We start from the raw sequence: 56631 nt of genomic DNA, 5'->3' as shown, positions 1-56631 counted from the left end.
TGTCGGGGTCGCGCAGCACGGGGTCGCCCGTCTGCGGGTCGGTCGTGCGCACCCAGCTCTCGGCACCGCCCAGCGGCGAGGTGCCCTTGGGCTTGAGGTCGAGTCCTTCGACGCTCGGCAGCCTCACGGGGAGCTTGTCCTCGGAAACCGGGATGATGCTGCCGTCTTCGGCGTGCAGCATCGGGATCGGCGTGCCCCAGAAGCGCTGACGCGAGATCAGCCAGTCACGCAGACGGTAGTTCTTGGCGGCACGACCCGTGCCGGTCGCTTCCAACTGCTCGATCGCACGCGCGATGGCGTTGCGCTTGGAGAGCCCGTTGAGTGCACCGGAGTTGATCATGCGGCCTTCGCCGGTGAGTGCAACGCCCGTGGTGGCGGGGCTCTGCTCCTCGAGCGCGGCGCCCGTGTCGATCGGCACGCCCTCGTCGTCGACCTCGATCACCGGCATCGCGCCCGTGACGGGAGCCGTCGTGTCGACGACCACCTTGACGGGCAGGTCGAACGCACGAGCGAAGTCCAGGTCGCGCTGGTCGTGCGCAGGAACCGCCATGACCGCACCGTGACCGTAGTCGGCCAGCACATAGTCCGCCGCCCACACCGGCAGCTTCTCGCCGTTCACGGGGTTGATCGCATAGCGCTCGAGGAACACACCGGTCTTCGGGCGGTCCGTGGACTGCCGATCGATGTCGGTCTCCTTCTGCACCTGCTCCAGGTACGTCTGGAAGCGCTGACGCACGTCATCGGAAGCACCGGCAGCGAGCTCGGACGCCAGGTCGGAATCGGGTGCGACCACGAAGAACGTCGCGCCGTGCAGCGTGTCAGGGCGCGTCGAGAACACCGTGACCGGCTCCTCACGCCCCTCGATCATGAAGTCGACGTCGGCGCCCACGGAGCGTCCGATCCAGTTGCGCTGCATCTGCAGCACCTTGTGCGGCCAGAATCCCTCGAGCTGGTTCAGATCGTCGAGCAGACGGTCCGCGTAGTCGGTGATCCGGAAGTACCACTGCGTGAGCTTCTTCTTGATGACCTCGGCTCCACAGCGATCGCAGCGTCCGTCGACGACCTGCTCGTTCGCCAGCACCGTCTGGTCGTTCGGGCACCAGTTCACCGGGCTCTTCTTGCGATACGCCAGGCCCCGCTCGTACAGCTTCAGGAACAGCCACTGATTCCAGTGGTAGTACTCGGGGTCGGACGTGTGCAGGACCCGGCTCCAGTCGAACGAGACGCCGTACTGTTCGAAGCCGACCTTCTGCTGCGCGATGTTCTGATACGTCCAGTCCCGAGGGTCGGCACCCTGCCGGATCGCGGCGTTCTCGGCGGGCAGCCCGAAGGAGTCCCAGCCGATCGGGTTCAGGACGTTGTGTCCGCGGTGGCGCCAGAAACGGGCCACGATGTCGGAGTAGAGGTAGTTCTCGGCGTGCCCCATGTGCAGGTCGCCGGACGGGTACGGGAACATCGCGAGCACATACCGACGCGGGCGGGTGTCGTCGTCGCCACCCGTGAGGAACGTGCCGTTCTCCGCCCAGTACTTCTGCCACTTGTTCTGGATGGCGTGCGCCGACGGGGTCTCGTCGTCGGCAGGAGCGGTGGACAGGTTCTCAGACAACGAACGCACGACCAATCTGATGGAAAAAGCGGGATCAGTTCAGGATATCGGAACGCCAGGGCCCGGGCATTCCGGCACCGAGCGCCATGAGCGGTGCCCTCGCCTTGGTCGCGACCTCGGCGACCTCTGAGGTCGCGATCGACCCCCAGGTGATCCCTCCGCCGGCGCCGACCACAGCCTGCTCCCCTTCGATCACGATGCTGCGGATCACCATCGCCAGATCCAGGGTTCCGTCGTCACCGATGTACCCGAAGCATCCGGCGTACACGCCGCGAGGCCCGCCCTCCAGCTCGTGCAGCCGGGTCATCGCCGACAGCTTCGGAGCCCCGGTCATGCTGCCGGCTGGAAAGGCCGCCTCGAGCAGGGCCTCGACCGTTGTCCCCTCGGCCGCCCGCCCACTCACGGTACTCACCAGCTGGTGCACGGCGGGATAGCTCTCGACCACCCAGAGACCCTCCACACGTATGCTCCCGGGCTCGCACACCCGCGAGAGGTCGTTGCGCATCAGGTCGACGATCATGACGTTCTCGGCGCGCTCCTTGGGGTCCGTCGCCAGTTCGGCGGCGAGCGCGGCGTCTTCGACCGGATCGATGCTTCGGGGCCTGGTGCCTTTGATGGGACGGGTACGGATGACTCCGCCCGCGGCATGGAGGAACTGCTCGGGACTGGCACTCAACAGGGTGCGATCGCCGATGCGCAGGAATCCGCCATGATGGGCGGGCGTGGCGGCGCGGAGCCGACGATAGACCTCGACCGGGTCGTGGGCGCCGGCCACGGTGAAGCGCGTGGTGAGGCACAGCTGGTAGGCGATGCCCGCACGGATGAGATCGCGGCAGCGTTCGATGAGTGCGGCGTACTCGCCGGGGTCGTGTCGGGCGACGGCGATACGCGGCGGGTGGTCGGGGTCGCTCATCGAGGAGGGCACGGCTTCCGGGACCCCCACCAGTGCCCGGACATCTGCCGCCCAGTCCTCGACGTCGTTCTCCACGCCGAGCGCCCAGACGCGCTGCATGTCGTGGTCGAAGGCGACGACGCGGGTGGCACGCAGCCAGGAACCGCCCGAGCCGTCTTCCGGACCCGCGACCGGTGCACCGGCGGCGGCGGCACCGCTCTCATAGTCGAGCCACCCCACCCATCCCCCTGTGAACGGCGGCAGCTCAGGGTCGGCAGCGACGACGTCGACGCGCACCTCGCGCGGAAGCGTCGAGCGCTCCCCCGTCCCGACGAAGCTCCATCCGGTGATCGCGTCAGCCCCGGCGTCGAGCCAGAACACATCGGCGGTCCCGGCTTCCAGCATCCCGAACACCGACGACGGCTCCACCCAGTCGGGAAGCGGACGAGCACTCAGCTGTTCGGGCACCTTTCCAGCCTAGGACCGGGTGGCTCCCGTATCCTCATGGGGTGGACGACCTCCTGATCTGGCTCCTCGACACCGTGCAGTCGATCGATCCGGTCGCCCGCACGCTCATCGCCGGGCTCGCCGTGATGCTGGAGACGAGCATCCTGATCGGCCTCATCGTTCCCGGCGACACGATCGTGATCATCGCGTCCATGGGTGTCGCCACTCCCCTGGAGGGCATCGCGATGGGTGTCGCGGTCGTGATCGGGGCGCTGATCGGGGAGAGCATCGGGTTCTGGCTGGGACGCTGGCTGGGCCCGCACATCCGCGTCTCCTGGTTGGGGCGGCGGATCGGCGAGCACAACTGGGTGCGTGCCGAGAACTATCTCGAGCGCCGCGGGGGGATCGCGATCTTCCTCTCCCGCTTCCTCCCCGTGCTGCATTCTCTGGTTCCCCTCACCGTCGGGATGAGCGAGTACCCGTACCGCAAGTTCCTGGCATGGACGGCTCCCGCCTGTGTCCTCTGGGCCACCGCCTATGTGAGCGTCACGTCGCTTGCCGCCGGCAGCTTCCGCGAGCTGGTCGATCGCGTGCACTTCGCCGGGTACATCTTCGTCGGCGTGATCGCCCTGTTCCTGCTTCTGGCTTTCCTGGGCAAGAAGCTGCTGCAGCGCATCGAAGCCCGTCACCTGGAGTCCCCGGAGGCAGAGGCCGACGCCGACGTGAAAGACTGAGGCAATGGCATCGGCTCCCCCAGCCCCCCGGATCCACTGGTTCGCCCGACTCGAACACCGCTTCCATGTCTGGCGTGAAGGTCGTGCGCGCCGTCGTGGCCGTGTCGCGACGATCCTTCCCTTCCCCGGCTACGGTGGTCCCGGATGGGTCCGCGTCGTCGGCCGGGTGCTGATCGTCCCGCCGCAGCGTCGCACCCGAGACGGTGAACCCGCCAGCGTCCGCGGATGGCGCAGCTTCGTCGGCATCCCGGTGGGATTCGCCGCTGTCAGCGTGCACTTCGGCGAGACCACCCACCAGGTCGCGGCCGACCGCGGCGGCGTGGTCGATGCCATGATCCGTGTCGATCTGGAACCCGGCTGGCAGACGTTCACGTTCTCCGTCGAGGGTCAGGCGCCGGTGGAGGCTCGCGCATTCATCGTGGCCGAGGGCACCTCGTTCGGCGTGGTGTCGGATGTCGACGACACCGTGATGGTGACGGCGCTGCCTCGTCCCTTCATCGCCTTCTGGAACTCCTTCGTGCTCGACGAGCACGCACGCCTTCCCGTCCCGGGGATGGCCGTCCTCCTCGACCAGCTGCTCCGCCAGCACCCGGGTGCACCCATGGTGTACCTCTCCACCGGTGCGTGGAATGTCGCCCCCACTCTGTGGCGCTTCCTCGGTCGCCACCTCTTCCCCGCCGGCTCCATGCTCCTGACCGACTGGGGTCCCACTCACGAACGGTGGTTCCGCAGCGGGCGTGAACACAAGCTCACGAACCTGCGTCGCCTCGCGACCGAGTTCCCCGACGTGAAATGGCTGTTGATCGGAGACGACGGCCAGCACGACGAGTCGATCTACAGCCAGTTCATGGACGAGTACCCCGATTCCGTCGCCGGCGTCGCGATCCGTCGTCTGCTTCCCGCCGAGGCCGTGCTCGCCGGTGGACGCGCCGGTCACGAACCGCACTCCGAAGATGCCGCTCCGTGGGTGAGCGCCGAGGACGGCGCCGGTCTTCGCGATCTGCTCGGCGAAGCCGGCATCCTGCACTGACATGACCATCGCCCGCCCGGACTGGACCCTCCGCGAGGAGGCGCATCGTGAACGCGCCGACGCCCTCACCGCGGCGCACCGCGAACGGGCGACGCGGGCGGAGAAGCATCCGGTGTGGGACTTCCTCTTCACCTACTACTCGTACAAGCCCGCGCACCTGCGTCGATGGCATCCGGGGGCCGGTGTCGAACTCGCCGATGCGCCGGAACGCCGCGACTGGCGGTGGTACTCCCCCGGGCGATCGCCCGGCAGCGTCGTGCCGGATGCGGCGGCTTTCGGCGCAGAGAAGACGGAGTTGGCCGCGCTCATCGAGCGCATGCTCCGCCGCACCGCATCCCGCCCCGGACAGTTCGGCTGCTTCGGCCTGCACGAATGGGCGATGGTGTACCGCGCGGACGAGCATCGCCACGCGGTGCCGTTGCGACTCGGGCAGGCGGGCACGGATGCCGTCGTCGAGAATCATGAGCTGCGTTGCACCCATTTCGACGCATTCCGCTTCTTCACCCCCGAAGCGGTCCCCCGCAACCGCACACCGTTGAGCCGCGACGACCAGCCCCTGTTCGAGCAGCCCGGTTGCCTGCACGCGGGGATGGACCTGTACAAGTGGGCGACGAAACTCGGGCCCCTCATCCCCGGCGAACTCCTCCTGGATTCGTTCGAGCTCGCCCGCGACATCCGACTGCTCGACATGCAGGCCGCGCCGTACGATCTCTCGGCATGGGACGTGGCCCCGGTCCGCATCGAGACGACCGAGGGCAAGGCCGAGTACGTCCGTCGGCAGCGAGGGTTCGCGGACCGGGGTGCCGCTCTGCGTGCAGCGCTGCTGAACGCCTGGCTCGGCGACGGAGCTCGCGAGGCGGCCTGAGCGTCAGCCCACCGGTTCGCAGTCCTCGCAGATCGACCAGCGGGCGGTGGCCGCGGCGCTCTGCATCCGGAGCGCGATCACGCGTGTCGCCGCCTCCTCGAGCCGCTCGGGCGGAAGCGTCCCCGCTTCGACCGCCGCTGCGATGCCGGCGACCATCGATCCGGCTGTCTGCGCGTCGGACCCCGCGATCATCAACACGAGGTCGTTCCCCGCAGCGATCGCCGCCACCGCGTTCGTGACCGGGTCGGCATAGGCCGGATCTCCCGAAGACAGCAGCATGCCGAGGTCGTCGGTCACCGCCACCCCGGTGAAGCCGAGCTCGTCTCTCGCGATCTCATGCCACCGCGGCGAGAGGGATGCCGGCAGCGGATCGACCGCCGCGTAGGCGAGATGCCCGTACATCAGCAGCGAGGCCCCGGCGTCGATACCGGCGGCGAACGGCACGGCCGCGGTGCCGCGCCATTCCTCGATTCCCATCGTGGTGCTCGGGATCGCGTGATGAGAGTCACCCGGAGCCGCGCCGTGGCCGGGGAAGTGTTTGAGGGTCGAGGCGACGAACTGCTCCTGCGCGACGGTTGCCGCCGCCACGCGCTCCGCCGCCGCGGCAGGGTCTGTGCCGAGCGCGCGACCGTGGATGAACGAGCCGGGATCGTCCGTGTAGTCGGCGACCGTTCCGAAGTTCACGGTGATGCCCGCTCGCGCCACCAGAGAGCCCCGCGCGGTGAACGCCGCGGACGTCTCGGCGACCGGAAGCCCCTTCAGGGAGGGGGAGGCAGTGAAGCCGTCACCGTGCAGTCGGGAGACGAAGCCGCCCTCCTGGTCCACGGCGATGAGCGGTGGCAGACCGGGATCGACCGTCAGCGCGGCCGTGAGCGCCTGCAACTCCGCTTCGGTCGCGGGGATATTGGCCCCCATGAGGATGAATCCTCCCAGTCCGGACTCCATGTACGACCGAAGGGCGGACTGGTCCGTTCCTGCCACGTGCCCCATCACCACCGTCGCTGCCTGTTCCGCCACGGACATCTCCTGCACCCGCGCCTTCGCACGTGCGGTGAGCAGCTCAGATCCGCTGGTCGACACCGTGGACTCGGGGATGCCCGACGTCGAGGGTGCGCCCACCGCCGACGCTGAGGCGGCCGACGAGACGAAGAGCCCCATCACCGCGGCGAGCGCGAGTGCGCTCGCCGTCCGTCCCCGGCGCCGATTCTCCATGTCGCGCGAAGTGGCGTGTCTCAGCAGGACAGCGCCTCGGCGATCGGCACCGCCGAGTCGGCGTCGCCGTTCCCGAAGCGGATGGTCCGGCCGACCGTGCACGGTTCGTGCAGGGACGCAGCGATCACGGCAGCGACGTCGGCACGCGCGACAGCTCCACGACCGTCCGGATCGAGCTGGATCCGACCGGTGGGATCGTCGAAGGTGAGCGTGCCCGGCGCGAGGATCGTGCCCTCCAGACCGGTGCCACGCAGGTGCTCGTCGGCGGCCCACTTCGCGTCTGCATAGGGGAAGAAGTAGTCGCCTTCCGGCACACCGTGATCAGCGGTGGACCCGAGCCATGACACCATCACGTACCGTCGGACGCCCGCGCGTTCTGCCGCGTCCATGGAACGCTGCGCGGCGTCGCGGTCGACCGCGTAGGTGCGTTCGGCCGATCCGCCACCGGCGCCGGCCGACCAGACGACGGCGTCATGACCGCGGATGATCTCGGCGAGCGCCTCGACATCCATGTTCTCGATGTCGGCGACGAGCGCTTTCGCACCGCCGGCTTCGACATCGGAGGAATGGTCAGGGTTGCGGATCACCCCGGTCACCTCGTCTCCCCGTGCGACGAGGAGCGGCGCGAGCAGGAGGGCGATGCGGCCGTGGCCGCCGAAGACGATGATTCGCGACATGCCTTCACCCTACGCGCCCCCTCCGCACTCAGCGCGGGGTCTGGTCGCTGTCGATCACGAACGCCTGTGGATGGCTCGAAAGGTAGCGCACGACGATCAGCTGACCGCCGGGTATGTACGCGTCGCGGTCGGGATACACAGCGGGGGTGAAGAAGTTGCTCTCCAGCGTGTATTCGACGCCTTCGGCCGTCGTGAACGTCACCCAGTCACCATCCAGAGTCGCCGCCGTCGGTCGGCCGTTGTCGTAGATGTACGCACGGGTGAGGGGCACGCCGGTGAGGCTGAGGATACCGATCACCAGGCAGGCGAGCATGAGGAAAGCGAGGATGCGCGCGCCGATGCGCATGATTCCTCCCCCGACACGGCCGCGCGGACGCTGATCCGCACGCAGCAGCCCCTCCCGCTCGCGGATGGCCCGCAGCTCCCCGCCGGGCATCGCGCCCCGTGCCGACAGCGCGAACAGGCCGAGGATCGAGAAACCGGCGATGAACACCATCGCGTATCCGTGCGACGCCGGGAAGTTCACGAGCCAGATGAGCGTGTCCATCGGGTTCATCGCCCCTCCTCCTTCTCGATCGTCACGGCGACGGTCTGCGGGTCCTCACGCCGATAGAACGCCCAGACCGGGGCTCCGACCTGCAGGTGCGGAATGGCCTGCGGGTACACGAAGACCGTGGTGTCCGCTTCCCAGGTCGCCGCCCCCTCCGGCGCCATCAGCACGCGCAGGGCGAGCTCGCTCTGCCCCTCACGACGCCGCCCCGTCGGTCGCACCTCGAGCACGGATGCCGTCACCGGGGTGCCGCTCGTGCGCGCCAGCACCTGCCGCGGATCGATCAGCCCCCGTTCGATCCGCCATTGCAGCATCGCGTCCCGCACCGTGGGGTCGTTCAGGTCGGCGAGCTCCACCGTGTCCTGGTCCGTGAGGCTGTACCGCACGGGTACCGGGAGCCCGACCTGCAGGCCGGCGAGATCAGAGGCGTCGACCAGCGTGCGCAGCTGCGCGATGAACTCCTCTGCGGTGCTCGGTGTCACCCGGATGAACAGGTCGTACTGCGGCACGTCGTTGACGGTGAGACCGGTGCGGGCGACCTCGACGATCGTGCCCACTCCGATCTGCGTCTCTCCGCGCACCCGCTTACGGCGCCCGAGCCCCGACAGGATCCCGCCGAAGGTCAGCAGCAGACCCCACGCCACACCGATGATGATCGGAGCGCCCAGTGTGTCCTCTCCCGAGAACGGAAGGATCGACTGTCTCTGATCGATGCCGAACAGCCCCTCCCCGACCCAGACCACGAGCCAGGCGGACAGCAGCAGCCAGACGACGAAGAACAGGATGCGGAGCATGCCCTCAGCGTAGCCAGGAGCCGATCTCGACCCGAACACGGTTTTCCCACAGGACCCCCGCCGTTCGTCGCCCGGTCCTCTACACTCAGGGCAACGACACCGACCCGAGACGGTGTCCCTCCGGACAGCAGGACGACGATGCCCACACCGCTGATCGAGCGCGAGATCACCGCGCACGTATCTCTCACCACGCCCACCGGGATGCTGAACCGGGAGGCTCTCGGCTGGTCGCGCACACCGGTTCACGACACCTCGGGTATCCCCGGCCGCGGCCACTGGGGGCGCAACAAGCGGTGGGAGTATTGGAACGTGATGACGCCGTCGCACATCGTCGCCGTCACGGTCTCGTGCGTCGACTACATGGCTCTGCACGAGTTGTGGGTGCTCGATCGCGCGACCGGTGACGACATCGACACGACGGTGATCTCGCCGGGAGGGCGCAGCGCGACGCTCCCGTCTTCTCTCGGCGCGGGGCCCGCCCGAGCGCGCACGCGTCGGATCACCGTCGACATCGACGAGACTTTCGACGGAACACGCCTGCGCGCCTCCACCCCCCGCGTCTCGATCGACCTGCTGGCCGGTCGTCCGGAGGCACACGAGTCGCTCGGTGTCGTCGTGCCGTGGCGCCTCGGCGACGAGATCCCCCGTTTCCAGTACACGGTCAAAGATGTGGCACGCCCGGCCACCGGAACAGTGACCGTGGACGGAGTGGCGCACGAGGTGCCGACCGGAAGCTGGGCCGTACTGGACCACGGTCGCGGGCGCTGGCCGTATCGCGTGCGCTGGAACTGGGCTGCGGCCAGCGGTCTCGTCGACGGCCGCGTCATCGGGTTGCAGCTCGGTGCGAAGTGGACCGACGGCTCGGGTGCCACGGAGAACGCGCTGCTCGTCGACGGGCGGCTGTCGAAGATCAGTGAAGAGCTCGTGTGGGATTACGACTCCGAGCAGTTCATGCGTCCGTGGCACGTGCACGGGACGAGCGCCGACCTCGTGTTCACCCCGTTCTACGACAAGCACTCGCACACGAACGCGCTGGTGATCTCGAGCCGGACCGATCAACTGTTCGGTGTCTGGACCGGCTGGGTGCGCGACGAGAACGGAACGCGGGTGCGCGTCGACGGCATCGAGGGATTCGCGGAGGAGGTGCTCAACCGCTGGTGATGCGCACGCCTGCAGACTGCAGCGCGCGCTGCACTCCCTTCGCCGCCGAACGACCAGCACGATTGGCGCCGATCGTGCTCGCCGACGGCCCGTAGCCGACCAACTGCACGCGGGGGTCTGCGACCGCCGTCGTACCTCGACCGTTCCGGTCGAGCTGGATGCCCCCGGCCGCACTGCGCAGGTGCAGAGGGGCGAGGTGACTGATCGCAGGGCGGAAGCCGGTGGCCCACAGGATGACGTCGACCTGCTCGAAGCTGCCGTCTGCCCAGCGCACGCCGTCGGGTTCGATCCGTTCGAACAGGGGGCGCCGGTCGGCGTAGGCACCCAGACGCTCGGCCTCCCGCTCCTGCGGGCGGAGCATGAGTCCGGTGACGCTGACCACGCTCTCCGGAGGGAGACCGGCCGCGACGCGCTGCTCCACGAGGGCGACGGCTGCGGCTCCCGCTTCCGGCGTGAAGTCGTCATGGCGCCACACCGGTTCGCGCCGGGTCACCCACAGGGTGTCGGTGATCGGCGCCAGCGCCCCGAGGAACTGCACGGCCGACGCTCCCCCGCCCACGACGAGCACCCGCTTGCCGATGAAGTGCTCGGGCCCCGGGTAGTCCACGGTGTGCAGCTGTTCACCGATGAACGTCTCCATGCCGGGGAAGTGCGGGAGGAACGGATGCGTCCAGGTGCCGGTCGCATTCACGAGGGTGCGGGTCGTCCACTCCCCCTCACCCGCCCGTACGACGAGACGGCCGTCGACGTCCTCGACGCGCTCCACGCGCACGGGGCGGAGCACCGGGAGCTCGTGCGTCTTCTCGTATCGCGCGAAGTATGCGGGCACGGCCTCGTTGGCGCGTGCACCGTCGCGGGGCGGCGGCGTGTCGCCGGGCAGTTCGGCGACGCCGTGCACATCGCGCATCGTCAGCGCGTCCCACCGGTGCTGCCAGGCGCCGCCGGGCTGTCCGTCGGCGTCGAGAACCACATGCGAGATACCCAGCCTCGAGAGGTGGAAGGATGCCGAGAGGCCGGCCTGCCCTGCGCCGATCACCAGACTGTCGAGGATGCTCACGCCGGTTTCAACGCCCGGCGCCGCGCGCTTGTTCCTCCCCACCGCACTCCACGGTGACGCGCCCGGGATGCCCGCCCCGATTGGTGTTCGCGTCGATTCGTGTAGTACTCTTTTCAAGTTGCTCCGGCTGGTCCGGAACAGCGTCTGGGCCTGTGGCGCAGCTGGTAGCGCACCTGCATGGCATGCAGGGGGTCAGGGGTTCGAGTCCCCTCAGGTCCACAGAAAAAGCCCCCGGTTCTCCGGGGGCTTTCTTCGTCTCACGCGGTAGTGACCAGGAGGCACCATGACGCACACGCCTCTGGGCTACGCGGATCGTGTGCGTGCGTCGCGGGGATATCGGACGGTGAGCCAGCTCATCGCGGACGACCTCAACGTCTTCCTCGACCCTTTCTCCGCACTCCTCTCCGCGCACGCCGAGATCGGGACCGGCAATGTGTTCTGTCCGAACGTCCGCATCGACGCCGACCCCGGCACTCTCCTCATCGGTGACGACAACCGCTTCTTCGAGGGCACCCGAATCGAGGCGACCGGCGGCGGACGCGTGAGCATCGGCACCGACAACGAATTCGGCCCGCATGCGGTGGCTCTGCTCGCGAACCGTTCCGATTCCGTGATCACGATCGGCAGCCGGGTGCGTCTGATCGGGAGGATCGACCTCGCCGGCGCTTCCACTCTGGGCGATGGATCGCAGATCCTCGGCGATGTCACGGCGGTGAACGTCGCGCTCGCGAGCGGCGGGAGCCACCGCGACCCCGATCCTGACCTGTGCGGCGCCGTGCTCAAAGGACGAGGTCGGGCCACCGGACTCGCGCTGGCTCGCGGCCACGTCATCAATGCAGACGGTGATTTCGGCACCGCAGCCGTAGAGGCCCAATCGGTCTATCACCCTCGCCGTGCCTGATGCCGCGCCGGGTCAGCCTCGCTAGCGCGCGTCTGCACGAGCGTCAACCCGATTCCGACCGCACGCCCCGCGTTCTACCGTGAACCCATCTCGACGAAAGGATGCGATCATGTCGAACCCGATCATTCCCCCGGTTCCCCCGCTCCCCCATGACGACGACCCGACCGACCCGACGGGTGTGCCGACGAGGGAGGTCGACGGCGAGCGTGTTCTCGATCCGGATGTCGATGACGCGCTCGTCGACAGCGCCGAGGCCGACCGCGTCGCTGCCGGCGCGGACGAGCACGACGACGGCCCCGACGTCTGACCGCACACCCTCGCCGGCCCGCAGCGCACCGGTCGCCGTCACCCGCGCCCCGTAGACTTGCTCTCATGGCACCGGTGGCGGCGACGTGGTCCGGAAGAGGCTCATCGAGCGTCTTCCGGGGTGTGCTGTCGGGCGTGCTCCTCGTCGCCGCAGTCATCCTGGGGCTGCTGGGGATGCACACCCTGAATCTGCACGGCACTGCGGCGGCCGACACTCCGGCGGCGGCGATTTCGGCGGCGATGACCGTGTCCGAGCCGGTATCCGCGCATCACGGCACAGCACAGGTGCAGGCGCACCCGTCCGGCACGACCGGGATGTCCTGCGCAGGCTGCGGCACCGATGATCACGCCGGCATGGCGATGATGTGCGTCCTCGCGCTCCTCCTCGCCCTCGTACTCCTCATCGCGCCCGGAGTGCTTCGCGGCTGGACGGCGATGCTCCTCCGCTCGCCCCTTCTCGAGGTCCTGGCCGCTCGGGTCCTCCCCCGCGCCCCTTCTCTGCACGTTCTCTGCATCAGTCGCACCTGAGCAGCCGTCGAGCCCGCGCTCTCGCGCCACGGCTCCAGGCCTCTCACCCTCGCGCGCCGCCGTCCGGCGTGTGCGCAACGACTATGCGTATTTGGAGAACACACCCATGAAGATTCGTGCTGCGGCAACCGCCGCACTCACCCTGTCCGCCGTTCTGCTGCTGTCCGGCTGCGCGACCGGCACCGACGACGCTTCCATGCCCGGCATGGACCACAGCTCGTCGTCACCATCGGCCGGCATGAGCGATGCCGACGTCAACGATGCCGACGTCATGTTCGCCTCGATGATGATCGTGCACCACGAGCAGGCGATCGAGATGAGCGACATCGTGCTCGGAGTGGAGGGGATCGACCCCGAGGTGGCCGAACTCGCCCAGCGGATCAAGGCCGCGCAGGGCCCGGAGATCGAACAGCTCGAGGGCTGGTTGGACGATTGGGGCATCGGCTCCGACGACCGCGACGCGAACGGGATGGACCACGGCGACGGGATGATGAGCGACGACGACCTCGCCGCGCTCCGCTCCGCCGACGGTCCCGAAGCGTCGCGCCTGTTCCTCGACCAGATGATCGTGCACCACGAGGGAGCCGTCGAGATGGCGCGGGCGGAGGTCGACGGCGGGAGCGATCCGGAAGCGATCGAACTCGCCCAGACGATCATCGACGCGCAGACCGAGGAGATCCAGGAGATGAAGGACCTCCTCTCCACCCTCTGAACCCATTTCGGGGTCGGTGTCGGCGTATCCCCGCCCACACCGGCCCCACCTCGCACGAAGGACCGTCCCCATGAACCATCCCCTCCCCTCCACCACGTCTCCCGCCTCTCCGTCGGTCTCCGCATCACGTCGACGACGGAGGCTGTCCGCGGGGCTCGCCGCGTTGGCCGTCGCCGGAATCGCCCTGTCCGGGTGCGCGCCCGCCGTCTCCCCCGCCGACGTCGACTCGGTGGCGTCGGCGCGGGACCTGCTCGCCGCGCACGACCTCGCCGGGCTCGACGTCGGCGAGGTGATCGAACGACTCGACGCGATGCCCGTGGCGGACCGCCCGGACGATCTCCTCGCATCCGTCGAACCCGACGCGCTCCTGCTGCGTGACACCAGCGGCCGGGAGAGTCGGCTGCCGATGCCCGACGACGCGGTGTACATCTCGGTCGCACCATTCCGCGAACAGACCCATGAGTGCCACTTCCACAGCCTCACGACGTGCGTCGGCGAGCTCTCCGACACCGAGATGCGCATCGTCCTCACCGCCGCCGACGGGACGGTGCTCATCGACGAGATGCGCCGCACCCACGACAACGGGTTCACCGGCGTCTGGGTGCCTCGGGGAATCGAGGCGACGCTGACCGTCGAGAGCGCCGGCCTGACGGGCACCGTGCCGCTGTGGACCACGTCGCCGGACGATCGCACGTGCGTGACCGATCTGCAGCTGCTGTGATCCCGCACGTGGCCGACTGAGCTCCGCAGCGCGGCATGGAGGAAGCGCACCCCCTCGGAGATCGAGGGGGTGCGCTTCTTCGTTCGCTGTCCGTGCCGCGGGACGACTAGGTCGCCAGCAGCGGCGGCCGATGGGGGATGGAGATCGGACGTGTGGCCCTGCTCGAACCACGCATTCTCTCGACATCCTCGAGCACCTCGAATGCGGTTCCATAACGCGTGGCGAGCGGCAGGTCACGCAGCCAGGTCACCTCGACCTCGGTCTCGGCGAGTTCGTACACGCACGCGACGACATGGCGCGGGTCGTTGGGCGAGTATCGAAGGTCGTTGATCACCCATTCCGACGCCGTGATGCGATTCAGCATGAAACGCGGATCCGGAAGTTCAGACATGTGGGGCCCTCCAGGACTCTCTCTCCCTAGAGAGTGCGCCACAGATCGTGCCCTGGGAAGCCCCTTGACACCACGCGCGGAGGGTGCCGTCACGGAAACCCGGGGCTACGACCCGGTGTCCACAGCCCCTGCCGAGGCCACCTGGGCCCGCCACCACGGCGTCTCGATGAAGCCGCGCTTCATGAAGACGAGCTCCATCGCCGCATTCCATCCGCGAACTCCCTTGAGGTGCGCGATGGTCCCGGTGAGGAAGTCGTGCAGGGTCTCGGTGCTCGGAAGGATGATCTCGCAATAGAGCGAGTTCTCCTCCAACGCCGCGGCGAGGAATCGCACCGACACGTGATGGGCGAGCGTCTGGGCGACGGAGGCGATCCGCGACGGTTCTACCCGCAGGATCAACAGTGTCTCGGCACTCATCCCCAGTGCCGATGCCGGCACCATCGTCACGGTGGTCAGGCATCCGGCGTTGCGCATCCGCTCGTAGCGACGGCGCACGCTGCTCTCGTTCATGTCGAGCGTGTCGCCGATCGACTGGAACGACGCACGGCCGTTGTGACGCAGCTCTTCGACGATGGCCCGGTCGGCGTCATCGAAGTGCGTGGGATCGCAAGTGTTCGGCGCGGGCATGTACGACTGCGGGTCGCTTGCAGCCTCGGCATGGGCGTCGTAGAGCTGCCGCCCCCAGTCGAAGCTCACCTTGTACGTGTGCACGACCAGGTCGCTGCGCCACCGTTCGACGCCCGGGATCGCCTGCAGATCGGTGAGGACATGCGCATACGTCGCGGAGTCGCCCGGGATGACGACCTCGGCGAACACGTCGAACTTGCCGGTCACCAAGGTCACGAAGCGCACGTAGGGCGAGCCGATCAGCGCCTGCGCGACACTCAACTGCGACCCCGGTGTGCAGTTGATGCGCACGAAGAAGGTCTCCACGTGCCCTTCGCTGCCCAAGGTCGGCACGATCCCTACACGCACCAGCCCTTCCGCCAGCAGCTGCTGGCCGCGTCGCGTGACGGTCGAGACCGATGCTCCGGCGAACTCCGCGATCGATGTCCAGCTTGCGCGCCCGTCCTGCTGCAGCGCTACGACGATCCGTCGGTCGAGGTCGTTCACTTCTCTCGTCAGGTGAACACTGCTCATCGGGTCGGCGGGTACACCCGGTGCAGGAACGTGCGCACGGTCTTCGTCCACGCCTCTGCCTCCTCGATCTGCGGGGAGTGCCCCGATTTCTCGAACACCACCATCTCGGAGTCCGGGATGAGATCGGCGATCGTCTGGCTACACGATACTGGCGTGATCCAGTCCGTCCGGCCCACGGTAATGAGTGTCGGCACACCGATCTCGTGCAGCCGTGGCTTGAGGTCATAATTCGGAAGGTTCACCGAGAAGGCGTAGTTGTGCGCGCGGTAGCGGTACGGCGTGGCCTGCACCTTGCGCTCGGTCGCCTCCGGATCGTAGACGAAGTCGTACAGAGGCAGGATCTCGCGCCAGCAGTCCTTGAGGTCTTCGTCGTCGTGGACCTGTCCCACGTCGATGCGATCGAACTTCTCCATGTCGATCGTCACGCGGTCGGAGGCGAGCGCGTTCTCGCGAGCCAGATGGGCGTTGGAGTTGTCCGGCGAAGTGTCGCGCAGCACGATGGCCGCCACCCGCTCCGGGTATCGCAGCGCGTACTCCATGGCCATGAAGCCGCCGTACGAGCCCCCCGCCATCACGATCTTCTCGGCGCCGATCCATTCCCGCAGACCATCGATGTCCGCCGCCCACTGCTCGTGGCTGTAGACGCCTTCCCCGTCGCTCTGGCCGCTCCCGCGCGCATCGAACACCACGACGCGGTACTCGTCGGCCAGGCGCCCGAAGCTGGCACGCGGTTCCGCACGGGAACCGAGACCAGGAGCACCGTGGTGGGTGATGATGACGGGCGCCCCCTCAGGACCGAGCACCTCGACGGCCAGGTGGTTGCCGTTGATCTCGACCCACTCGTGGGTGCTGGTGGCTGCGGCGAACTCCGGCGATACCGGCGGTGTCGATGTCATGTTCTCTTCTCTCTCTCGGATTCCGGGGCGTCAGAGCGCGATGATGCAGTCGTCGAGACTGCGGGGGTAGGTGGTCAGAGGTTCGGCGCCGGTGTCCGTCACGAGCATGCTGTCGCTGATGCGGTACCCCGCGTGCCGTGGGACGTAGATGCCCGGCTCGTTCGAGACGACCATGCCCGCCTCCAGCAGCGTCGCATCGCCGTCTTCCAGCCAGGGCGCCTCGTGCATGCCGAGACCGATTCCGTGTCCTTGACGATGCCGGATGAACGCGCCGAGTCCGGCACCGCGGATCACGTCGAGACAGAGGCGGTTGGCTTCGCGACACTCGAGCCCGGCGCGGATGGTCTCACGCCCGAGCTGCTGCGCCGCGTTGATCGTGTCGTGGTAGCGCCGCTGCTCCGCCGTGGGCTCGCCCAGCACGAAGGTGCGCTCGCCCTCGATGAAGCGACCGCCCACCGCGCAGCCCAACGACAGCATGAAGGTGTCGCCGGCTTTGAGGCGGTTCACCGAAGGGAGCCCGTGCGGGAAGGCGGAGTTCGCGCCGGAGTAGACCAGCCCGCCGGCGAGCAGGGAGGCCACCACCACGTTGCGGTGCTCTGCGTACATGATGCCGGTACCCGTCGCCGTGACGTGACGCTCGAGCTCGGCCTCGGTGGGGAGCTCTCCCCCGGCTGCGACGGCCTCGACCACCAGCGAAACCCCGGCCTCGAGCATCCGATCCGTCACGCGGGCGGCCTCGCGGTGCAGGGTCACCTCCTCGGGGAACTTCACGAAACGGGCGCGGGTCAACAGATCCGAGGCGACGAGATCGGCTCCGGGCATCGCCTCCCTCACCGCCGAGAGACGGGAGAACGGCATGGACGACGCGAACCCGACCCGCCCCCGCGGCGAGACCGCGCGAGCCAGAGCCTCGAACGGTGCAACGACTCCGGGGAACTCGAAGAACGCCACCAGTTCTGCCCTCGCGGACTGCGACTCTGCGTACTCGCGTTCCAGTTCGGGCAACAGCATCACCACCCTGCCGTTCGCCTCGATCCAGATCGCCACCGGACGCTCGGAAGGGTGGTGGAAGAAGCCGGTGAGGTACGCGATGTCCTCCGGATGGTCGGTGAGGAAGGCGTCGAAGCCCTGCGCCCCCATCCGGTCGCGGACACCGGTCTGCACGCGATCGAAGAACTCGGGCGCGAGCCGCTGATCGAACTCGGTCATCTCCGGCTCCTATCGGGCGAGGTGGCGCGGGTTGCGCGCATCGTTGTAGGCGATCGACAACAGGGTCGCGGACAGCACCAGGATGAGGATCGCGATCGAGGGGAACAGTGTCAGCCACCAGGCACTGACCATCGCGCCGGCCTGCTGCGCCTCGTAGAGGATGCGACCCCAGGACCAGGTCGTCGGGTCGCCGAGGCCGAGGAAGGCGAGTCCGGCGGCCGAGAGCACGGCCCGCGAGGCCGTCACGACCACGGACACCACGACCACCGGCGTGACGGCGGGGAGGACGTGTTTCGTGATGATCCAGACCGGAGAGGTGGTCATCAGGCGCGAGGCATCGACATAGGGCAGCCCGACCACGGTCAGCGCCTGCGAGCGCACGAGACGGGTGACCTCCGGCCAGGAGAACGCGGCGACCACGAAGATGATCGTCGACGTGCTCGGCCCCACGAGCGCGGCGATCAGGATCATGAGCGGGAGCACCGGCAGCGAGAGCGTCATGTCGACGATCACGCTGATGAAGCTGTCGAGCTTGCGGAAGTAGGCGCCGAGAACAGCGATGATCGTGCCGAAGACGATCGCGATCAGCGAGGCGGCCACCGCGACGAGCACACTCTGCTGCGTTCCCCAGATCACCTCGGAGAAGACATCGCGGCCCAGTGCGTCGGTACCGAACCAGTGGTCGCCGCTCGGCGGACGCAGGACGTCCGGTCCGTAGCTGGCGGGATAGGGCGCGATCAGCGGCGCCGCGAGAGCCACGATCCCCAGCAGGATCAGCAGCCCGAGCGAGATCATGCCGAGCGGGTCCCGGCGGAAAGCGCGCCAGGTGTGCGCGCTCGCCCGCTCGCTGCCGGCGGCGGTCGGCTCGCTCGGAGCGAGGGTCTCTGAGGCGGGCATCGGAGCGGTCATGAGGTCTTCACTCTCGGGTCCAGGTAGCCGTAGATGATGTCGGTGATCGTGTTGGCGACCACGACGGTGATGGCGAGCATGAGGAAGGCGCCCTGCAGCACGGGGAAGTCGAGCTGTGTGACGGCCTCGTAGATCCCGCGCCCGATGCCCGGATAGGCAAACACGGTCTCGGTGAGTACTGCACCGCCGACCAGGAATCCGAGTTGCAGGCCGATCAGGGTCGTGGTGGGGAGCAGGGCGTTGCGCAGGGCGTGCTTCCAGAGGATGCGGCTGCCACGGATGCCGTTCGCCTTCGCCAGGAGGATGTAGTCCTCGCCGAGCGTCTCGATCAGCGTCGAACGCATCGTGAGCACGTAGGAGCCGACCTGGATGAGCATGAGCGACACCGCCGGGAGGACGAGGTGCTGCGCGACGCTGAGGTACCACTCGAAGCCGTAGGTGTTGTTGGTGTAGGCACCTCCGATCGGGAACCATCCGAGGTTCAACCCGAACACGAAGAGCAGGAGGATGGCGACGCTCGGGACGAACAGGGACTGCCCCGTCACGCCGACCACCTGCACCGCCCTGTCGATGAAGCGCCCCTTGTGGGACGCAGCCGCGACGCCGAGTGGAACGCCGATGAGGATCGTGAGCACCAGTGCCGTGATCGTCAGGAGAAGGGTCCACGGCAGCCGCTGCATGAGGACATCGGTGACCGGGATCGACTGCGTGAACGAGATGCCGAGGTTGCCCTGCAGCAGCTGCCACATGTAGAGCCCGTATTGCACGATCAGGGGCTGGTCCAGCCCATACTGCTCGAGGATGGTCGCCCGGATGTCGTCCGTCATGTTCGGACTCGCCAGCGCCAGGGCCGGGTCGCCGGGAAGCAGACGCAGGAGCAGGAACGTCACGGTCACGGCGAACCAGATCGTGAGGAGACCTCGACCCACGCGACGGAGAATGAACGATGCTCGGGACACCCGGGCGACCTTCCTCGAGATTTCAGTGGTTGTTACTCGACCGGGTGCGCGCTCGCGAGCGAGAGCGGGTTCACGATCGAGAGCAGCTCGCTCGGCTTCGAGATGAAGCCGGCCCATTCGTCGCTGGCCGCGAAGAACAGGTTCTGCGTGTACATGATGTTGTCGTAGACCTGCTCGTGCACGATCTTGTTCGCCTCGCGCATGATCGAGATCTTCTCGTCCTCGTCGAACGTGACCATGCCCTCCTCGATCAGCGCGTTCAGGTCGGCGTCGTCGACATGGGTGTAGTTGATCGCACCGCCGGGAAGGTACGACAGCGAGAAGTTCGTCACCGGATCGTCCATGATCGCGAAGTTGCCCGCGTAGATGTCGTAGTCGCCCTCGCTGGTCATCGAGAGGTATGTGTTGCGCTCGGTGCCCTGCAGCTCGATCGTGATGCCGGCCTCCGCCGCGCTGTCCTTCACCATCTGCGCCCATTGGCTGGTCACGCTGTCCTGCAGCGAGTAGATCAGCCGGAACGAGACGGGGAAATTCCCGTTCGCGTCTGCCGTGTAACCGGCCTTCTCCATGAGGGAGCGCGACTTCTCGGGATCGAACTCGTACTCCTTCACCGACTTGTCGTAGTACTTCGCGAGCACCGGCATCAGAGCGCTGGAACCTGTCGAGACGGCCTGCCCCTGCAGCACGACGGTGCGGATCGCGTCATAGTCGACCGCATGGGCCAGAGCCTGTCGCACCTCGGTCTTCGCGAGGTCGGGCTTGTCCATGTTGTAGACCAGGTGCGCGTAGCCGAGCCCGGGCGCCTCGACGACCTGGAGGCCGTCGGTGCTGCTGAGCTGATCGACCTGTGCGGGTGGCAGCGCGTTCGCGATCACGTCGATCTCGCCGCTCTGCAGCGCCAGGATCTCGGTGTTCACGTCCGGGTACACGCGGTACACGACCTCGGCGGGCCCGGGGACGCCGCCCTTGACGAGCGGGTAGTCCTCGACGCGCTTCAGCGTGTAGTGCTGACCGACCTGGAAGTCGCTCATGATGAACGGCCCCATGCCCACCCAGCCTCCGGCGCTGCCGTCGTTCGCGAACTCGGCGATCGACCCCTGCGGCTCGAACACGTGCTTCGGAACGACGACGCCCCAGAAGCCGATCTCTTCGACGATCGAGGAGTCGGGCTGGGTGAGGGCGAGCTCGACGCGGGTTTCCGACACCGCGGTCGCGGTGTCGAGGTTGCCCAGCTGCCCGTAGAACGTGCCGGGAGCCTGATCGCGCTTGACGGCGTTCAGCGTCCAGGCGACGTCCTCGGCGGTGAGGGGCTCACCATCGCTCCAGGTGAGATCGTCGCGGATCTCGTAGAAGCCGGTGGTGTCGTCCACGTAGCCCCAGTCGGTGGCCACGTGGGCTTCCTTGGTGCCGTCGTCGCTGATGCTCAGCAGATGCGGATACATCAGGTTCGTGATCCACGAGTCCGTGCGGCTGTTCCCGAGGACCGGATTGAAGTTCACGACATCTGTCGTCGTGCCGATGCTGATCGTCTCGTCGCTCGGGCCGGTGGAACCGGATGACTCCCCCGGTTCCGGCGCGGACGGGGCGCACGCGGCGAGGCCGACGGCGAGAGCCGCGGCCGCACCGAGGGCGAGGAACTTGCTGTACTTCATCAGACCCAAACCTCCTCGAGTACGCGCATGGTGTTCCCTCCGACGACGGCGCGAATCTCGTCGTCGGAGTAGTCGTGCTTCACGAGCCAGCCGATGATGTTGTAGAAGGCCTCGGCCGGGTTCTCGATGCCGTCGACGTACGGCTGCTTCTCGTAGTCGACGTTCGCATGTGCCTGCCCGAGCGACAGGTTCGACGAGAACGCGTCGTGCAGGCCGACGTGATCGCCGAACAGCGTGTCAGGACCGAAGCTGACGTGCTCGAGTCCCACCAGGTCCACGCAGTACTGGAAGTGGTCCATGACCGATTCCAGGGAGTGCTTCGGGTGCTGGGGGGAGATCGTCGTGTGAGGGGCGGCCTCGATTCCGATCACGCCGCCACGCTTGGCGCATTCGATGATCGTCTCATCCGTCTTCATGCGGTTCGTCGGCCACAGGCCGCGCGCACCGGCGTGCGTGATGAATACCGGCTTGGTCGAGTGGGCGATCACATCGAGACAGGTCTGGTCACCGGAGTGGGAGATGTCGATCGCGATGCCGAGCTTGTTCATACGCTCGACCGCGCGCTCGCCGAAGTAGGTCAACCCGCCGTCTCCGCGCTCTTTGAGACCGCCGCCGAGCATGTTCGCCTCGGAGTATGCGATGCCCATCTGCCGCACGCCGAAGCCGTACAGGACGTCGAGGCGGTCGACCTCGTTCTCGATCATGGTCGAGGCTTCGAGCGCGAAGATGTGCGCGACCCGTCCGGTCTCGGCGGCGTGACGGATGTCCTTGATCGACTCGGCCTTGATCACGTAGTCCTGGTGTGCGAGGTCGGCCATGCGCACGCCGAGGTCGAACAGCACGTCCTGGTACTTCCAGCCGGCATCGCTCGAGATGCAGCAGGTGCCGTCCATGCCGTTGTCGAACACGGCGGTCAACCCGGAGCGGGCAAGGCCCTGGTAGCCGGTGGGTTCGCGGCCCTGGCGGATGTGGTCGCGCAGTTCGCCCATGTCCTCGGGAAAGACCTGCACGTGCTCGTGCAGGGAGATCACGGTCTCTTCGCGAAGCAGACGTTCGGTGCGTTCCTGCTGCGCGGCACTGAGCCCGAGGTCGTAGGCCGGCACACGGCCGATCTGCTTGGCGTAGCGGAACTCGCGGTAGTCCTTCCCGGCTTCCAGGTAGTCGTACGCGGTGTAGCCGGTGTACCGGCCAGCTTGTTCGAGCACGGATGCGCTCCTTCGGTTCGATGATGCGGGTGCCCCTCCCGGTCGACGAGCGGGAGATTCCTCGAATCTGGAGGATTTCGGCGCAGATGTCAACCATTGTGATTATCTTCGGCTGAAATGTTTCCTGTTCGAAACAATTCAGAACAAAGAAGCTGGCATGATGGCATCCATGGAGAACACATCCGCCCCCCGGAACGCCGTCGTCCTGGACGTCAAGGGACTCACCGTCACCCTCACCGGCGATGGACGCCACAGCCGCGTGGTCGACGGCATCGATCTCGCCGTTCGCCGCGGCGAAGTCTTCGCGCTGCTCGGCGAATCAGGCTCGGGCAAGTCGATGACCGCCCGCGCGATCATGGGTCTGATCGACGAAGGAGACGTCGAGGCGGAGACGATGTCACTGAGCGGAACCGACCTCCTCGCCCTCTCCCCCGAGCAGCATCGACGCCTGCGAGGCGTGCGCGTCAGCCTGGTCATGCAAGATGCCCTTTCCGCGTTGAACCCGGTCCTCAGCATCGGCGACCAGATCATCGACCTCATCCGCGCTCATGGCAGCATCGGCCGCCGAGCCGCCGAAGCGCGCGCGGTCGAGCTGCTGACCCTCGTCGGTATCCCCACCCCCGACAAGCGCGTGCACGACTATCCGCACCAGTTCTCCGGCGGTCAGCGCCAGCGCATCCTGATCGCCATGGCGATCGCGCTGGATCCTGATCTCATCATCGCGGATGAGCCGACCACCGCGCTCGATGTGACGGTGCAGGCGCAGATCCTCGACCTGCTGCTGTCCCTGCGCGACCGGCTGGGCATGGGAATCCTGCTCATCACGCATGATCTGGGCGTGGTGATGGAGGTCGCCGATCAGGTCGCCGTCATGCGCTCTGGCCGCATCGTGGAGTCAGGGCCCGCCGACGAGGTGCTCACGAAGCCGCAGCACGCTTACACCATGCGTCTGCTGAACTCCATGCCGCGAGATGTGAGCGCCGCCGCGGAGAACGACGGGACGGTGCCCATCCTCGAAGGCCGCGGCCTGAAGCGCACGTTCCGTTCCGGGAGCGGGCGACGAGCGCACCGAGTCGCCGCCGTCGCGGGTGTCGATCTCGAGCTCCGCCAGGGCGAGATCCTGGCGATCGTCGGCGAATCGGGCAGCGGCAAATCGACGCTGGCGCGGATGCTGGTCGGACTCGACTCACCCGATGCCGGCACCCTGCGCTACCGCGATCAGGACGTGACGCGCGGTCGGCTCCGCGACCGGAAGATCCTGCGTCGTGGCGTGCAGATGGTCTTCCAAGACCCGTATATGTCGTTGAACCCGCGGATGACCGTGCAGCAGATCATCTCCGAACCGCTCGCCGCGACCCACTCCGGAACGCCGGCGACGCGACGGGAGCGCGTCGCCGATCTGCTCGATCTCGTCGGCCTCACCCCCGAGATGGGCTCGCGCTTCCCGCACCAGTTCTCGGGCGGCCAGCGCCAGCGCATCGGCATCGCCAGGGCGCTCGCGCTCGATCCGGACGTTCTGGTGTGCGACGAGCCTGTCTCGGCGCTCGACGTGTCGATCCGCGCACAGATCATCGACCTGCTGTGCGACCTGCGCGAACGGCTGGGCATGTCGATCGTCTTCATCGCGCACGACCTGTCCCTCGTGCGTCACATCGCCGATCGCGTGGCGGTCATGTACCTGGGGAACATGGTCGAGATCGGGGAGACGGAAGACGTTTACCGCCACCCCGAACATCCCTATACGCGGTCGCTGCTGTCCGCGATTCCGCCGCAGACGCGCGCGGAGCGCGGCATGCTCGCACGCCGAACGCGTGTGACCGCCTGACCGTCCGGTACGACGAGGCCGGATCAGCGACCCGGCCGCACCGTGAGGTCGGTGATCTCCGCGTCGCGCGGAAGATCGAGGGCGGTGAGGATGGTCGTGACGACGGCATCGGGCGTGATGAAGCGACCGGCGTCGTAGTCCTGCCCCTCCTGCTGGTGCACACGCTCCTGCATCGGGGTGGCGGTGCGACCCGGATAGATCGACGTCACGCGCACGCCGTGCGGCGCCTCCTCGGCCCGCAACGCATCGGCGAGGGCCCGGAGACCGTGCTTCGACGCCGCATATGCCGCCCACCCGGCGTTGGCACGCAGTCCCGCCCCCGAGTTCACGAATACGACCTGCCCTTGCGACACGCGCAGAACGGGCAGCAGAAGGCGCGTGAGCTCGGCAGGAGCCACGAGGTTCACGGCCAGCTGCTGTTCCCACAACGCGGGAGCGAGGTCGGCCACGTCACCGAGGTCGACGACCCCGGCGACGTGCACGAGCGAGTCGATCCGGTCGGGCAGGTGCTGCTTCGACAGCGCCCACGACAGACGACCCGGCTGAGCCAGATCAGCGACCAGGACGGATGCTCCCGGAAGGCTCTCTGCGATCTGCCTGGCGCGTCCGGCGTCGCGGGCAAGCACCACCACGTCATCGCCACGGTCCAGCAGACGGCGCGCGAGGACGGCACCGATGCCGGAACCCGCACCGGTGATCAGGTGCGTGGGCATGTCAGCTCGGGTCTGTGGTGGCGGGCTCTGCCACGTCGATCGGAACGACGGGGCAGTCCTTCCACAGTCGCTCGAGGCCGTAGTAGACGCGCTCCTCCTGATGGAAGACGTGCACGATCAGGTCGCCGAAGTCGAGGAGCACCCATCGGGCCTCCGCGCGCCCCTCGCGCCGTACGCGCTTGTGGCCCGACTCGATCAGCCGGTCCTCGATCTCATCGGCGATGGCGGCGACGTTGCGCTCACTGTTTCCGGTGACGAGCAGGAAGATGTCGACGAGCGGAAGAGGCTCGGACACGTTCAGTGCGACGAGATCTTCACCGCCCTTGTCGATGGCGGCTTGTGCTGCGAGACGCAGCATCTCTTCGGCAGTTTCAGGTGATTGCATCAGAACACATTCGTGGTGATGGCGATGATGACGACGACACCGACAGCGAGGGCGAGGCCTCCGGCGACGATCGCCAGGGTGATCATCAGCCGGTTGCCCTTCTCGGGCGCCGGCGGACGGATCACCTCGCCGGCGGGCTTGATGGTGCTGACCGCCGAGCTGGCGGCGATCGGCGTAGGCGACGACGCGGGGGGAAGCTCGCCGTCGATGAGAACGGCGTCGACGTCCTTGCCGTCGGTGGTTCCCAGGGCGTGGCCCTGCGAGCCCATGCCCTGAGGCAGTTCATAAGACCCGGTGACGAGGATCTCACCGGTGGAAGCGACAGGGCCGGAGAGCGAGCCCTCGCCCGGGGACGGCGTGAAGATCAGGGCGTTCGGTGCGGAGTGCTGCGACCCGGTCGAGTCACCGACGGAGAGCAGCTCGTCGAACGACGGGCGGAAGGGGGTGTGCGGGTCGGGAGCATCGGCGAGGATCCCCTCACCGAACGCGGGGTTGACGGTGGGGCGGGCTGCGGCGTCGTCATCGTCATCATCGGCGTCACCGACATCTGCCAGCACGTCGTCACCGTCGGTCTCGGAGTCACCGGTGCTCTCGGCCGGAAGGCCCAGAGCCGAAGCCACGTCAACATCGTCCTCGTCGGACTCGTCACCGGCACCATCGACGGACTCCAGCGGAACATCTCCCACGGAATCCGCGACGACGGATGCACGCACGGGAGCGACGGCGACCTCGTCGTCGACGTCATCATCGTCGGCGTCGCCCGGCTCTTCGTTCCGTGTGAAGTTCGGGACCCCCGACACGATCTCCGCGGGGTCGTGCGTCGCGGCGGACTCCTCGTCGGTCGGTTCCGCCGGCGCGTCGGGGGCTGGCTGCTCGACCTCCGCCTCTTCGGACTGCTCTCCGGCGATCACGGGCACCGAAGCCGTGCGCACCTTCTCGAGCTCGCGCGCCTGGCGGCGCGTCAACGGCGCATCGCCGCTGACGTCGTCAGGCACGGAAGTCGGCGCGGGCGGGATCTCCACGGGCTCGGCGGCACGGGGCAGCGGCGGTGCGGGCGGTGCCGCCTCAGCCGCCGCGGCAGCCTCCTCGCTGGAGATGACCGGGGTCGAACCCGTCAATCGAATCTCCCGCAGCTGCTTTCGCGTCAGCGGACCCTGCTCCTGCTGATCCGATGTACTCATGCCTTGCTCCGATACAGATGATGCTTCGCGATGTACTGAACGACCCCATCAGGGACCAGATACCAGACCGGCTGATCGTCGCGAACGCGTTCACGGCAGTCCGTCGACGAGATCGACAGCGCCGGCACTTCCAGTTGGCTGACGTTGTCGCTCGGGAGGCCGTCTGTGCTCAGGACATGTCCAGGGCGTGAGACCGCGACGAAGTGGGCCAACTCCCACAACTCATCATGGTCCCTCCAACTGAGAATTTGCGCTACGGCGTCGGCTCCGGTGATGAAGAAGAGGTCGGCATCCGGTCGATCACGCTTCAGGTCGCGCAGTGTGTCGATCGTGTAGGTGGGGCCCTCGCGGTCGATGTCGACCCGGCTCACCGTGAACTGCGGGTTCGAGGCGGTGGCGATGACCGTCATGAGGTAGCGGTGCTCGCTCGGCGAGACTCCCGACTTCTGCCACGGGTGACCGGTCGGCACGAAGACGACCTCGTCGAGCCCGAAGGAGTTCGCGACCTCGCTGGCTGCGACGAGGTGGCCGTGATGGATGGGGTCGAACGTACCGCCCATCACGCCGATGCGCGGGGGGCGCGTGGTCGCAGCGTCGTTCATGGGGGCCTAGTGGCCGTGTCCCGCCTCGTGGCCGTCCTTGCCGTGCTGCGCTGCCCATGCCTCGGCCTTCGCCGAGTGACGGTTGGCGACGTTCTTGTACGAGAAGGTCACCAGCCCGAGGAAGGCGAACACGACCGCAGCGATGGCTCCGAAGATCACCGTTTCGAGCGCGACGTTGCCGTGGTGCTCGGTTTCGGCAGCGGCCATCGCGATCTGTGCGACGAGGTTCATCCTGACTCCGTTTCGTGGCGTGCTGTTCGGGATCCTGTGAGGTACAGCGTCCCCCAGTCTAGCCCTCAGCCGCGGGTCTGCCCCGACCCACGCGCGAGCCATTTCGTGCTGGTCAACTCGGACAGCCCCATGGGCCCGCGAGCGTGCAGCTTCTGGGTCGAGATGCCGACCTCCGCGCCGAATCCGAATTCGCCGCCGTCGGTGAAGCGCGTCGACGTGTTCACCATCACGACGGCGGAATCCACCTCGGCGAGGAAGCGTTCCGCGTTGCGCGAGTCGGTCGTGATGATCGACTCCGTGTGTCCCGTGCTGTAGCGACGAATATGGTCGAGGGCCTCGTCGAGGGAGTCGACGACCTTGATCGCGATGTCGAGACTCAGATACTCGGTCTCCCAGTCCTCCTCGACCGCCGGGATCACGTTCGACACCATGCCGGCGACCATGTCGTCACCGTGGATCGCGACGCCCTCACTCTGCAGAGCGCTGGCCACGAGCGGGATCAGACGCGGAGCCGCCTGACGATGCACCAGCACCGTCTCCACCGCGTTGCACACGCTGGGGCGCTGCACCTTGGCGTTCACGACGATGTCGCTCGCCCAATCGTCCGGGGCCGTCTCGTCGAGGAAGATGTGGACGTTGCCCGCTCCGGTCTCGATGACAGGCACGGTCGACTCCGTGACGACGGCTTCGATGAGACCGGCACTCCCCCGTGGCACCAGCACGTCGATGAAGCCGCGACCGTGCATGAGCGCCTTCGCGCCCTCGCGACCGAAGTCATCGACGGTCTGGATCGCCTCGCTCGTGAGTCCCGCGCTCTCCACCGCCCGCCGCATGACGTCGACGAGCACGGTGTTCGACTCGCGCGCGGCACTCCCCCCGCGCAGCACGACGGCATTGCCCGCGCGCAGCGCGAGCGCGGCGATGTCGACCGTCACGTTCGGCCGGGCTTCGTAGATGGCGCCGACCACTCCGAACGGCACGCGCACCTGCTCGAGGGCGACACCGTTGGGCATCCTGTGCCCGCCGACGACGCGGCCGACCGGGTCGGCGAGGGCCGCGACTTCGCGCACAGCGGCGGCAAGGGCCGCCACGCGCTTCTCGTCGAGACGCAGCCGGTCGATGAGCGACTCCCCGATGCCCTCGTCACGCCCACGGACGATGTCGCGGGCGTTCGCCTCGATGATGCGCGGCGCGGCGTCGAGAAGGGCGACGGCGATCGCTTCGAGCACCCGCGCCTTGTGGTCGCTCGTGAGCGCGGCAGCGGCGCGGGAGGCCTCTTTGGCGCGCTCCAGGCGCACCTGTGGGGTCTGGTCGGTCATCCGCCCAGTTTATGAGGTGGCCGGCTCGAACCAGGTTCCTATTTCCGCACCGGCGAGGGCCTGTTCGACGAGGTCGGCGCTGGTGACCAGGACGCCGATGCCGGATGCCGCCGCGAGACGCGCGGCCGAGACCTTCGTGGCCGCTCCTCCCGTGCCGACGCTGTTGACGACGGTCGCCCCGAACTCGAGGCCGGTCAGGTCGGCATCGGGAGCCACGACATCGATCGGTTCGGCGCCGGGGTCCGTCGGAGGTCGCGTGTACAGCGATTCGATATCGCTGAGAAGGATGAGCGCGTCGGCTTCGATCAGCTGGGCGACGAGCGCGCCGAGCCGGTCGTTGTCGCCGAAGCGGATCTCCTGCGTCGCGACGGTGTCGTTCTCGTTCACGATCGGCAGGGTGCGAAGCCCGAGCAGCCGCTCCATCGCGCGACGGGCGTTGGAGCGCGATGTCGGGTTCTCGAGGTCGCCGGTGGTGAGGAGCACCTGCCCCGCGACGATATCGAAGGGACGAAGCGACTCCTGGTAGCGATACATCAGGATGTTCTGACCAACGGCCGCCGCGGCCTGCTGGGTCGCGAGGTCGGTCGGGCGGGCGTCGAGCCGCAGGAACGGGATTCCGGACGCGATCGCACCAGACGACACCAGGACCACCTCGGCTCCGCGTGCATGCGCCGCGGCCAGAGCTTCGACGATGACGGGGATCCGCCACGACGAGTCTCCGCTGATCGAGGAGGATCCGACTTTGACGACGATGCGGGACGCGGTGGCCAGATCCGCGCGGGTGCGTGCTGTCACTCGCCGTCCTCGCGGTACGCGGCGAGACGCTGCGTCTCCACCTCGGCGCGAGCCTCGGCCTTGGCATCCATGCGCTCGTAATACTGCTCGCGTCGCTCCGACGTCGTGCGGCGCGAATTCGGCGCCAGACGGGGGTCCGTACCCCGAGGCGCGCTCATCAACTCTGCCGCCGAGGTCATGGTGGGCTCCCAGTCGAAGACGATGCTGTCGCCCTCGCCGATCACGACGGTCGACCCCTGCACCGCACCGAGGCGGAAGAGCTCGTCCTCGACGCCGAGCTTTTCGAGACGATCGGCGAGATACCCGACGGCTTCTTCGTTCTGGAAGTCGGTCTGCTGCACCCAGCGCACCGGCTTCTCGCCCATGATGCGATAGACGTTGCCGTACGTGCCACCCTCGACCCGGATGGTGAAGTCCTTCTTGGAGCCTCGCGGGCGGATGACGACGCGCTCCGGCGGCGTCTCGAGCGCGGCTTCGGCGCGAGCCTTCTCGACGAGCTCGCCCAGCGCGAAGGTGAGGGGACGCAGACCCTCGTGCGAGACCGTGGAGATCTCGAACACCCGGAAGCCGCGAGCCTCGAGATCGGGACGCACGAGCTCAGCGAGGTCGCGTGCCTCGGGGACGTCGATCTTGTTCAGAGCGATGAACTGCGGGCGCTCGAGGAGCGGCGTCTGTCCCTCGGGCACCTCGTAGGCGCCGAGTTCCGCGAGGATGACGTCGAGGTCGGAGATCGGGTCGCGTCCGGGCTCCAACGTCGCGCAGTCGAGCACATGCAGCAGCGCGGAACAGCGCTCGACGTGGCGGAGGAACTCGAGGCCGAGCCCTCGCCCCTCGCTCGCGCCCTCGATGAGACCGGGCACGTCGGCGACCGTGTAGCGGAAGTCACCGACCTGCACCACGCCCAGGTTCGGGTGCAGCGTCGTGAACGGATAGTCGGCGATCTTGGGGCGGGCGGCGGAGATCGCGCCGATCAGGCTCGACTTGCCGGCCGACGGGTAACCCACGAGGGCGATGTCGGCGACGGTCTTCAGCTCGAGGACGATGTCGCCCTCGTGGCCGGGCGTGCCGAGCAGAGCGAAACCGGGCGCCTTGCGCTTGGGGGTGGCGAGAGCGGCGTTGCCGAGCCCGCCCATACCGCCCTTGGCGACGACGAACCGCTCGCCGGGGATGATCATGTCGATGAGGACGTCGCCCGCGGTGTTCTTCACCACCGTGCCGACCGGAACGGGCAGCTCGAGCGTCTCGCCGAGGAATCCGGAGCGGTGATCGCCCATGCCCGGCCCACCGTTGCCGGAGGAACGATGCGGCGAGTGGTGGTACGAGAGCAGCGTGCCGGTCTGCGGGTCGGCGACGAGCACGACATCGCCGCCGTCGCCACCGTTGCCGCCGTCGGGACCACCGAGCGGCTTGAACTTCTCGCGGTGCACGGAGACGCAGCCGTTGCCGCCCTTACCCGCACGCAGGTGCAGTGTGACGGTGTCGACGAACGTGACCATTTGCTAGTCCTCAGGGTTGCTGTGCGTTTTCGGAGGGTAGATACACGGACGGGGCGAGCCGAAGCCCGCCCCGAACCGGATATCTAGTGTCGCGCTGTGATCACTCAGCTGCGGCGACGATGTTGACGACCTTGCGGCCGCCCTTCGCGCCGAACTGGACCGCACCGGCGGCCAGAGCGAACAGCGTGTCGTCGCCACCACGACCGACGTTGACGCCGGGGTGGAAGTGCGTGCCGCGCTGGCGGACGATGATCTCGCCGGCGAGGACCTGCTGACCGCCGAAGCGCTTCACGCCGAGGCGCTGAGCGTTGGAGTCACGACCGTTACGGGTTGAGCTTGCGCCCTTTTTGTGTGCCATGTCCTAGTCCCCTCGGGCTTACTTGATGCCGGTGATCTTGACGCGCGTGAGCTCCTGGCGGTGGCCCTGACGCTTCTTGTAGCCGGTCTTGTTCTTGTACTTCTGGATGATGATCTTCGGGCCGCGGAGGTTGCCGATGACCTCTGCCGTGACCTTGACCTTCGCCAGCGAGTCAGCGTCGGTGGTCACCGTGGCGCCGTCGACGAGCAGCACGGCGGCCAGCTCGATCTTCTCGCCCTGGGCAGCCTTGACACGGTCGAGCTGAACGATCGTGCCGACCTCGACCTTCTCCTGCCGCCCACCGGCGCGCACTACTGCGTAAACCACTTCATACCTGTTTCGTTGGGGAGCTCGCGGCTCCGAGATCTCACGGGAAGACTGTTGCTTGCATGCGCCGCAGAACGGCGGGCGCGAACGCAAGACTCTCCGCTTCGACCGACGAGGACGACGCGGCATACGCACCAAGGGACTACTTTACCGGATGCGGGTCGGTGTCGCAAAGCGGCGCGGCTCCGAGGCGTCTCACATCCCGCTCCCGCCCTGCCCTGTCGAGGCGGTCGTAGGCTGACCGGGTGACCGTACTCGTCGACGAACCCCTCTGGCCCGCTCACGGACGCCTCTGGGCGCACCTGGTCAGCGATGAGAGCCTCGACGAGCTGCACGTGTTCGCGCGCGCGAACGACGTCCCCGCACGCGCGTTCGACCTCGACCACTACGACGTGCCGGAGGAGATCATCCCCCGGCTCGTCGCCGCCGGCGCCCACCACGTGCAGGGCAAGGAACTGGTGCGCCGGCTGATCGCCTCAGGACTCCGAATCCGCAGCCGCGACCGGCGCTGACGGCTCGTTGTTCACCGAGACGGGAGTGCCGGTGAGCGCAGCAGTGCTCACCCGACGGCGCCCTCGCCCCTGACCGGGAGCTTTCGGCTCCGGAAGGGCGTCGAGGACCGAGTCGAGGAGCTGCTCGGCCGGAGACTTCGGCCCCTTGCGGTCGCCGCGCTTCTTGCGGGCCTTCTTCGGACGCTCGGAAGCCACGGGCGCCTCAGCCGCGACATCGACCGACTCGACTGCGGGCGCGCCATCCGCCGCCGGGGCGATGGTGGAGGCGGCGATCTGCGCGAGGGCCGACTTCGCGCCCTCGGTGATGCTGTGGGTGACCGGAGGAGCGGAGGGAGCACTCTGGCTCTGTCCGTTCCCGTTGCCGCCGTTGCCGCGCTGACGACGACCGCTCTGCCCGTTGCCACCGTTGCTGCCGCCGCCGTTGCTGCTGGAACGGTGCTTCACCACGGGGTCGTGGTGCACGATGACACCGCGACCGGCGCAGACCTCACACGCCTCGCTGAAGGTCTCGAGCAGGCCGAGACCGAGCTTCTTGCGCGTCATCTGCACCAGGCCGAGCGAGGTGACCTCGGCCACCTGGTGCTTGGTGCGGTCGCGGCTCAGGCACTCGATCAGTCGACGCAGCACGAGGTCGCGGTTCGACTCGAGCACCATGTCGATGAAGTCGACGACGATGATGCCGCCGATGTCGCGCAGACGCAGCTGGCGGACGATCTCCTCCGCCGCCTCGAGGTTGTTCTTGGTGACGGTCTCCTCGAGGTTTCCGCCGGAGCCGACGAACTTGCCGGTGTTGACGTCGACGACCGTCATGGCCTCGGTGCGGTCGATCACGAGCGAGCCGCCGGAGGGCAGCCATACCTTGCGGTCGAGAGCCTTCTCGATCTGCTCCGTGATACGGAAGGCATCGAACGGATCGGTCTCGTCCTCGTAGGCCTCGACGCGCTCGAGGAGGTCGGGGGCGACGCTCTCCAGGTAGGCCCGGATGGTCTGCTGCGCGTCCTCACCCTGGATGAGCATCTTCGTGAAGTCCTCGTTGAAGACGTCCCGGACGATCTTGACGAGCAGGTCGGGTTCGGCGTGCAGGAGCGCGGGCGCCTGCTGGTTCTCGACCTGCTTCTGGATGTGCTCCCACTGCGACGTCAGGCGCTGCACGTCACGCGTGAGCTGGTCCTCGGTCGCACCCTCTGCCGCGGTGCGGACGATCACGCCGGAGGACTCCGGCAGCACCTCTTTGAGGATGCGCTTGAGGCGCGCCCGCTCGTTGTCGGGGAGCTTGCGGCTGATGCCGTTCATCGACCCGCCAGGCACGTAGACCAGGTAGCGGCCGGGAAGCGAGATCTGGCTCGTGAGTCGGGCACCCTTGTGTCCGACGGGGTCCTTCGTGACCTGCACGAGAACACGGTCGCCGGGCTTGAGGGCCAGCTCGATGCGACGCGGCTGGTTGCCGGTCTCGACGCCGTCCCAGTCGACCTCACCGGAGTAGAGCACGGCGTTGCGCCCGCGCCCGATGTCGACGAAAGCGGCCTCCATGCTGGGGAGGACGTTCTGCACGCGCCCCAGGTAGACGTTTCCGATGAGCGACGCGTCCTGGTTGCGGGCGACGTAGTGCTCGACGAGCACGCCGTCCTCGAGGACGCCGATCTGGGTGCGGCCGTTCTTGGACCGGACGACCATCTTGCGGTCGACGGACTCACGGCGAGCGAGGAACTCGGCCTCGGTGACGACAGGGCGACGACGGCCGGCATCACGACCGTCGCGGCGACGCTGCTTCTTCGCCTCGAGACGGGTCGATCCCTTGATCGCCTTCGGCTCGGTGATGTACTCGACGACGCGCTGACGCTGACGCGGCTCTTCGCGCTGGTCGTCACCCTCGGAACCGCCCCGGCGACGACGACCGCGGCCTCGGCCGGCTGCATCGTCCTGCGGCTGGTCGCGCTCGGCGATGCGGTCGAAGATGCGCTCGCGACCCGGACGTGCGGGCAGCGGCACGATCTCCGGCGCATAGAAGTGCAGTTGCGTGGAGACCTGGGAGACGAACACCTCAGGGAGCAGACCGAGCGACACGGCGGTCACCGGTGCCGGAGCCTCGGGAGCAGAAGGAGCCTCTTCGACCGCGGGGGCATCGTCCGCAGCGGGAGCTTCGTCCGCGACGGGAGCTTCGTCCGCGACGGGAGCTTCGTCCGCGACGGGAGCTTCGTCCGTAGCCGGCTCTTCGTCAGCGGCCTCGTTCTCCGCCTCCGATTTCGCCTCGGCGACGGCCTCTGCGATCGACTCGGCCGCAGCAGCGGCGTCGTCGGCAGCCGCAGCAGCGTCATCCGCCGCCGCGTAACCGGCCGCGACGTCATCGGCGGCCGCGTCCTCGGCCACCTCAGCAGCCTCGGCGGCTTCTGCAGCAGTGGACGGCTCTTCGCCCTCGCCCGAAAACCCCGCGCGGTCGTCCGCGCCGGGAGCCTTGGGCTCCGTCAGCTCTCCCGCGGCGTCAGCCGGGAAGTCGAGGGTAGGGGCGTTGTTGTCATTGTTCTCATCGGCCATCTCTGGCTTACTCCCTGCACGGGACACTCGGTGTTCCGTGAAATCTCATGCGGTACCCGCAGGTGCCGCGAACTCACTCGGTCTGCGACCGGCTCATGGCTCTGATCGCGTGGGGCATTGGACCCCGAAGTCTGCTCGACGCGTGTCGCGGCAACGCCGTTCATCGCATCACAGGCCATTATCGCACCAAGTGGCTCCGTTCGCGGCATCCCGTCATCCGGGCCGGACATTTCTCCGGCCTGTTCTCGCCGCATCCATAGCAGTCGCTGGGATAATCCCCAGTATGAGCGAGCAGCGCACCCGCCCCGTCATCTACGCCGTCTGGCTGATCATCGCGAGTGTGGTGGGCTGGTTCGCCGCCTTCCAGCTCACTGTCGAGAAGTTCGTCCTGGCGGCCAACCCTGACGCCGTCCTCAGCTGCAACGTGAGCGTGATGATCCAGTGCGGGAAGAACCTCGAATCCTGGCAGGGCGAGGTCTTCGGCTTCCCCAACCCGATTCTCGGTATCGCCGGCTGGATGGCGCCGCTGTTCGTCGGCGTCGCCCTGCTCGCGGGATCCCGCTTCCCGCGGTGGTTCTGGCTGACCTTCGGTGCCGGGGTCACCTTCGCCTTCGGTCTCGTGTGCTGGCTGATCTGGCAGAGCATCTACGCCCCCAACCTCGGCGTTCTCTGCCCCTGGTGCATGCTCACCTGGTCGGTCACCATCCCCACATTCTTCGCGACGATGCTGCACCTCACCCGCAACGGCACCTTCACCAGCAACGAGAAGACGAAGGCCCGCGCCGAGAGGCTGATGGCCTGGGTCCCGCTCGCGACGATCCTCGCGTACGCCGTCGTCGTCCTGCTCGCTCAGCTGCGTGGCCTCGATCTCCTCGGCGAGGTCATCGGCATGATCTTCTGATCCCCGCTCCGCCGACGGCGGAGACGACGAAAGCCCGCCCGCCGAGACTCGGCGGGCGGGCTTTTCACGTGCGGACGGGTTCTCAGTCGAACCAGATGCCGAGCTCGCGCGCGGCAGACTCGGGGCTGTCCGAGCCGTGCACGAGGTTCTGCTGCACCTTGAGGCCCCAGTCGCGACCGAAGTCGCCACGGATCGTGCCGGGCGCAGCGGTCGTCGGGTCGGTGGTGCCGGCGAGCGAGCGGAAGCCCTCGATCACGCGGTTGCCCGCGAGACGGATGGCGACCGAGGGGCCGGAGAGCATGAACTCGAGCAGCGGCTCGTAGAACGGCTTGCCCTCGTGCTCGGCGTAGTGCTCGGCCAGCAGGTCGCGGTCGGGCTCCACCAGACGGATATCGACGAGGGCGTAGCCCTTCGCCTCGATGCGGGCGAGGATCGCGCCGGTGAGGCCGCGAGCGACGCCATCGGGCTTGACGAGGACGAGGGTTTCTTCGGTGGCCATGTCATTCACTCTCTGTGTCTGAGATCTGCGTGGTCTGAGTCTCGGTCGTGGGTCCGGCCGGGCGTCGTGCGTCCAATCGGGCCCCTCCGATGGTCGCATACGCCCACATGCCGCCGAAAATCAGGACGACGAGCAGGATGGAGGGAACGAAGAACGCCGATAGGGCGACGAGTGCCTGCACGACCCACCCGGCGGTGATCGCCCAGGGCTTCGTGATCATCCCGGCGATCGCGATGCAGGCGAGCGCGACCACCGCCCCGGCGACGATCGCCCACCACTGCTCGATACCGTCGGGAAGCTGCCGCAGCCCGAAGATCGTCAGGCCCACGAGGAAGACCACGATGGCCTCGAAACCCAGCACGACAGGTGCGAGCTTCTGCACGAGCGTGCGCGGCGGGCGCGGCCGGCGGGTACGGCGAGCCGGTGTCGCGTCGGCGCTCATGCGCGCCACCCCGCCTTCCAGTCCTCGTCCTGCGCCAGGGCGATCGCCTCTCCGGCGAGCACCACGGAGCCCGCGATGATGACCGCGCGTCGATCGGAGGATGCGGCCCACTCGCGCGCGGCGTCGGCGGCGTCGGCCAGCGAGTGGTGCACGGTTGCCCGCTGTCCGGCCTGCTCGACGAGGTCGGCGATCGCATCCGCATCGCTCGCGCGATCCGAATCCGGAGCGGTGGCGAACACGTGCGCCGCTCCCGGTGCCAGTTCGGCGACGATGCCGGCGGCGTCCTTGTCGGCGAGCACACCGAGCACCAGGCCCCATTCGTCGAAGTCGAAGCTGTCGTCCAGAGCCTGCGCGAGTGCCTTGGCGCCGTGCGGGTTGTGAGCCGCGTCGACGATCACGGTCGGGGCGATGCCGAGCAACTGCAGCCGGCCCGGTGACGTGCTCTCCTGCAGACCCGCCGTCACGATGTCCGCGGCGATGCGCTGGGTGGCACCGCCGATCAGCGACTCGACGGCGGCCACTGCGAGAGCGGCGTTATGCCCCTGGTGAGCGCCGTACAGCGGCAGGTACTCCTCGGTGTACTCCCCCGCCAGGCCACGGATCGTGAGCAACTGGCCGCCGACGGCGAGCTTCTGCTCGGTGAGACCGAACTCCTCGCCCTCGAACGCGATGGTCGCGTTGCGCTCCGCCGCCACGCGACGCAGCACCTCGGCCGCCTCCGCGGGCTGCTGGGCGGACACCACGGCCGCGCCCTCCTTGATGATGCCGGCCTTGACCTCGGCGATCTCGGCGATCGTGCTGCCGAGACGGTCGGCGTGGTCGATGTCGATCGGCGCGAACACCGCGACGTCGCCGTCGGCGGTGTTCGTGGAGTCCCACTCCCCACCCATGCCCACCTCGAGCACGAGCACGTCGATCGGCGCATCGGCCACGGCGACGAACGCCAGCACGGTCAGCAGTTCGAAGAACGTCAGCGGAGCATCACCCGCGGCGTCGAGCTCGGCATCGACGATGTCGACGAACGGCTCGATCTCGTCCCACGCATCCGCGACGGCCTCATCGGCGATGGGCTCGCCGTCGATCATGATCCGCTCGGTGAAGCGCTCCAGATGTGGGCTCGTGAACAGTCCCGTGCGCAGATCGTGCGCCCGCAGGAGGCTCTCGATCATCCGCGCGGTCGACGTCTTGCCGTTCGTACCCGTGATGTGCACGACGCGGTACGTGCGCTGCGGGTCATCGAGGAACGCGAGGATGCGGGCGGTGCGCTCCTTGCGCGGCTGCACCCAGCGCTCTCCGGCGCGGCTCAGCAGGGCCTCGTAGACGGCATCCGCCCTGTCCTTGTCACTCATGCTCCCGCTCCCATCCTGGTGACGGCGATCGTGAAGCCGCCGGCATTGGCATATGTCCCGGCGGGGATGACCGCGGAGAACTCGGGCGTCACTCCCGCAGCCGCGGCCAGGACCGCTCCGTGTCCGAAGATCGAGTCTCCCTGCGCGTCGATCACGTAGTACTCCTCGGCGAGAGTCTCTGCCGCGATGCCGGCCAGGTCGAACGCCGACACGACAGCCTGGGTGTCCACGTCGTCCTGGAACCGGAGGACCAGCTGGATGCGGTCGCTGACGTCGAAGTCGGCGTTCTTGCGCGTCTCCTGCACGGCGCGGATGACATCGCGTGCGAGTCCCTCGGCCTCGAGCTCCGGGGTCGTCCTGGTGTCGAGCAGCACGAAGCCACCCGTCGGGACGATGGCCAGGGCCTCCCCTTCCGGGCGGCCGGTCGTCTCGAGCACGAGCTCGTACTCCGACGGCTCGAGGACGATGCCACCTGCCGTCACGACACCGGAGACCTCACTCCAGTCACCGGAGCGCGCCGCCTGGATCGCCTTCTGCACGTCCTTGCCGAGGCGCGGACCCGCCGCACGGGCGTTGACGCTCAGGCGGTGCGCGATGCCGTACTCCGCCGCCGTGTCATCGGCGAGCGTGACGAGCTCCACCGACTTCACGTTGAGCTCCTCACGGAGGATGTCCTCGAACTGTCCGAGCGACGCCGCGAGCGGTGAGACCACCGTGAAGCGTGCGAGGGGCAGGCGCACGCGCAGCTTCTCCTTCTTGCGCAGCGCGTTGCCGACGCTCGACAGCTCGCGCACCGCGTCCATCGCGTCACGGATCTCGTCCGCTGCCGGGAACTGCGTGTCGTCCGGCCAGTCGGTCAGGTGCACGCTGCGACCGCCGGTCAGGCCCTGCCACACGCGCTCGCTGACGAGCGGCACGAGAGGCGCCGCCACACGGGTGAGCGTCTCGAGCACGGTGTAGAGGGTGTCGAAGGCCTCGCGGCTCTTCGGGTCTTCCGTCACGCCGGTCCAGAAGCGGTCTCGCGAGCGGCGGATGTACCAGTTGGTCAGCACCTCGGCGAAGTCGCGCAGCCGCGCGGACGCGGTGGTGGAGTCCAGTCCTTCCAGATCGACGCGCACCTCGCGGACGAGGTCGCCGAGACGGGCCAGGATGTAGCGGTCGAGCACATCCGTGGAGTCGGTGCGCCACTCGGCCTGGTAGCCCTCGGCACCCGAGGCATTGGCGTACGTGGCGAAGAAGTACCACGAGTTCCACAGCGGCAGCAGGAATTCGCGGACCCCCGAGCGGATGCCCTCCTCCGTGACCGCGAGGTTCCCACCGCGCAGCACCGAGCTCGACATCAGGAACCAGCGCATCGCGTCGGAGCCGTCGCGGTCGAGCACCTCGGACACGTCCGGGTAGTTGCGCAGCGACTTCGACATCTTGTAGCCGTCGCTGCCCAGCACGATGCCGTGGCAGCTGACGCCGGTGAAGGCCGGACGATCGAACAACGCGGTCGACAGCACGTGCATGACGTAGAACCAGCCGCGGGTCTGGCCGATGTACTCGACGATGAAGTCCGCCGGCGCGTGCGAGTCGAACCACTCCTGGTTCTCGAACGGGTAGTGCACCTGCGCGTAGGGCATCGAGCCCGAGTCGAACCACACGTCGAAGACGTCCTCGATGCGGCGCATCGTGCTCTTGCCCGTGGGGTCGTCCGGGTTCGGACGCGTGAGGTCGTCGATGTACGGTCGGTGCAGGTCGATCTCACCCTCGGGGTTGCGCGGCAGCGTGCCGAAGTCGCGCTCCAGATCCTCCAAGGACCCGTACGCGTCCACGCGCGGGTACTCGGGGTCGTCGCTCTTCCAGATCGGGATGGGCGAGCCCCAGTAGCGGTTGCGGCTGATCGACCAGTCGCGCGCGCCCTCGAGCCACTTGCCGAACTGTCCGTGCTTGACGTTCTCCGGCACCCACGTGATCTGCTCGTTGTTCGCGAGCATGTCGTCCTTGATGTCCGTGACGCGGATGAACCAGCTCGACACGGCCTTGTAGATCAGGGGGTTGCGGCAGCGCCAGCAGTGCGGATACGAGTGCTCGTAGCTCTGCAGACGGATCAGCCGGCCGTTCTCACGGATCAGGCGCACGAGCGGCGTGTTCGCGTCCATCCAGAGCTGGCCCGCGACGTCGGTGACGTTCGGGAGGAACTTGCCGCCGTCGTCGAGCGACAGGATCGTCGGGATTCCGGCGGCACCGGCGACCCGCTGGTCGTCCTCACCGTAGGCCGGAGCCTGGTGGACGATGCCGGTGCCGTCGCTGACCGTGACGTAGTCGTCGACCAGGATGCGCCAGGCGTTCTCGGTGCCGTACGTCTCGGTGTCGGCGTAGTAGTCGAACAGCCGGTCGTAGGTCACGTCCTGCAGCTCAGCACCACGGACGGTCGCGTCCACTGCGGCGAGCGCGTCGTCGACGCTCTCATAGCCGAGGTCCTTGGCGTATCCCCCGAGGAGCTCACGCGCCAGCAGGTAACGGTGCGCGGAGGCTTCGATCGCCGCATCCGTGGTTCCCGCCGCCTGGTGCACGTCCGCGGCGCCGTTCGGGCCGGCGGGCAGCACGACGTACTCGATTTCCGGGCCCACGGCGAGCGCGAGGTTCGTCGGGAGAGTCCAGGGCGTGGTCGTCCAGGCGAGGGCGCGCACGCCGGTGAGGCCGAGGGCTTCCGCCTTGGCGCCTGTGAGCGGGAAGGTCACGGTCACGGAGGGGTCCTGGCGCATCTGGTACACGTCGTCGTCCATGCGCAGCTCGTGCGCCGAGAGCGGGGTCTCGTCGCGCCAGCAGTACGGGAGGACGCGGTATCCCTCGTAGGCGAGGCCCTTGTCGTACAGGGTCTTGAACGCCCAGAGGACGCTCTCCATGTAGCCGAGGTCGAGCGTCTTGTAGCCGCGGTCGAAGTCGACCCAGCGCGCCTGACGGGTGACGTAGTCCTGCCACTCGTGCGTGTAGGCGAGCACCGAGCTCTTCGCCTTCGCGTTGAAGACGTCGATGCCCATCTCCTCGATCTCGGCCTTCTCGGTGATGCCGAGCTGCTTCATCGCCTCGAGCTCTGCAGGCAGGCCGTGCGTGTCCCAGCCGAAGACACGGTCGACCTTATGACCCGTCATGGTCTGGAAGCGCGGGAACACGTCTTTCGCGTATCCGGTGAGCAGGTGGCCGTAGTGCGGCAGGCCGTTCGCGAAGGGAGGGCCGTCGTAGAACACCCACTCGGGCGCGCCCTCACGCTGCGCGATCGAGGCGCGGAAGGTGTCGTCCGTCTTCCAGAACGCGAGCACCTCCTCCTCGATCTGCGGGAAGCGGGGGCTGGGCGCGACGGAGTCGGCGGCGGGGCCGAAGGAGGAACGGGGGTAGGTCATCGTGTCTCGCAGTGGTCGTCGTGGCGGATGCTCCTGCGAGGACGACCCTCACGGACCGCGGTACCACCTCGCGTGCCGCGCCTTGCGACGCGACCACTCTCACTGCGGCTGTGACGGGCCTGCCCCGCTCGGTTCTACTGAGCACCGCCCGAGGGCCGCGCCGTTCTTCCGAGAGCTCCCCGGTGATGGCCGGATCGATGCTCTTCCCCCCAGTGTACGCGTGCGCATCCCCTCAGGACGCCGCTCTCCTCTCCGGCGCCCGGCGCCCCGCTCCCGGTTCGCGATGTCGTCGGCGCGCCCTACGCTCGGACCATGGCCCGCACCCCCGAGTCCCCCGCTCCTCCCCGCATCACCGACCCCGACCTCCCGCCCGTGCTCGAGCCCGCTGTTCCCCGACGCAGCGCCGACCTGATCGCCGCCCGGCTCGACCTGAGCGGCACCGTCGATCTCGCCTACTCGACGCTCGAGCAGTGCGTGGTGAGCGCTGACGCCGACACGGTCGATCTCACCGGAGCGACGGTCGTCGACGTCGACATGCCGGGTGTGCGCATCGCCTCGCTCCGCATGCGCGATGCCGGCGTGCGGCGGGTGCGGATCAGCGGTGGCCGTATCGGCACGCTCGACCTGAGCGAGTCGCGCATCTCGGAGCTCGAGCTGCGCGACGTGCGCATCGACTACCTGAACCTCGGTGCGGCGAAGGTCACCGATCTCGGGATCTCCGGCTGCGCCATCCGCACGATCGACATGCCGCAGGCCGAGCTGACGCGCGCGAGATTCACCGCCACGTCGACCGACGAGGTCGATTCGCGGGGTATGCGGGCGAAGGACCTCGACCTGCGTGGCCTCGACACTGTCGCCTTCCTCGATGCCAACAGCCTCCGCGGAGCGACTCTCACGTCATTCCAGGTGCAGCAGCTCGCGCCGGTCATCGCGGCGGGCATCGGCATCCAGATCAAGGACTGACGTCTGATCAGAGCTCGGCAGGGCCGCTCGCGGCGAGCAGCTCACGGGTGAACGCATGCTGCGGCGCCCCGAACACCTCTGCAGTGGTGCCCTGCTCGACGATCCGTCCGTCCTGCATCACGAGCACCTCGTCGGCGACCGCTCCGACCACATCGAGGTCGTGGGAGACGAGGATCATCGTCAACTGCCGCTCCTGCTGCACCCGCGCGAGCAGCCGCAGCACCCGCTCCCGCACCGAGGGGTCGAGGGCCGAGACAGGTTCGTCGAGGACCAGCACCTCCGGGTCGGCGGCGAGCGCGCGGGCGATGGCCGCCCGCTGCCGCTGTCCGCCGGAGAGCGCGCTCGGACGCCGGTCGGCGAGCTCCGGGGCGAGGTCGACCTCGGCGAGGAGTCGGGCGACGCCCGCAGCCCGCTGAGCGCGAGGCACCCCGCCCGCTTCCAGCCCCTCTCGCAACGAACGGCCGATCGTCCATCGCGGGTCGAACGCTCCGAGCGGATTCTGGTGCACGAGCTGCACCCGGCGCTGCGATGTCCACCGCAGCGTACCGGCGTCCGGAGCGTCGACTCCGACGATTATGCGCGCCAGCGTCGTCTTACCGGACCCCGACTCCCCGACGATGCCGAGCGTCCGTCCGTCTTTCAGGGCGAAGGAGGCATCGACGACCGCAGGCACGGCATCGAAGCTCCGGGAGACCTCGTCGGCGATCAGCAGCGTCGAGGAATCCGCGGGGGCCGTAGCGCGTGGTTCATGGATCGTCGCCGCGATGAGCTGCTTCGTGTACTCATGCCGGGGGTTCTCGAGAACCTCGGTCACCGGACCGGACTCCACGACGACCCCACCCCTCATCACCAGGACGCGATCGGCGATCCGACGCACCGCCGCGAAGTCGTGGCTGATGAATACCAGCGCGGTGCCTGCATCGACGATCTCGCGCAGCAGACCGAGGATCCGTGCCTGCACGGTCGCGTCGAGAGCGGTCGTCGGCTCGTCCGCCACCAGCACGGCGGGATCCGCGGCGAGCGCGGAGGCGATGAGTGCTCGCTGTCGGAGTCCGCCGGAGAGCTCGTGCGGGTGCTGTCGGGAGCGGCGTTCGGGGTCGGGCATCCATACCCGTGCCAGGAGCTCCCGCACCCGCTCCGCCCTCGCCGCCCGTCCTCGGACGATCTGGTGCAAGAGCAGCGGCTCGGCGACCTCCGCCGCGATCCGTCGCAGGGGATCGAGCGAGACCAGGGCGTCCTGGGAGACGAGCGCGATCCCGGCCCCGCGCAGTTCGCGCCACGCGCGCTCGGACAGCCCGGCCGCATCCGTCCCGTCCACGACCAGCCCGTCCAGCGAGACGTCGGCGTCCGTGGGAGTCAGTCCCAGCAGCGCACGAGCCGAGAGCGACTTGCCGGCGCCGGACTCCCCCACGATCGCGATGCACTCTCCGCGGTCGACGGCGAAGGACACGTCATCGACGACCGGGTTCCCGTCGAATGCGATCCGCAGCCCGCGCACTTCCAGGGCGACGCTCATGCGATCCTCCCGTCTCCGCGAGCGCGCAGGATACGCCCCACGACGGTCGCCGCCACCACGGTGAGCGTGATCGCGATGCCGGGGAACAGCGAGATCCACCAGGCCTGCCCGAGGACGTTGCGCCCACCGGCGAGCATCAGTCCCCACTCGGGAGTCGGCTCCGACGGGCCGAGCCCCAGGAAGCTGAGCCCGGCCGCTGCCAGGATGCTGGAGCCGATGCCGATGGTGGCGAGCACGCTCAGCGCGCCGAGGACTCCCGGAACCACGTGCCGGGTGAATGCGCGCATCCGTGGCACCCCGAGGATGCGCGCCGCCTCGACGTGCTCGGCGACGCGGAGAGTCTGCGTCTGCACTCGGGCCAGCCGGACGTAGACGGGCACGGCGGCCAGCGTCACCGCGATCGCGATGTTCACCGGCCCCGGGCCCAGCACGGCGACGACGACGAGTGCGACGAGAAACTCGGGGAAAGCCATCAACACGTCGTTCACCCGCATCACCGTGGTGTCGACGCTCCTCGGCGCGACCCCGGCGAGCGCGCCGATGACGAGTCCGCCGACGAGCGCCACCCCGGTGGCGAGGAGCCCGATGCCCAGCGAGCGCGCCGCACCGTAGACGACCCGCGAGTACACGTCGCGTCCGCTCTGGTCGGTGCCGAACAGATGCTCGGCGCTCGGGGGAAGCAGGGCGGAGCGGACATCGGTCTGCAGCGGATCGTGCGTGGCGAGGACACCGGGCCAGAGCGCCGCGAACGCGATCACCGCGAGGACCAGGATCGCGACCCACAGCAGCATCCGCTGCGCGCGCCTCATCGGACACCTCCCGGTCGCGAAGCCCTGATGCGCGGGTCGATCAGCGGATGGACGAGTTCGACGACGAGGTTCACCGCCACGAAGACCAGGGCGCTCAAGAGGATGATCCCCGTGATCACCGGAAGGTCACGGTCGCTGATCGCGGCGAGTGTGACCCGGCCGAGGCCAGGACGGGCGAACACCGTCTCCACGAGCACCGCCCCACCGAGGACGGATCCGGTCAGGTAGGCGGCGAGCGTGACAGCAGAGGCGGCGCCGTGGCGCAGCCCATGCCGCAGCGTGAACCACGAGGGACTGGCCCCACGAGCCCGCACCGTCTCGGCGAAGGGCATCCGCTCCGCCTGGATCAGCCCGTCGCGCAGCACTTGGCTGAGCAGCGCCGCCACCGGAAGCGCGAGCGTGATCGCCGGCAGCACGATCGTGGCGGGGTTGCGAGCACCCGACACCGGGAACCAGCCCAGACCGAACGCGAAGACGCTCAGCAGGACGAGCCCGATCCAGAAGACCGGGGAGGAGAGCACCACCAGTTCGACCGCCGCCGCGACCGTCCGACCCGCCTTGCCGCGAACGAGCACCGCCACGGACAGCGCGAGCACCAGGGCGATCACGAGCGCGAGCACCGAAAGCTGGACCGTCGCACCGAGTTGACGCCCGATCACCTCGGTCACGGGCATCCGCAGCTGGTACGACTCTCCCAGGTCTCCCCGAGCGAGCTGACCGATGAAACCGAGGTACTGCTCGAACGGCGGGCGATCGAGCCCGAGATCGGCTCTGATTCCTTCTTTGACCGCCTCGCTCACCTGCGCCTGGGGCCCCAGCATCACCGATACCGGATCCCCCGGGATCACCCGGAAGGCGAGGAAGGCGACGGTCGCCGCGCCCCAGAGGACGATCACGACGGACGCGGCGAGGCCGGCGATACGGACGAGAGCAGCCCTCACCACCCCTGCCCTCCGCTCAGCCGGCGGCTCAGCCGACGGTCACATCGTAGAACAGCGGTCGACCGTACAGGTCGTACTGCAGCCCCTCGACGCGATCGCCGACGGCGGTGATCGCCGACGGGCTGTAGAGCGGCACGATCGCCGTATACGTCGCGTTCCACTGCTGCAGCCGGGTGTAGAGCTCGTTGCGCTCGTCCTGGTCGCTGGTCGCGACGGCCTTCTCCAGCAATGCGTCGATCTCGGGATCGCTCACCTGCGACGCGTTCTGGAACCCGTCGGTGTGCAGGTGGCTGCGCAGCAGATCGGGGTCGACGCCGGAGAAGCCCCAGTCCGTCAGATCGAACGTCTTGGGCTCGTACTGCTCGTTGTAGGCCCCGGGTTCGAGCACCTCGCGCTGGACCTCGAACCCGATCTCCTTGAGGTCGGACTGGATCGCGTTCGCGAGAGCGGCGCGGTCATCCGGGACGGGAGTCCAGGCGATCCATCGCACCGAGAGCCGCTTGCCGTCCTTCATACGGATGCCGTCGGCGTCGCGTGCGGTCCATCCCGCCTCGTCGAGGAGCGCGTTCGCAGCGTCCTGGTCGAACGGCCAGCTGCCCTCGAGCGACGCGTCGTAGCCCGGGGTCGTCGAGCCGAGGATGCTCCATGCGCGCGGGAACTGGCCGAAGTAGATCTCCTCCACCGCCGCGTCGATGTCGACGCCGCGCGCGAAGGCCTGACGCACCTTCTCGTCCGCGAACACCCCGTACTTCTCGTTCAGGTACAGCGAGTACGGCAGACCCGGGTACTCGATCGAATCGACCGTGATGCCGTCGCCGAGATCCTTCGCGAGGTTCGGCGGGATGTTGCTGGCCAGGTCGGCCTCCCCGCTCGTCACCACGCCCGTGCGGACCGAGGCCTCCGGCTGGATCTCCACACGCAGCGTCTCGAACTTCGGGGCCTTCGCATCATGCGGACCCCACGCGTAGTCGTCGTTGCGGGTGTACACGATCTCCTGGTCCGGCGTGTACTCGGTGAGCTCGAACGGACCGGTACCGACGGTGACGTCGGGTCCCCCCGCCTTGAGCTTGTCCGCGGACTTCGCGAGGACGGCCGGCGAGTAGAAGCCGAGCTGCGGCGTGCTCGCCGCCTGCAGGAACGGTGCGTACGGCTGCGTGAAGGTCACCGTGACCGTGTAGTCGTCGACGACTTCGGTGCCCTCATAGAAGTCGGCGCCGAGCATGCTGGCCGCCTGCGCGGATGCCGTCTCCGGATCGACGATGCGGTCGAAGTTCGCCTTGACCGCGGCGGCGTCGAACTTCTCGCCGTCGGTGAAGGTCACGTCGTCACGGAGCACGAAAGTGTACTCCGTGCTGTCCGGCGAGACCTCCCAGCTCTTCGCGAGCCACGGGCTGAACGTTCCATCCGCCTCCTGGAACACCAGCGAGTCGAGCACCGCCCGCTGCACCATGCCGGAGACGTCGAGCTGGCTCACCTGCGGGTCCATGTGCCCGGCCGAGAGGTTCGCGCCCTCGATGGACCACACGAGCTCTCCGCCCTCGCCGTCCGAGCCGGGAGCCGCGCATGCGCTGAGCACCAGCGCAGTGGCAGCGGCGAGCGCCGCGAAGGGCAGGAGACGACGCACAGGTCTTGCGGGCATGACGGTTCCTCTGGACGAACGGGTCGGGACATCCCATCCTACGGCCGATTGTTGGACGGGGTCGATCTGCGACGGCCTGCCGATGCCCCGATGCTCGGTAGACTGTTCGGCACAACCCACACTCAGGCACGCTCACACAGTGCCGCATACATCGCTCGAGGAGACCTTCATGCCTGCTTCCGAACCGTCGCAGAACCAGATTCCCGACAAGCCCGCACTCGAAGGCCTCGAAGCGAAGTGGGACGCCGCCTGGGCCGAGCAGGGCACGTACCTGTTCGACCGTCTTCGCGCGACGCAGTCCGGCCGCGAGGGCGTGTACTCGATCGACACCCCGCCTCCGACGGCATCGGGCAGCCTGCACATCGGGCACGTGTTCTCCTACACGCACACCGATGTGAAGGCCCGGTTCGAGCGCATGCGCGGAAAGACCGTGTTCTACCCGATGGGTTGGGACGACAACGGCCTGCCGACCGAGCGACGGGTGCAGAACTACTACGGCGTGCGGTGCGACCCCTCGCTCCCGTACACCCCCGATTTCACTCCTCCCTTCGAGGGCGGCGACAACAAGTCGAGCCGCGCGGCCGACCAGCAGCCCATCAGCCGCCGCAACTTCATCGAGCTCTGCGAGCGCCTCACCATCGAGGACGAGAAGCAGTTCGAGGCGCTGTTCCGCCAGCTCGGACTGAGCGTGGACTGGACGCAGACCTACCGCACCATCTCCGACGACACCATCCGACAGAGCCAGCTCGCTTTCCTGCGCAACATCGAGCGCGGCGAGGCCTACCAGGCGCTGGCTCCGACCCTGTGGGACATCGACTTCCGCTCCGCCATCGCGCAGGCCGAGCTCGAGGACCGCGACCAGCAGGCGGCGTATCACACGATCGAGTTCCCGTTCGCGGACGGCTCGGGATCGATCGCGATCGACACCACCCGCCCGGAACTGCTCCCCGCGTGCATCGCGATCGTGACGCACCCGGAGGGGCCGCACAAGCACCTCATCGGCACCAGGGTGAAGACCCCCTTCTTCGGCGCCGAGATCGAGATCCACGGCCACCACCTCGCCCAGCCCGACAAGGGCACCGGAGCGGCGATGGTCTGCACCTTCGGAGATGTGACCGACATCATCTGGTGGCGCGAGCTGCGCACCACCGAGAACGAGTCCCTGCCGAACATGACGACGATCGGTCTGGACGGGCGATTCCTGCCCGAGGCTCCGGCGTCCGTCGAGAATCCCGAGGCCGCGACCTGGTACGCCGAGGAGATCGCGGGCAAGACCGTCTTCAGTGCGCGCAAGGCCATCGTCGAGAAGCTGCAGGCGACCGGCGACATGACCGCGGTCGGCAAGCCCTTCAACCACGCCGTGAAGTTCTTCGAAAAGGGAGACCGTCCCCTCGAGATCGTCTCCACGCGCCAGTGGTACATCCGCAACGGTGCCCGCGACGGCGAACTGCGCGACAAGCTCATCGCCCACGGCGAGGAACTCTCCTGGCACCCCGAATTCATGCGCGTGCGCTACGAGAACTGGGTGGGCGGTCTCACGGGCGACTGGCTCGTGTCGCGTCAGCGCTTCTTCGGTGTGCCGATCCCCCTGTGGTATGCCCTCGACGAGAACGGCGAGCGCGATTATGACCGCGTGCTCACCCCGGATGCGGCGTCACTCCCGATCGATCCGACCACCGACGTGCCCGCCGGGTACACCGAGGACCAGCGCGGCGTGCCGGGTGGCTTCGACGCCGAGGCCGACATCCTCGACACCTGGGCGACCTCGTCCCTCACACCGCAGCTCGCGGGCGGCTGGCAACGTGATGAGGAGCTGTGGCAGCTCACCGCTCCGTTCGACCTGCGCCCGCAGGGCCAGGACATCATCCGCACCTGGCTGTTCTCCACCATGCTGCGTTCGACGCTCGAAGACGACAGGACGCCGTGGCGCAACGCCGCGATCTCGGGCTTCATCGTCGACCCCGACCGCAAGAAGATGTCGAAGTCGAAGGGCAACGTGGTCACCCCGGCCGACGTGCTCGACGCCCACGGCTCGGACGCGGTGCGTTACTGGGCCGCATCGAGCCGCCTCGGCATGGACGCGGCATTCGACCCGCAGAACCCCACGCAGGTCAAGATCGGTCGTCGTCTGGCCATCAAGGTGCTCAACGCCGCCAAGTTCGTGCTGTCGTTCCCCGTGCCCGACGGCGCACAGGTCACGCACGCCCTCGATGCGTCGATGCTGACAGCCCTCGACGGCGTCGTGGTCGAGGCGACCAAGGCATTCGAGCGGTATGACGCCGCTCGTGCTCTGGAGCTCACCGAGGCCTTCTTCTGGACGTTCTGCGACGACTACCTCGAGCTCGTGAAGGAACGCGCCTACAACCAGGCCGATGTCGGGCAGGCATCCGCGGCGCTCTCGCTGCGTCTGGCCCTGTCGACGCTGCTGCGCCTGCTGGCTCCCGTGCTGTCCTTCGCGGCAGAGGAGTCGTGGTCCTGGTTCGAGGAAGGGTCCGTGCACACCGCCGCGTGGCCGACGCCTCTCGGTATCGACGGTGACCCGGCCGTGCTCGCCGCGGCCAGCGAGGCACTGATCGGCATCCGTCGCGCGAAGACCGAGGCGAAGGCCTCGCAGAAGACTCCGGTCTCACGTGCGGCGATCGCCGCCCCCGCAGCGAAGCTCGATGCCCTCCGTGCCGCAGCCGATGACCTCCGCGCCGTCGGCCGCATCGCCGAGCTCGAGTTCACCGAGGCCGAGGCGTTCGCGGTCACCGCGATCGAGCTCGCCCCGGTCGAGGCCTCCTGATGCAGCTGGGCACGCGCTGGGCGGCCGGGTCCGAGGCTCCGGCCTCCGTCCCGGCATCCCTCCGGCCGGCGATCGCCGAGGTCGAGTCCCGGGGCCTCACGGGCCACTGGACGCTCACGTGGCTAGAGGGTCGCGCGATCGCGGAGCTCGACGCGGGCTGGGAGGTCTTCCAGACCGCGACCGGCGAGATCGTCGCCCGTCCCTTCCAGGACTGAGTCCCGGCCGGGACCGCGCTACGCCTCAGCGCCGCGTCAGACCGAGCTGTGCGAGTGCGTGATCGACGGCGCGCGGATCCTGCCTGCGGGTCTGCTGCTCGCGCAGCAGGTCGAGGGCGATCTCACGTCGCTCGGCACGTCGGGAGATGCGGTGCTCGACGTGCGCGGTGAGATGGTCGGCGAGTCGCAGCAGCCCGCGTTCGGTCTGCGTCGGAGCCACCAGGTGAAGCGTCGCGCTGGTCATGATTCCTCCAGGATGTCGTCGCCGGATCCGTGCGTCGCGTGCTGCGGCGTCGGCAGGTCGAAGAGTTCGGTGCGGAGCGAGACGCGTCGCACATCGGGTCCGGTCTGGCCCCGGTAGCGCTCGATGGCCCTCTCCACGATGGTCTCGAGCTCCTCGCGGAGCGACATGGCCTGCTCCGGCGTCATATCGAGGTGCGTGGTGATGGTGATCCCCACATCGCGCCACGCCTCCGGGACCTCGGACTGGGGTCGGTTGAGGTACGACATCAGGGTCTCGTGCCGCAGACGGAAGAACTCCGACGTCACGATCTGGGCAGCCGCCCGATTCGACGGCGAAGTCATCTCGTCAGGACCGGGCACGTCGATGCGCCCCTTGGGCCGTTCCCACCACCGCTCACGCGCCGTGCCCCGCCCCTCGACTTCGCGGATGAGATCGTGAGCAGCCAACGCGCGGAGGTGATAGCTGGTCGACCCCGACGTCTCCCCTACGAGTGCAGCGAGCGAACTGGCGGTCTGCGGACCGCGCGCGGCGAGGATGTCGAAGATCTTCACCCGGAGCGGGTGCGCCAGCGCCTTCAGGGCGCTGGCATCGAGAGTCCTGACCTGCGTCTCGTTCGTCATGCATGCAAAGATACCCTTGCAAAGATTTCTTTGCAAGGCTTTCTTTGCAACTAGTCCCGGTTCTGTCGCAGGGTCAGTTGCAGGGTCAGTCGACGACAGCGCGTGCGGCGACGAAGGCCTCCACGCAGCGCTCGACCTGCTCGGGTGTGTGAGCCGCCGACAGCTGCACGCGGATCCGCGCCAGCCCGCGCGGCACGACGGGGAAGCTGAATGCGGTCACGTACACGCCGCGCTCCTGCATCTCCCTGGCGATCCTCGCCGTCTTCGCCGCATCGCCGAACATGACGGGCACGATGGGGTGCTCCCCGGGGAGCAGGTCGAATCCCTCGGCGGTCATGCGCTCGCGGAACAGGGAGGCATTGCGGCGCAGGCGCGCACGAAGGTCGGCGGACCCCTCGACAAGGTCGAGGGCGGTCAGGGTTCCGGCTACGATCGCGGGAGCGAGTGTGTTCGAGAACAGATAGGGACGAGAGCGCTGACGCAGCAGGGCCACGATCTCGGCGTGCGAGGCGACGTACCCGCCCGATGCACCGCCCAGCGCCTTGCCGAACGTCCCGGTGTAGATGTCGACGCGATCGGCGACCCCGCACAGCTCCGGCGTCCCCCGACCGTTCTCCCCCACGAAGCCGACGGCATGCGAGTCGTCGACGAAGACCAGTGCGTCGTAGCGCTCGGCCAAGTCGCAGATCTCGGCGAGCGGCGCGATGTACCCGTCCATCGAGAACACGCCGTCCGTCACGATCACCCGGAATCGAGCCTTCTCCGCCGCCTTCAGCTGCTCTTCGAGATCGCTCATGTCGCGGTTTCGATAGCGAAGCCTCTGCGCCTTCGAGAGCCGGATCCCGTCGATGATCGACGCATGGTTCAGCTCGTCCGAGATGATGGCGTCCTCGGCGGAGAAGAGCGTCTCGAACACGCCGCCATTCGCGTCGAAGCATGACGAGTACAGGATGGCTTCGTCCGTGCCGAGGAAGTCGGCGAGCCGACGCTCCAGCTCGAGGTGCTGCTCCTGGGTGCCGCAGATGAAGCGCACGCTCGCAAGCCCATAGCCCCATTCCTGCAAGGCCGTCGTCGCCGCGTCGAGGATGCGCGGGTCGTCGGCGAGCCCGAGGTAGTTGTTGGCACAGAAGTTCAGCACCTCTGCACCGTCGGCGGTGATCTCCGCGTTCTGGGGGCCGCGGATGCCGCGCTCATGCTTGGTGAGCCCGGCCTCCTCGATGCCCGCCAGCTCATCCGACACATGCTTCTGAAAAGTCCCGTACATCACAGCTCCGTCCAGTCGAGGATGATCTTGCCTGTTCCCGCCGACTCGGCCGCGGCGAATCCGTGTTCCCAGTCGCGAGCGGGGACCACCTCCGCGATCACGCGGCCGATGGCGTCCCGCAGGGAGGCGCTGGTCTGCAGCATCGCTCCCATCGCGTTCCACGTCTCGAACATCTCGCGCCCGTAGATGCCCTTGATCGTGAGCATGTGGGTGACGAGCTTGCCCCAGTCGATGCCGAATCCCGCGCTCGGCAGACCCAGCATCGCGATGCGACCGCCGTGGTTCATGTTGTCGATCATGGCGGGGAGGGCCGACGGCGCACCGCTCATCTCGAATCCGATGTCGAAGCCCTCCCGCATGCCGAGCGCCTGTTGCGCTTCGCGGATGTCGCGGACCGAGACGTCGACGACCTCGTCGGCGCCCATCCGGCGGGCCATCTCCAGACGCGGCGCGCTGACGTCCGTCGCCGTGATGAACCGTGCTCCCGCATGCCGGGCGACGGCGATCGCCATCAGCCCGATGGGTCCGCAGCCGGTGACGAGCACGTCCTCTCCGACGAGGGGGTAGGTGAGCGCTGTGTGCACGGCATTGCCCAGGGGGTCGAAGATGGCCCCCAGCTCGGGGGTCACTTCCGAGTGATGCACCCAGACGTTCGCCGCGGGCAGCACGAGGTACTCCGCGAAGGCGCCGTCGCGCTGCAGACCGAGACCGATCGTGCGGATGCACATCTGGCGGCGACCCGCTCGACAGTTGCGACAGGTGCCGCAGACGATGTGTCCTTCGCCGGAGACCCGATCGCCGACGGCGATGTCGCGCACGCCAGGGCCGACCTCCACGACCTCCCCGTAGAACTCGTGACCGGGGATCAGCGGTGCGGCGATCGCGGACGCCGCCCATTCGTCCCAGCGAAGGATGTGCAGATCGGTGCCGCAGATCCCCGTGCGCAGCACGCGGATGACGACGTCGTCAGTTCCGGCGGTCGGGTCGGGGCGCTCGACGAGCTCGAGTCCCGCACCGGGTGCGGCTTTGAACAGTGCCTTCATGATCTCGATCACACCGCACCTGACGTTGTAGAACAATCGGCATCGTCTGCACCGTCGATGTAGCGAGAGCTACACTGTGGTCGTGGAGCTCCATCAACTGCAGATCCTGAGGGAGCTCGGCGCCCTCGGCAGCGTGACCGCCGTGGCCGACGCGCTCAGAGTCACTCCGTCGGCGGTGTCCCAGCAACTCGCAGCCCTGCAGAGGGGTGTTCCGACACCGCTGACGCGCCGGATCGGCCGGACCCTCGCCCTCACGCCCGCCGGTGAAGTGCTGGCGACGGCCGGCGCCGAGGCGATCGACGCGATGGCCGCAGCACGGCATGCCCTCGACGAGTTCGAGGGAGCCGCGACGGGAGTCGTGAGCATCAGCGGATTCCACAGCGTCGGGCAGGCCCTGTTCGGCGCGCTGGTGCGGGTACTGGCGTCCGCAGAGGATGCGCCGACGGTCCAGCTCACCGACGAGGATGTCGCGCAGAGCGAGTTCCCCGCGCTCACCGCCCGCTACGATCTCGTGCTCGCGCACCGCATGGAGCACTCCGACCCCTGGCCCACGCAAGGCGTGCGCAGTCTCACCCTCATACGTGAGCCCCTCGATGTCGCCGTCTCGATCTCCCACCCTCTCGCCGGCCGCGCCAGCCTCACTCCGGCCGACGTCGCAGGACAGAGATGGGTCACCAGTCGCATCGGCTACTCCCCCGACGACGTTCTTCGTGCGGTGTCGGCCGTAGCCCACCACCCTGTCGACATCCAGCACCGCATCAACGACTACGGCGCGGTGTCGGCGGTCGTGGCGGCAGGTGGGGTGATCGGAATGCTGCCGCGCTTCACCTCACGGAGCGTCGATGATCGCGAGATCGTGCGGATCCCGCTCGAGGGGGTGAGCACGCACCGGATGATCGATCTGCTCGCCCGCCCGGAGACCCTGCGTCGTCGATCGGTCCGCGTGGTGGTGGAAGCGCTGCGCGGAGTGATGACGCGCCTGAGCGAGGACGGTTCCTGAGCCTGGACAGCCGGGGTGGATAGGCTCGGAGGATGACCGACGCCACGAATCCGCTGCTGCAGCCGTCGACGCTCCCCTACGGCCTCCCGGACTACGGCGCGATCCGGCCCGAGCACTACCTCCCCGCGTTCCAGGCGGGTTTCGAGGAGCAGCGTCGCGAGATCGCGCGCATCACCATGGTGCGCTCGATGCCGACGTTCGAGAACACGCTTGAGGCGCTGGAACGATCCGGCGAGCTCCTCGACCGCGTGGCGCACACCTTCTATACCGTGAGTTCGGCCGATGCGACGCCCGAGATCCAGGCGATCGATGAGCAGCTGGCACCGCTCATGGCCGCGCATCAGGACGCGATCACGCTCGACGGCCAGCTCTACTGGCGGGTGCAGCACGTGTACGACCAGCGTGACTCCCTGGATCTCGACCCTGAGCAGCGCTACCTGGTGGAGCGCCACCACCGCGAGATGACCCACGCGGGTGCGGGTCTCGACGACGAGGCCAAGGCGCAGCTGACCGCACTGAACCAGAAGCTCTCGACGCTGACGAACACGTTCGAACGCAACCTCCTGAACGACACCAACGACCTCGCCGTGGTCTTCGACACCGCGGACGAGCTCGACGGGCTGAGCGCGGGAGAGCTGTCCGCTGCCGCGCGCGCGGCAGCGGACAGGGGCCTCGACGGCAGGTACCTGATCACCCTGCCGCTCTTCACCGGGCATCCTGCACTGGCACAGCTGCGCGTACGGGAGTCGAGGCGGCGCATAATGGCCGCCTCGCTCGCGCGCGGATCCCGGGACAATGCCAACGACAACCGAGGGGTGCTCCTCGAGATCGTGCGGTTGCGGGCGGAACGCGCCACGCTGCTCGGCTACGACTCGCACGCCGCCTACATCACCGCCGACGAGACCGCTGGAACTCCGGATGCCGTCGAAGAGATGCTCCGTCGCCTCGCAGCCCCGTCCGCGCGCAACGCCCGTGCCGAGCACGCGGCCCTCCAGGCGATCGTCGACGAGACCGAGGCAGCACCCTTCCCGGTCGAGGCGCATGACTGGGCTTTCTACACCGAACGAGTGCGTACAGCCAGGTACGACATCGACTCCAGTGCGCTGCGCCCCTGGTTCGAGGCAGAGCGCGTCCTGCAGGAAGGTGTCTTCTTCGCGGCGACCCGACTCTACGGCGTCACCTTCTCCGAGCGACACGACCTCGCCGCGTACCATCCCGGCGCACGCGTCTTCGAGGTGCGCGATGAGGACGGCACCGCGGTCGGCCTGTACGTGCTCGATCTGTACACCCGGGACTCGAAGCGTGGCGGCGCGTGGATGAACGCGATCGTGAGCCAATCGCGCCTGCGCGGCACGGCTCCCGTCGTCGTCAACAACCTGAACGTGCCGCTTCCGGGAGATGGCGAGCCGACGTTGCTGACTCTCGATGAGGTGACCACGCTGTTCCACGAGTTCGGGCATGCGCTGCACGGACTCTTCGCGACCGTGACCTACCCACACTTCGCCGGGACGAATGTGTTCCGCGACTTCGTGGAGTTCCCGAGCCAGGTCAATGAGATGTGGATCCTGTGGCCTGAGGTGCTCGACAACTACGCACGCCACCACGAGACCGGTGCGCCGCTCGACCCCGCGATCGTGGAGCGCCTGCGAGCGACCGAGACGTTCGACCAGGGGCATGCCACCAGCGAGTATCTGGCGGCGGCCTGGTTGGATCAGGCCTGGCATCGCCTCGGCACCGACGTGCAGGTCACCGACGTCGCCGCGTTTGAGGCTGCCGCATTGGCGGACATCGGCCTGGACGACCCTGCCGTCCCGACACGGTACTCGTCGACGTACTTCGCCCACGTCTTCTCCGGCGGGTACAGCGCGGGCTACTACTCGTACATCTGGAGCGAGGTGCTCGACGCCGACACGGTCGAGTGGTTCCGCACGAACGGCGGCCTCACCCGGGGCAACGGCGACCGGTTCCGTCGGCGTCTGCTCGGGGTGGGCGGCTCGAAGGATCCGCTCGACGCCTACCGCGACTTCCGTGGCCGCGATGCCGAGATCGAACCGCTCCTGAAGCGCCGTGGACTGGGCGACGGAGTCGTGAGACTCTGAGCGCATGAACGCATTCCCTGAGTCCCCATTCGGTCCCGCGGACCGCCTCGACCTCGACGCCGTCCCCCTCGCGGTGATTCGCCACA

The 56631-nt window shown here is 68.0% G+C and carries 55 protein-coding genes and 1 tRNA gene (1 of these 56 only partly in view); 18 read left to right on the top strand and 38 right to left on the bottom strand.

Features of this window, described 5'->3' with window-relative positions:
- Together leuS and MicroSTF_RS01100 are read right to left on the bottom strand one after the other, a co-directional pair.
- On the bottom strand, positions 1-1606 hold the 5' portion of the coding sequence (gene leuS / locus MicroSTF_RS01105) for a leucine--tRNA ligase (protein WP_297558543.1). 971 nt of this gene lie to the left of the window's left edge; 1606 of the gene's 2577 nt are visible here — the first part of the coding sequence; the start codon lies at positions 1604-1606; the stop codon falls past the left edge of the window.
- A 34-nt stretch (positions 1607-1640) separates the two neighbouring features.
- Positions 1641-2966 carry an anthranilate synthase component I family protein gene (locus MicroSTF_RS01100; RefSeq protein WP_322952992.1) on the bottom strand — a complete coding sequence of 442 codons (1326 nt, stop codon included), beginning with the start codon at positions 2964-2966 and terminating at the stop codon, positions 1641-1643.
- A 41-nt stretch (positions 2967-3007) separates the two neighbouring features.
- Here MicroSTF_RS01100 and MicroSTF_RS01095 point away from each other — a divergent pair, with 41 nt between their 5' ends.
- The 3 genes from MicroSTF_RS01095 to MicroSTF_RS01085 are packed head-to-tail and all read left to right on the top strand — an operon-like array spanning position 3008 to position 5574.
- Entirely contained in the window at positions 3008-3679 is a 672-nt protein-coding gene (locus MicroSTF_RS01095; RefSeq protein WP_029260200.1) for a DedA family protein, read from the top strand.
- Positions 3680-3683: 4 nt separating this feature from the next.
- The gene (locus MicroSTF_RS01090) at positions 3684-4709 is read left to right on the top strand and encodes an App1 family protein (RefSeq protein WP_029260199.1); all 1026 of its coding nucleotides are present in this window, start codon (positions 3684-3686) and stop codon (positions 4707-4709) included.
- Between the two features lies 1 nt (position 4710).
- Positions 4711-5574, top strand: a complete 864-nt coding sequence (locus MicroSTF_RS01085; RefSeq protein ID WP_322952989.1) for a 3-methyladenine DNA glycosylase — start codon at positions 4711-4713, stop codon at positions 5572-5574.
- 3 nt (positions 5575-5577) lie between these two features.
- Here the strand turns inward: MicroSTF_RS01085 and MicroSTF_RS01080 are convergent, their stop codons facing one another.
- From MicroSTF_RS01080 to MicroSTF_RS01065, 4 genes are read right to left on the bottom strand one after another with little or no spacing between them, the layout of a single operon-like run.
- Positions 5578-6786 (bottom strand): glycoside hydrolase family 3 N-terminal domain-containing protein, encoded by a 1209-nt coding sequence (locus MicroSTF_RS01080; RefSeq protein WP_322952987.1) that lies wholly within the window; start codon positions 6784-6786, stop codon positions 5578-5580.
- Positions 6787-6806: 20 nt separating this feature from the next.
- On the bottom strand, positions 6807-7463 hold the full coding sequence (locus tag MicroSTF_RS01075) for an SDR family oxidoreductase (protein ID WP_322952985.1): 657 nt from the start codon (positions 7461-7463) through the stop codon (positions 6807-6809).
- A 28-nt stretch (positions 7464-7491) separates the two neighbouring features.
- Positions 7492-8019, bottom strand: a complete 528-nt coding sequence (locus MicroSTF_RS01070) for a hypothetical protein (protein ID WP_297558302.1) — start codon at positions 8017-8019, stop codon at positions 7492-7494.
- Entirely contained in the window at positions 8016-8807 is a 792-nt protein-coding gene (locus tag MicroSTF_RS01065) for a hypothetical protein (protein WP_322952981.1), read from the bottom strand. The genes MicroSTF_RS01070 and MicroSTF_RS01065 overlap by 4 nt, the downstream gene beginning before the upstream one ends.
- 138 nt (positions 8808-8945) lie before the next feature.
- Here MicroSTF_RS01065 and MicroSTF_RS01060 point away from each other — a divergent pair, with 138 nt between their 5' ends.
- Positions 8946-9968, top strand: a complete 1023-nt coding sequence (locus MicroSTF_RS01060) for a DUF2804 domain-containing protein (RefSeq protein WP_322952979.1) — start codon at positions 8946-8948, stop codon at positions 9966-9968.
- Here MicroSTF_RS01060 and MicroSTF_RS01055 read toward each other — a convergent pair.
- The gene (locus tag MicroSTF_RS01055; RefSeq protein ID WP_315071056.1) at positions 9955-11025 is read right to left on the bottom strand and encodes an NAD(P)-binding domain-containing protein; all 1071 of its coding nucleotides are present in this window, start codon (positions 11023-11025) and stop codon (positions 9955-9957) included. The two genes, MicroSTF_RS01060 and MicroSTF_RS01055, sit on opposite strands and share 14 nt — an antisense overlap.
- A gap of 146 nt (positions 11026-11171) precedes the next feature.
- Between MicroSTF_RS01055 and MicroSTF_RS01050 the strand changes: the two genes are divergently transcribed.
- The 6 genes from MicroSTF_RS01050 (at position 11172) to MicroSTF_RS01025 (ending at position 14193) form a co-directional block, all read left to right on the top strand.
- Positions 11172-11244, top strand: a tRNA-Ala gene (locus MicroSTF_RS01050).
- Positions 11245-11308: 64 nt separating this feature from the next.
- Entirely contained in the window at positions 11309-11926 is a 618-nt protein-coding gene (locus MicroSTF_RS01045; RefSeq protein ID WP_322952976.1) for a hypothetical protein, read from the top strand.
- Between the two features lie 109 nt (positions 11927-12035).
- Positions 12036-12233, top strand: coding sequence for a hypothetical protein (locus MicroSTF_RS01040; protein WP_029264977.1), 198 nt, complete (start codon positions 12036-12038; stop codon positions 12231-12233).
- A gap of 65 nt (positions 12234-12298) precedes the next feature.
- Positions 12299-12760, top strand: coding sequence for a DUF6153 family protein (locus tag MicroSTF_RS01035; protein WP_322952973.1), 462 nt, complete (start codon positions 12299-12301; stop codon positions 12758-12760).
- Positions 12761-12866: 106 nt separating this feature from the next.
- Positions 12867-13472: a DUF305 domain-containing protein gene (locus tag MicroSTF_RS01030; protein WP_029260183.1), complete on the top strand. Its 606-nt coding sequence runs from the start codon at positions 12867-12869 to the stop codon at positions 13470-13472.
- 70 nt (positions 13473-13542) lie between these two features.
- The gene (locus MicroSTF_RS01025; RefSeq protein ID WP_322952971.1) at positions 13543-14193 is read left to right on the top strand and encodes a CueP family metal-binding protein; all 651 of its coding nucleotides are present in this window, start codon (positions 13543-13545) and stop codon (positions 14191-14193) included.
- Positions 14194-14299: 106 nt separating this feature from the next.
- Here the strand turns inward: MicroSTF_RS01025 and MicroSTF_RS01020 are convergent, their stop codons facing one another.
- From MicroSTF_RS01020 to MicroSTF_RS00985, 8 genes are all read right to left on the bottom strand, one after another.
- The gene (locus MicroSTF_RS01020; RefSeq protein ID WP_021198535.1) at positions 14300-14584 is read right to left on the bottom strand and encodes a hypothetical protein; all 285 of its coding nucleotides are present in this window, start codon (positions 14582-14584) and stop codon (positions 14300-14302) included.
- Positions 14585-14689: 105 nt separating this feature from the next.
- On the bottom strand, positions 14690-15697 hold the full coding sequence (locus MicroSTF_RS01015; protein WP_231479810.1) for an Lrp/AsnC family transcriptional regulator: 1008 nt from the start codon (positions 15695-15697) through the stop codon (positions 14690-14692).
- Between the two features lie 23 nt (positions 15698-15720).
- Entirely contained in the window at positions 15721-16620 is a 900-nt protein-coding gene (locus MicroSTF_RS01010; protein WP_021198533.1) for an alpha/beta fold hydrolase, read from the bottom strand.
- A gap of 30 nt (positions 16621-16650) precedes the next feature.
- Positions 16651-17829 (bottom strand): M24 family metallopeptidase, encoded by a 1179-nt coding sequence (locus tag MicroSTF_RS01005; RefSeq protein WP_029260179.1) that lies wholly within the window; start codon positions 17827-17829, stop codon positions 16651-16653.
- Positions 17830-17838: 9 nt separating this feature from the next.
- On the bottom strand, positions 17839-18738 hold the full coding sequence (locus MicroSTF_RS01000; RefSeq protein WP_322952966.1) for an ABC transporter permease: 900 nt from the start codon (positions 18736-18738) through the stop codon (positions 17839-17841).
- Positions 18735-19697 (bottom strand): ABC transporter permease, encoded by a 963-nt coding sequence (locus MicroSTF_RS00995; RefSeq protein ID WP_021198530.1) that lies wholly within the window; start codon positions 19695-19697, stop codon positions 18735-18737. Before MicroSTF_RS00995 ends, MicroSTF_RS01000 begins: the two co-directional genes overlap by 4 nt.
- Positions 19698-19729: 32 nt before the next feature.
- Positions 19730-21349: an ABC transporter substrate-binding protein gene (locus MicroSTF_RS00990; protein ID WP_029260177.1), complete on the bottom strand. Its 1620-nt coding sequence runs from the start codon at positions 21347-21349 to the stop codon at positions 19730-19732.
- The gene (locus tag MicroSTF_RS00985) at positions 21349-22554 is read right to left on the bottom strand and encodes a dipeptidase (RefSeq protein ID WP_021198528.1); all 1206 of its coding nucleotides are present in this window, start codon (positions 22552-22554) and stop codon (positions 21349-21351) included. Before MicroSTF_RS00985 ends, MicroSTF_RS00990 begins: the two co-directional genes overlap by 1 nt.
- 169 nt (positions 22555-22723) lie before the next feature.
- On the opposite strand from MicroSTF_RS00985, the gene MicroSTF_RS00980 reads away from it, so the two are divergent.
- Positions 22724-24379 (top strand): ABC transporter ATP-binding protein, encoded by a 1656-nt coding sequence (locus MicroSTF_RS00980; protein WP_322952961.1) that lies wholly within the window; start codon positions 22724-22726, stop codon positions 24377-24379.
- A 23-nt stretch (positions 24380-24402) separates the two neighbouring features.
- Here MicroSTF_RS00980 and MicroSTF_RS00975 read toward each other — a convergent pair whose 3' ends face one another.
- From MicroSTF_RS00975 to rplU, 10 genes are all read right to left on the bottom strand, one after another.
- Positions 24403-25092 (bottom strand): SDR family oxidoreductase, encoded by a 690-nt coding sequence (locus tag MicroSTF_RS00975; RefSeq protein WP_029260175.1) that lies wholly within the window; start codon positions 25090-25092, stop codon positions 24403-24405.
- A gap of 1 nt (position 25093) precedes the next feature.
- Positions 25094-25477, bottom strand: a complete 384-nt coding sequence (gene rsfS, locus MicroSTF_RS00970) for a ribosome silencing factor (protein WP_029260174.1) — start codon at positions 25475-25477, stop codon at positions 25094-25096.
- On the bottom strand, positions 25477-26658 hold the full coding sequence (locus MicroSTF_RS00965) for a hypothetical protein (RefSeq protein WP_322952958.1): 1182 nt from the start codon (positions 26656-26658) through the stop codon (positions 25477-25479). Before MicroSTF_RS00965 ends, rsfS begins: the two co-directional genes overlap by 1 nt.
- Positions 26655-27260 carry a nicotinate-nucleotide adenylyltransferase gene (nadD, locus tag MicroSTF_RS00960; protein ID WP_021198523.1) on the bottom strand — a complete coding sequence of 202 codons (606 nt, stop codon included), beginning with the start codon at positions 27258-27260 and terminating at the stop codon, positions 26655-26657. Before nadD ends, MicroSTF_RS00965 begins: the two co-directional genes overlap by 4 nt.
- 6 nt (positions 27261-27266) lie before the next feature.
- Positions 27267-27491 carry a hypothetical protein gene (locus tag MicroSTF_RS00955; protein WP_021198522.1) on the bottom strand — a complete coding sequence of 75 codons (225 nt, stop codon included), beginning with the start codon at positions 27489-27491 and terminating at the stop codon, positions 27267-27269.
- A 65-nt stretch (positions 27492-27556) separates the two neighbouring features.
- The gene (locus tag MicroSTF_RS00950; protein WP_322952951.1) at positions 27557-28810 is read right to left on the bottom strand and encodes a glutamate-5-semialdehyde dehydrogenase; all 1254 of its coding nucleotides are present in this window, start codon (positions 28808-28810) and stop codon (positions 27557-27559) included.
- A gap of 9 nt (positions 28811-28819) precedes the next feature.
- Positions 28820-29605 (bottom strand): glutamate 5-kinase, encoded by a 786-nt coding sequence (gene proB, locus MicroSTF_RS00945; RefSeq protein ID WP_021198520.1) that lies wholly within the window; start codon positions 29603-29605, stop codon positions 28820-28822.
- Positions 29602-31101 carry a GTPase ObgE gene (gene obgE, locus MicroSTF_RS00940; RefSeq protein WP_029260171.1) on the bottom strand — a complete coding sequence of 500 codons (1500 nt, stop codon included), beginning with the start codon at positions 31099-31101 and terminating at the stop codon, positions 29602-29604. The genes proB and obgE overlap by 4 nt, the downstream gene beginning before the upstream one ends.
- A gap of 100 nt (positions 31102-31201) precedes the next feature.
- Positions 31202-31459, bottom strand: a complete 258-nt coding sequence (gene rpmA, locus MicroSTF_RS00935; RefSeq protein WP_028501603.1) for a 50S ribosomal protein L27 — start codon at positions 31457-31459, stop codon at positions 31202-31204.
- An 18-nt stretch (positions 31460-31477) separates the two neighbouring features.
- On the bottom strand, positions 31478-31786 hold the full coding sequence (gene rplU, locus MicroSTF_RS00930) for a 50S ribosomal protein L21 (protein WP_028501602.1): 309 nt from the start codon (positions 31784-31786) through the stop codon (positions 31478-31480).
- 245 nt (positions 31787-32031) lie between these two features.
- Between rplU and MicroSTF_RS00925 the strand changes: the two genes are divergently transcribed.
- Positions 32032-32298: a DUF4031 domain-containing protein gene (locus MicroSTF_RS00925; protein WP_021198518.1), complete on the top strand. Its 267-nt coding sequence runs from the start codon at positions 32032-32034 to the stop codon at positions 32296-32298.
- On the opposite strand, the gene MicroSTF_RS00920 is transcribed toward MicroSTF_RS00925, so the two are convergent.
- A complete protein-coding gene (locus tag MicroSTF_RS00920) occupies positions 32263-34830 on the bottom strand; it encodes an Rne/Rng family ribonuclease (protein ID WP_322952926.1) in 2568 nt (855 codons plus the stop codon). The genes MicroSTF_RS00925 and MicroSTF_RS00920 overlap by 36 nt on opposite strands.
- A gap of 283 nt (positions 34831-35113) precedes the next feature.
- Between MicroSTF_RS00920 and MicroSTF_RS00915 the strand changes: the two genes are divergently transcribed.
- Positions 35114-35731 carry a vitamin K epoxide reductase family protein gene (locus MicroSTF_RS00915; RefSeq protein WP_021198516.1) on the top strand — a complete coding sequence of 206 codons (618 nt, stop codon included), beginning with the start codon at positions 35114-35116 and terminating at the stop codon, positions 35729-35731.
- Between the two features lie 82 nt (positions 35732-35813).
- On the opposite strand, the gene ndk is transcribed toward MicroSTF_RS00915, so the two are convergent.
- From ndk to ileS, 4 genes are read right to left on the bottom strand one after another with little or no spacing between them, the layout of a single operon-like run.
- On the bottom strand, positions 35814-36230 hold the full coding sequence (ndk, locus tag MicroSTF_RS00910; protein WP_017830321.1) for a nucleoside-diphosphate kinase: 417 nt from the start codon (positions 36228-36230) through the stop codon (positions 35814-35816).
- Between the two features lies 1 nt (position 36231).
- The gene (locus tag MicroSTF_RS00905) at positions 36232-36672 is read right to left on the bottom strand and encodes a DUF4233 domain-containing protein (RefSeq protein WP_208323550.1); all 441 of its coding nucleotides are present in this window, start codon (positions 36670-36672) and stop codon (positions 36232-36234) included.
- A complete protein-coding gene (locus MicroSTF_RS00900) occupies positions 36669-38021 on the bottom strand; it encodes a bifunctional folylpolyglutamate synthase/dihydrofolate synthase (RefSeq protein ID WP_029260167.1) in 1353 nt (450 codons plus the stop codon). Before MicroSTF_RS00900 ends, MicroSTF_RS00905 begins: the two co-directional genes overlap by 4 nt.
- Positions 38018-41407 carry an isoleucine--tRNA ligase gene (gene ileS / locus MicroSTF_RS00895; protein ID WP_322952916.1) on the bottom strand — a complete coding sequence of 1130 codons (3390 nt, stop codon included), beginning with the start codon at positions 41405-41407 and terminating at the stop codon, positions 38018-38020. Before ileS ends, MicroSTF_RS00900 begins: the two co-directional genes overlap by 4 nt.
- A gap of 312 nt (positions 41408-41719) precedes the next feature.
- On the opposite strand from ileS, the gene MicroSTF_RS00890 reads away from it, so the two are divergent.
- Positions 41720-42370, top strand: a complete 651-nt coding sequence (locus tag MicroSTF_RS00890; protein ID WP_029260165.1) for a pentapeptide repeat-containing protein — start codon at positions 41720-41722, stop codon at positions 42368-42370.
- Between the two features lie 7 nt (positions 42371-42377).
- Here the strand turns inward: MicroSTF_RS00890 and MicroSTF_RS00885 are convergent, their stop codons facing one another.
- The 4 genes from MicroSTF_RS00885 to MicroSTF_RS00870 are packed head-to-tail and all read right to left on the bottom strand — an operon-like array spanning position 42378 to position 47275.
- Entirely contained in the window at positions 42378-43886 is a 1509-nt protein-coding gene (locus MicroSTF_RS00885) for an ABC transporter ATP-binding protein (protein ID WP_322952912.1), read from the bottom strand.
- On the bottom strand, positions 43883-44695 hold the full coding sequence (locus MicroSTF_RS00880) for an ABC transporter permease (protein ID WP_029258185.1): 813 nt from the start codon (positions 44693-44695) through the stop codon (positions 43883-43885). Before MicroSTF_RS00880 ends, MicroSTF_RS00885 begins: the two co-directional genes overlap by 4 nt.
- A complete protein-coding gene (locus tag MicroSTF_RS00875; protein WP_322952909.1) occupies positions 44692-45639 on the bottom strand; it encodes an ABC transporter permease in 948 nt (315 codons plus the stop codon). Before MicroSTF_RS00875 ends, MicroSTF_RS00880 begins: the two co-directional genes overlap by 4 nt.
- A 25-nt stretch (positions 45640-45664) precedes the next feature.
- Positions 45665-47275: an ABC transporter substrate-binding protein gene (locus tag MicroSTF_RS00870; RefSeq protein WP_297558223.1), complete on the bottom strand. Its 1611-nt coding sequence runs from the start codon at positions 47273-47275 to the stop codon at positions 45665-45667.
- A gap of 169 nt (positions 47276-47444) precedes the next feature.
- Here MicroSTF_RS00870 and valS point away from each other — a divergent pair, with 169 nt between their 5' ends.
- Together valS and MicroSTF_RS00860 are read left to right on the top strand one after the other, a co-directional pair.
- Positions 47445-50060, top strand: a complete 2616-nt coding sequence (valS, locus tag MicroSTF_RS00865; RefSeq protein ID WP_322952907.1) for a valine--tRNA ligase — start codon at positions 47445-47447, stop codon at positions 50058-50060.
- On the top strand, positions 50060-50275 hold the full coding sequence (locus MicroSTF_RS00860) for a hypothetical protein (RefSeq protein WP_029258189.1): 216 nt from the start codon (positions 50060-50062) through the stop codon (positions 50273-50275). The genes valS and MicroSTF_RS00860 overlap by 1 nt, the downstream gene beginning before the upstream one ends.
- A 25-nt stretch (positions 50276-50300) precedes the next feature.
- On the opposite strand, the gene MicroSTF_RS00855 is transcribed toward MicroSTF_RS00860, so the two are convergent.
- The 4 genes from MicroSTF_RS00855 to tdh form a co-directional block, all read right to left on the bottom strand.
- Complete coding sequence (locus MicroSTF_RS00855) at positions 50301-50519, bottom strand: hypothetical protein (protein ID WP_322952905.1); 219 nt, start codon at positions 50517-50519, stop codon at positions 50301-50303.
- Positions 50516-51139 carry an ArsR/SmtB family transcription factor gene (locus MicroSTF_RS00850; protein ID WP_029258191.1) on the bottom strand — a complete coding sequence of 208 codons (624 nt, stop codon included), beginning with the start codon at positions 51137-51139 and terminating at the stop codon, positions 50516-50518. Before MicroSTF_RS00850 ends, MicroSTF_RS00855 begins: the two co-directional genes overlap by 4 nt.
- An 85-nt stretch (positions 51140-51224) precedes the next feature.
- Positions 51225-52403, bottom strand: coding sequence for a glycine C-acetyltransferase (locus MicroSTF_RS00845; RefSeq protein ID WP_021201500.1), 1179 nt, complete (start codon positions 52401-52403; stop codon positions 51225-51227).
- Positions 52403-53446 (bottom strand): L-threonine 3-dehydrogenase, encoded by a 1044-nt coding sequence (gene tdh, locus MicroSTF_RS00840; RefSeq protein WP_322956296.1) that lies wholly within the window; start codon positions 53444-53446, stop codon positions 52403-52405. The genes MicroSTF_RS00845 and tdh overlap by 1 nt, the downstream gene beginning before the upstream one ends.
- A gap of 82 nt (positions 53447-53528) precedes the next feature.
- Here tdh and MicroSTF_RS00835 point away from each other — a divergent pair, with 82 nt between their 5' ends.
- Together MicroSTF_RS00835 and MicroSTF_RS00830 are read left to right on the top strand one after the other, a co-directional pair.
- Positions 53529-54446 carry a LysR family transcriptional regulator gene (locus MicroSTF_RS00835; RefSeq protein WP_029258194.1) on the top strand — a complete coding sequence of 306 codons (918 nt, stop codon included), beginning with the start codon at positions 53529-53531 and terminating at the stop codon, positions 54444-54446.
- Between the two features lie 32 nt (positions 54447-54478).
- Complete coding sequence (locus MicroSTF_RS00830) at positions 54479-56545, top strand: M3 family metallopeptidase (protein ID WP_315071121.1); 2067 nt, start codon at positions 54479-54481, stop codon at positions 56543-56545.
- The last annotated feature ends 86 nt before the right edge of the window (positions 56546-56631 follow it).

It is taken from the genome of Microbacterium sp. STF-2, from assembly GCF_034650155.1.
Lineage (GTDB): Bacteria > Actinomycetota > Actinomycetes > Actinomycetales > Microbacteriaceae > Microbacterium > Microbacterium maritypicum_A.
This window is presented reverse-complemented; position numbering and strand designations above follow the sequence as displayed.

Coding starts and splice junctions, on each gene's coding strand:
- MicroSTF_RS01090 (WP_029260199.1), top strand. CDS start 3,684: ATGGCATCGGCTCCCCCAGCCCCCCGGATCCACTGGTTCGCCCGACTC.
- MicroSTF_RS01085 (WP_322952989.1), top strand. CDS start 4,711: ATGACCATCGCCCGCCCGGACTGGACCCTCCGCGAGGAGGCGCATCGT.
- MicroSTF_RS01080 (WP_322952987.1), bottom strand. CDS start 6,786: ATGGAGAATCGGCGCCGGGGACGGACGGCGAGCGCACTCGCGCTCGCC.
- MicroSTF_RS01075 (WP_322952985.1), bottom strand. CDS start 7,463: ATGTCGCGAATCATCGTCTTCGGCGGCCACGGCCGCATCGCCCTCCTG.
- MicroSTF_RS01070 (WP_297558302.1), bottom strand. CDS start 8,019: ATGAACCCGATGGACACGCTCATCTGGCTCGTGAACTTCCCGGCGTCG.
- MicroSTF_RS01065 (WP_322952981.1), bottom strand. CDS start 8,807: ATGCTCCGCATCCTGTTCTTCGTCGTCTGGCTGCTGCTGTCCGCCTGG.
- MicroSTF_RS01060 (WP_322952979.1), top strand. CDS start 8,946: ATGCCCACACCGCTGATCGAGCGCGAGATCACCGCGCACGTATCTCTC.
- MicroSTF_RS01045 (WP_322952976.1), top strand. CDS start 11,309: ATGACGCACACGCCTCTGGGCTACGCGGATCGTGTGCGTGCGTCGCGG.
- MicroSTF_RS01040 (WP_029264977.1), top strand. CDS start 12,036: ATGTCGAACCCGATCATTCCCCCGGTTCCCCCGCTCCCCCATGACGAC.
- MicroSTF_RS01035 (WP_322952973.1), top strand. CDS start 12,299: ATGGCACCGGTGGCGGCGACGTGGTCCGGAAGAGGCTCATCGAGCGTC.
- MicroSTF_RS01030 (WP_029260183.1), top strand. CDS start 12,867: ATGAAGATTCGTGCTGCGGCAACCGCCGCACTCACCCTGTCCGCCGTT.
- MicroSTF_RS01025 (WP_322952971.1), top strand. CDS start 13,543: ATGAACCATCCCCTCCCCTCCACCACGTCTCCCGCCTCTCCGTCGGTC.
- MicroSTF_RS01020 (WP_021198535.1), bottom strand. CDS start 14,584: ATGTCTGAACTTCCGGATCCGCGTTTCATGCTGAATCGCATCACGGCG.
- MicroSTF_RS01010 (WP_021198533.1), bottom strand. CDS start 16,620: ATGACATCGACACCGCCGGTATCGCCGGAGTTCGCCGCAGCCACCAGC.
- MicroSTF_RS01005 (WP_029260179.1), bottom strand. CDS start 17,829: ATGACCGAGTTCGATCAGCGGCTCGCGCCCGAGTTCTTCGATCGCGTG.
- MicroSTF_RS01000 (WP_322952966.1), bottom strand. CDS start 18,738: ATGACCGCTCCGATGCCCGCCTCAGAGACCCTCGCTCCGAGCGAGCCG.
- MicroSTF_RS00990 (WP_029260177.1), bottom strand. CDS start 21,349: ATGAAGTACAGCAAGTTCCTCGCCCTCGGTGCGGCCGCGGCTCTCGCC.
- MicroSTF_RS00980 (WP_322952961.1), top strand. CDS start 22,724: ATGGAGAACACATCCGCCCCCCGGAACGCCGTCGTCCTGGACGTCAAG.
- MicroSTF_RS00975 (WP_029260175.1), bottom strand. CDS start 25,092: ATGCCCACGCACCTGATCACCGGTGCGGGTTCCGGCATCGGTGCCGTC.
- rsfS (WP_029260174.1), bottom strand. CDS start 25,477: ATGCAATCACCTGAAACTGCCGAAGAGATGCTGCGTCTCGCAGCACAA.
- MicroSTF_RS00965 (WP_322952958.1), bottom strand. CDS start 26,658: ATGAGTACATCGGATCAGCAGGAGCAGGGTCCGCTGACGCGAAAGCAG.
- nadD (WP_021198523.1), bottom strand. CDS start 27,260: ATGAACGACGCTGCGACCACGCGCCCCCCGCGCATCGGCGTGATGGGC.
- MicroSTF_RS00955 (WP_021198522.1), bottom strand. CDS start 27,491: ATGAACCTCGTCGCACAGATCGCGATGGCCGCTGCCGAAACCGAGCAC.
- MicroSTF_RS00950 (WP_322952951.1), bottom strand. CDS start 28,810: ATGACCGACCAGACCCCACAGGTGCGCCTGGAGCGCGCCAAAGAGGCC.
- obgE (WP_029260171.1), bottom strand. CDS start 31,101: ATGGTCACGTTCGTCGACACCGTCACACTGCACCTGCGTGCGGGTAAG.
- rpmA (WP_028501603.1), bottom strand. CDS start 31,459: ATGGCACACAAAAAGGGCGCAAGCTCAACCCGTAACGGTCGTGACTCC.
- MicroSTF_RS00920 (WP_322952926.1), bottom strand. CDS start 34,830: ATGGCCGATGAGAACAATGACAACAACGCCCCTACCCTCGACTTCCCG.
- MicroSTF_RS00915 (WP_021198516.1), top strand. CDS start 35,114: ATGAGCGAGCAGCGCACCCGCCCCGTCATCTACGCCGTCTGGCTGATC.
- ndk (WP_017830321.1), bottom strand. CDS start 36,230: ATGGCCACCGAAGAAACCCTCGTCCTCGTCAAGCCCGATGGCGTCGCT.
- MicroSTF_RS00905 (WP_208323550.1), bottom strand. CDS start 36,672: ATGAGCGCCGACGCGACACCGGCTCGCCGTACCCGCCGGCCGCGCCCG.
- MicroSTF_RS00900 (WP_029260167.1), bottom strand. CDS start 38,021: ATGAGTGACAAGGACAGGGCGGATGCCGTCTACGAGGCCCTGCTGAGC.
- ileS (WP_322952916.1), bottom strand. CDS start 41,407: ATGACCTACCCCCGTTCCTCCTTCGGCCCCGCCGCCGACTCCGTCGCG.
- MicroSTF_RS00890 (WP_029260165.1), top strand. CDS start 41,720: ATGGCCCGCACCCCCGAGTCCCCCGCTCCTCCCCGCATCACCGACCCC.
- MicroSTF_RS00885 (WP_322952912.1), bottom strand. CDS start 43,886: ATGAGCGTCGCCCTGGAAGTGCGCGGGCTGCGGATCGCATTCGACGGG.
- MicroSTF_RS00880 (WP_029258185.1), bottom strand. CDS start 44,695: ATGAGGCGCGCGCAGCGGATGCTGCTGTGGGTCGCGATCCTGGTCCTC.
- MicroSTF_RS00870 (WP_297558223.1), bottom strand. CDS start 47,275: ATGCCCGCAAGACCTGTGCGTCGTCTCCTGCCCTTCGCGGCGCTCGCC.
- valS (WP_322952907.1), top strand. CDS start 47,445: ATGCCTGCTTCCGAACCGTCGCAGAACCAGATTCCCGACAAGCCCGCA.
- MicroSTF_RS00860 (WP_029258189.1), top strand. CDS start 50,060: ATGCAGCTGGGCACGCGCTGGGCGGCCGGGTCCGAGGCTCCGGCCTCC.
- MicroSTF_RS00855 (WP_322952905.1), bottom strand. CDS start 50,519: ATGACCAGCGCGACGCTTCACCTGGTGGCTCCGACGCAGACCGAACGC.
- MicroSTF_RS00850 (WP_029258191.1), bottom strand. CDS start 51,139: ATGACGAACGAGACGCAGGTCAGGACTCTCGATGCCAGCGCCCTGAAG.
- MicroSTF_RS00845 (WP_021201500.1), bottom strand. CDS start 52,403: ATGTACGGGACTTTTCAGAAGCATGTGTCGGATGAGCTGGCGGGCATC.
- tdh (WP_322956296.1), bottom strand. CDS start 53,446: ATGAAGGCACTGTTCAAAGCCGCACCCGGTGCGGGACTCGAGCTCGTC.
- MicroSTF_RS00830 (WP_315071121.1), top strand. CDS start 54,479: ATGACCGACGCCACGAATCCGCTGCTGCAGCCGTCGACGCTCCCCTAC.